Genomic DNA, 56,089 nt, shown 5'->3' with positions numbered 1-56,089 from the left:
CCGCCAACGGCTCGCTTTATTGCGGGATCAGTGACGATGCACAGCGCCGCTTTGCCGCTCACCAGAGTGGGCGAGGGGCGCGGTTCTTCCATTCCAGCCCGGCGGTGGCACTGGTCTATGTCGAGACGCTTGGCAGCAAGGGCGACGCGTTGCGGCGTGAGCGCGCCATCAAGCAAATGAAAAAGTCGGCCAAGGAGGCGCTGGTTTCGGTGCAGTCCGGCAGTGGCCCGGTGAATGTCCAGGCAATCAGCTGAACGGGTAGGCTGCCTCCGTTCGCGCGGGTAAGCTGCCGTTCTACCTAACGACTGGCGGAGCCTGCTATGCACGAAGTGATCCTGCACCACTATCCCACCTCGCCCTTTGCCGAAAAAGCGCGACTGATGCTGGGTTTCAAGCAGCTGTCCTGGCGTTCGGTGCAAATTCCTCCGGTCATGCCCAAGCCTGATCTCACGGCGCTGACAGGCGGCTATCGGCGTACGCCGGTGCTTCAGGTCGGCGCCGACATCTATTGCGATACCGCACTGATTGCGCGTCGCCTCGAAGCCGAGAAAGCTACGCCCGCGCTGTTTCCCGAAGGGCAGGAGTTCGTCGCGGCGACGCTGGCACAGTGGGCTGACTCGGTGCTGTTCCTGCATGCCGTGAGCCTGGTGTTTCAACCGGAATCTATGGCCATGCGTTTCGCCCAAGTGCCTAAAGCGTTCATCGAAGTGTTCAGTAAGGACCGCGCCGCCTTGTTCAGCAGCGGCTCGGTGGCCCGCATTCCGCTTGAACAGGCGAAGAATCACTGGCCGGTCCTGATGGCGCGCCTGCAACAGCAATTAGCGCGTGGTAGTGGAGAGTTTCTGCTTGGTGCTGCACCTTGCGTGGCGGACTTCGCTGTCGCCCATTGCCTTTGGTTCCTCAAAGGCACACCCGTGACGGCGCCGCTGGTCGAAGCCTATCCGGACGTGGCGGCCTGGCTTGGCAAGGTGCTGGCAGTGGGGCATGGCTCGCTGTCCGAGCTATCGGCGGAAGAGGCGGTGTCTATTGCTCGCGACGCGACGCCTGCGGAATTGCCCGATGAGCCGTTCTCCGAGCCCAATGGATTCGAGGCGGGGCAGGCCGTGACGATATCCGCAGTGGATTACGGCACCGATCCGGTTGAAGGTGAGCTGGTCTTCGCTGGCGTGGAAGAGCTGATTCTGCGACGTGAGGATGAGCGTGCTGGCGTCGTCCATGTGCACTTCCCTCGCATCGGCTATCGCATCGACGCCCGTTGATGCTTCTGGCCCGCGCAAACCCGTTGCGCGGGCTTCTTAAGCCGCTCGTCAGAGCGCGATGAATAGCAGCGTCACACCCAGCAGCAAGCGATAAATCACGAAGGGCAGCATACCCAAGGCGTCGAGCGCCTTGAGGAACAGCTTGATGCAGAGAAACGCCGCAACGAACGACAGTGCGGCGCCAATGAAAATGTCATTCCACGGCGCGGCTTCACCTGACTGGGCTAACTCGACCGCTTTCAACCCGCCTGCAGCGAGGATCAGCGGTATCGACAGTAGAAAGGAGAAGCGTGCTGCGGTCTGCCGGGTGAAACCGAGCAGCAGGGCCGCAGTCATGGTGATACCCGAGCGCGAGGTGCCGGGAATCAGCGCTAGCGCTTGGGCAAAGCCGATGATCAGTGCGCTTTTCCAGGTCAGCTGATCCATTTCGGCGACACGCCGTCCCTTGACGTCCGCGTACCACAGCAGCAGGCCGAAGATGATGGTCGTAGCCGCGATGAACAGCATCGATCGGGTGTACTGCTCGATGTAGTCCTCCAGCAGCAAGCCGATAATGCCCGCCGGCAAGGTACCGATGATGATCGCCCAGCCGAGACGGCTTTCAGCGCTGACCTGTCGGCGGAACACGTGTGCAAGCCAGCCACGGGTGGTCGCGATCACCTCGTGACGGAAACAGATCAATACGGCGAGCAAGGTGCCGACGTGTACCGCGACGTCGAATGCCTGGCCCTGGTCGGGCCATCCAAGCACTTGCGAAGGAAGGATCAGGTGCGCGGAAGATGAAATCGGGAGAAATTCAGTGATGCCCTGGACCAGGGACAGAATAATCAGGTGCAGCCAATCCATTGTGAATCCTTAGCCGTAGCGGGTCGTACAGGGTTGCAGCAGCGATGAGCAGCCATCTGACTGGCAGATGGCCGTTTCATTCCAGCGAGGAGACAGATTTTCCTAGCGGCGTGCTTGGCTCCGGCTTCCGACAACCCTCAGGAGCCTGCGACGTGTACAGGCGTCTCCGCTCAGGGCTTATCCTTTGCGCCGCTTGAGCTGATCGGTCAGCTGCGTTGGCAGGTTGCGAATGATCAACATGTCGCGGGCTTCGTCGTATTCGACTTTCGAGCCCAGCAGGTGTGATTCGAAGCTGATCGACAGTCCTTCGGCCCGGCCAGTGAATCGCTGAAACTGGTTCAGGGTGCGCTTGTCAGCGGGAATCTCCGGCGAAAGTCCGTAGTCCTTGTTGCGGATGTGATCGTAGAAGGCGCGTGGGCGCTCCTCGTCGATGACCCCGGACAGCTCCTCCAGCGACATGGGCTCGCCGATCTTGGCCTGACTGCTGGCATAGCCCACCAGCGCGCTGGTCTTCTCGCGTGCCTTTTCGTCAGGCAGGTCTTCGCTTTCGACATAGTCGCTGAAGGCTTTAAGCAGCGTGCGCGTTTCACCGGGGCCGTCGACACCTTCCTGGCAGCCGATGAAATCGCGGAAATACTCCGAGACCTTCTTGCCGTTCTTCCCCTTGATGAAGGAAATGTACTGCCGGGACTGCTTGTTGTTCTTCCACTCAGACAGATTGATCCGCGTCGCCAAATGCAGTTGACCCAGGTCCAGGTGCCGGGCTTCGGCGACATCCAGCGCGTCGGTAACGGTCACGCCATTGCTGTGGTGCAGCAATGCGATCGCCAGGTAATCGGTCATGCCTTGCTGGTAGTGGGCGAACAGCACATGGCCGCCGGTGGAAAGGTTGGATTCCTCCATCAGCTTTTGCAGGTGTTCCACGGCTTGCCGGCTGAATGCAGTGAAATTCTGGTTGCCGTCCATGTACTGCGTTAGCCAGCCGCTAAAGGGATAGGCGCCCGATTCGTCATGAAAGTAGCCCCAGGCTTTGCCCTGCTTGGCGTTATAGCTTTCGTTTAGATCGGCCAGCAGGTTCTCAATGGCTTGGGAATCGCCCAGCTCCGAGTCACGGGCATGGAGAACGGCAGGTGTGCCGTCCGGCTTTTTTTCGATCAGGTGAACGATGCAGTGGCGAATCGGCATGGAGATACTCGCGTCGAGAAGGCAGACAGGCGGCAGTTTACCCGAGCAACCCTCCGCTCGCCGTTCGCCTGAGTAAAAAGGGGGAGGTGGATGACGAGGTGGTTGCGAGTAAGATGGATCCCCTCGATTTTTGCAAAGCGTGTCAGTGATGAATGCGATTTGGCGCAACAGTACCTGGATCCTGCTGGGTGGCTCCTTGATCCTCGCTCTTTCCCTGGGAATCCGACACGGGTTCGGCCTTTTCCTGCCACCCATGAGCGCCGAATTCGGCTGGGGCCGTGAAACCTTTGCCTTTGCCATCGCCCTGCAGAATCTGATCTGGGGCCTGGCGCAGCCGGTCACCGGCGCGCTGGCGGACCGTTTCGGTGTGGCCCGTGCGGTGCTGCTCGGTGGCGTGCTTTATGCGGTCGGCCTGTTGCTGATGGCGGGTGCGGATTCCCCGGTGTCGTTGTCCCTCAGTGCAGGCCTGCTGATTGGGCTGGGGCTTTCCGGAACATCGTTTTCCGTAATCCTTGGCGCAGTCGGACGCGCGGTGCCGGTCGAGAAACGCAGCATGGCGATGGGTATTGCCAGCGCAGCGGGGTCGTTCGGTCAGTTTGCCATGCTGCCCGGCACGCTCGGTCTGATCGGCTGGCTTGGCTGGTCGTCGGCCTTGCTGGCGCTGGGGCTCTTGGTGGCGCTGATCATGCCGCTGGCGTTGATGCTGCGCAGCGGGCCAGCAGCGCCAGTGACCGGCCCGCAGCAAACGCTGATGGAGGCGCTGCGTGAAGCGGTCAGCCACTCGGGCTTCCGCCTGCTGGCGCTGGGTTTCTTCGTCTGCGGGTTTCAGGTCGTATTCATCGGCATACACCTGCCCGCATATCTAGTCGACAAGCAGTTACCCGCGATGGCCGGCACGACGGTGCTGGCCCTGGTCGGGTTGTTCAACATCGTCGGTACCTACACAGCGGGCTGGCTGGGCGGTTGTTATTCGAAGCCGAAATTGCTGACCGCGCTTTATCTAGCCCGAGCGGTTGTGATCAGCGCGTTCTTCTTTGCTCCGCTGACGCTCTGGACCGCCTATGCCTTCGGCATAGCCATGGGCTTGCTGTGGCTGTCCACCGTGCCTTTAACCAATGGCACGGTCGCTACGCTGTTCGGCGTGCGCAATCTGTCGATGTTGGGCGGCATCGTTTTTCTGTTCCACCAGATCGGCTCGTTCTTCGGTGGCTGGCTGGGCGGGTGGGTCTATGACACGACTGGCAGTTACGACCTGGTCTGGCAGATTTCCATCGCGCTGAGCCTGATGGCTGCTGCGCTCAACTGGCCAATTCGTGAGCAACCCGTCGAGCGCGTGCGCTTGGCTGCAGGTACGGCCTGATGCGCCGCGCCTGGTTATGGACAGGCGGCGCCGTGTTGGCGTCGCTGCTCTTGGTTGCGGCTTGGTGGGGCTGGCAGCAGGGCGGCCTGGCTCTGCTACAGCTGGGTGTTGGTAGCTGCTGATCAATCGTTCGGGTAGTTTTTGCCTCTGGTAGGGAATCAATTGCGCAACGGGTGGCTCCAACAGGCGAGACGAAAAAAGGTTGTCGTTGAATCGTAACCTAAGGCCTGTAAAAAGCTGCGGCATGCAGTTATCTGGAGCTACCGAACCATGTCCACTCTTACCGAACTCGCCCAACAGATCGCCCAGCTCTATCCGTTACAGGACAAGCGCGTCGGCAAGCGCTATCGCGTTGTCGGCGAACTCGCCGGGATGACCGAGCTGGAGGAAATCAACGGGGAGCCTCGGTATATCCAGACGCTGGCCCTGAAAGATCGCCAACGCTGGGATATTGCCGTCTGAGGTGAAATGTGTCAGCTGATCGTGGCGGAAACGATCAGTCTGCCTGGCGGTTCGACCAGCGATCAGCACGCCACTTCGCGCGCTGTTCGTTATCGAGGTAGCTCCAGGCCACGAAGCGACTGCGCTTTTGCCCCTGGGACATTTCGCATACGCGGACCTGCTGGGCGCCGAGCTTCTTGAGCCGAGCCTGTAGCGGCTGTAAGTTGCTTGCTTTCGACACCAGCGTGCTGAACCAGCAGACCTGCTGGCTCATGCCGCGACTTTCTTCCGCCAGCAGCGCAATGAATGCTGCCTCTCCGCCTTCACACCAGAGTTCTGCCGCCTGACCGCCGAAATTAAGGGTGGGCAGTTTGCGCTTGGGGTCGAGCTTGCCAAGGTTGCGCCACTTGCGCTGGCTGCCACTGCTGGCCTCTGCTTGGGAAGCATGGAAGGGCGGATTGCAAAGCGTGACGTCGAAGCGGTCGTCGGCCTGAACCAGGTTTTCAAATACGTGGCGGGGTTGCTGCTGCGGGCGCAGTGCAATGCTCTTGCCCAGCTTATTGGCGGTGATGATCGTGCGGGCAGACGCCAGCGCCGTTGCGTCGATATCCGACCCCGTGAAGCGCCAGCCGTATTCGCGCAGACCGATCAATGGATAGATGCAGTTAGCGCCAGTGCCAACGTCCAGCGCATGAATGCCTGTGCCGCGCGGAATCTCTCCAGCATTTTCGTCCGCCAGCAAGTCGGCTAGACCGTGCAGATAGTCGGCCCGGCCTGGTACCGGCGGGCACAGGTAACCCGGCGGTATATCCCAATGCGCGATTCCGTAGAACTGCTTGAGCAGTGCGCGATTGAATACGCGGACCGCATCCGGGTCGGCAAAATCGATGCTCTCCTTGCCATAGGGATTGATGACGACGAACTTCGCCAACTCGGGGTTGCCCGCTATCAGCGCTGGAAAGTTATAGCGCCCGGTATGGCGGTTCCGTGGGTGCAGCACGGCCTTCTCGACCGCGGGCTTGGCCTTGTGCGATGGCGGTGTGGCTGGTCTGGATGTCATGTTCGGCTGTCGCTAGCGGTAAAAGACCGTATTGTCCCACAGCTTTCAGGCTCGACGTGGCACCAGCAGCATCCAGATCAGCCCCCACATCAGCGCGCCGGCACCGAGCCAGAAGGCGCTGTGCAGTGAGCCACCCATGCCTAGCCAGACGCCAGTGAGCCAGGGGCCGGCCAGCTGGGTCAGGCTGTAGAGCGCAATCAGTGCTGCTGACAGTCGCGGTCCCTGGTGCGGATGAAGGGCGCGGGCCAGGCGTTGGGTCAGCAACACGGTGCCAAGAAAGGTCCCGCCGACCAGTACGGCACATAACAGAATCCCCCACGCGCCGGGCAGCAAGAGTGCAGCTAGGACACCGGCCAGTTGCGCGACATAGCTTAAGCGCAGTGCCAGTGTGTCGCCGAACAGAGCGCCGAGTCGATTCCAGAGCCAGGGTGAAGGCAGGGTGGCGACTGCGACCACCAACCAGCTGCTTTCCACCAGCAAGTCGCCCGGTTCGACCTGCAACCGGGCAACCATAGGCAGAAACGTCATCGGCAAGATATAGCCCATGCCGGCGCCGGCATACGAGAGAAACAGGGGAGTGCTGGCACGATCCAGCAGGCGTCCGCTTGGAGGCTGTGTCGTTTTTGTGGGCGGCTCGTCCGGCGGCATGTCGAGGTTCGCCAACTGACGCCAGCCCCACCATGCTAGGGGGATAGATAGCAGTGCTGCGGGCCACCAGCGGTCGGCGCCCTGCAGTACACCGTTGCTCAGGCTAACCATGAAGCTGGACAGGATCAGCCCCACGCAGACGCCGAGATAGACGAGGCCGCTGGACGACACGCGACGATGACGCGCTAACCATTCGAGAATCAACGAAGGTGCCTGGACAAAGACCAGGCCGTTGCTGATGCCATTGAGCAGGCGCAGCGTCGAAAGGGCCTCCACCGATTCGGCCTGGGTCTGCGCCAGCGTCGTCACGACGTGCAGTACCAGTGCCCACGGCAGGCTGCGACGTATCTGCGTGACCTGATGCCAGCGCAGGGCGAGCAGCGCGCCGACCAAATACCCCAAGTAGTTCCAGGTGGCGATGCTCGCGCCCTGTTGTACGGTCAGTAAGCCGTCCTCTACCAGCCACGGAAGAAGTGGTGTGTAGACAAAACGTCCCAGCCCATGGACAACCAGCAGCAAGGCGGCACCAGCGAGCAGAACCGGGAACAGGGCGGGGCGTTGAGGCATCGAGCACGAACCAACCAAGCGAAAAGGCTCACAGCTTAGCGTCACCTGCGGCAAACAACCACGCTACCGACGGATACAAGCATTTCGCTTCGCACTCCCGATTAACCAGCGGTGCAGCGAGAGCTGACCGATATCAATGGCAACCCATCATTGCTTGCCTAGACTCCGCGTCTCACCAAACCGCTGGGTGGCGACATGACATTTCTGGAATGGAGCAACGACCTTGATACCGGTATCGAAGTCATCGATGGGCAGCACCGGCGCATCGTTGACATGATCAATCAGCTGCACCTGGCGCAACAGGGAAACCAACCGCAAAAGGTCGGTCAGGTGATCGATGAGCTGGTCGATTACACGATTTCCCACTTCGCCTTCGAGGAATCGATGCTCGAAGAGGCCGGCTACGTATTTACCAAAGCCCACAAGCGGGTGCACGACGTCTTTATCAAGCGCGTTCACGATTATCGCGTGCGCTTTATTGAAGGCGAGGACATCACGGACGAACTAAAGGGGCTTCTGGGCCGTTGGCTATTTGGTCATATCCGGAATGAAGACCGGAACTATGTATCCGCTGTCACTGAAAACCTGCGAACGCTTTCAGGTGGCCAGGCTGAAGACAGTTGGTTGGCACGGGCCAAGCGGCGCTTTTTTTCGTGATAGCGGCAGACGTCAGCACCCGCGCCTCCGTTTCGCTTGGCTGCGATGAACGCCAGTGACCGGGCCTGCAGTTACGCACCGAAATGTCGTTCTGTCCGGTGGTGATCTGATGGCCTGTCGTTATCGGCGCATTGGCTTCACGGATAGCCGAGAACGGATTTGATAAGCGCCAGGTTGCGCTCGATCCACAGCCGGTCAATCGCGCCCCAGTCATGGATCTGGTAATGGCCGGCGTTATGCCGCTCGCCGTCGTCCTGAGTGAAGCGGCAATCAATGTCCAGATCGGCGAGGGCCGCCAAAGTATCCTGTGCCGTCCGGCGCGGCATTCCGGTCGCGTCTACCAGAGCAGGCACGCTGGTGGCTGCACCGCTGTCAATCATCCAGGCGACATATAAACGGCGATAGAAACTGCTCTTGGTTTTGCTGACTGTCATCACGATTCCCAACGTTAACGGCTAGGCTCGCTGAGCGGCTTCGTGCGCTCAGCGAGCTAGACGGTAGTGCATCAACGCAGTGCGAGCATGCCTATATAGGTCACGGCGCCGGCTGTGTAACCAAGGAAAGCCAGCAGGCTGACGCGCTTGACGTACCAGGTGAAGCTGATCTTTTCCATGCCCATGGCTGCTACGCCTGCGGCTGAACCAATGATGAGCGTGCTGCCACCCGTCCCGGCGCAATAGGCCAGCATCTCCCAGAAGTTGCCGTCGACCACGAACTGCGACAGCCACGCAGCTTCCGCGGCTGGCGCTGCATCAAGGGTCTCAGGGCTTACCAGGGGGTACATCTTCATCGAGCCGGCAACCAATGGCACGTTGTCCACCACCGCCGACAGCAGGCCGATGCTGTAGTTGATCGGATAAATATGTCCGAGTGTGTCACGCAGCGCCGTAGCGACCTGGGTCAGGTGACCGGCTGTAGCGAGCGCCGCAACCGCCAGAAGGATGCCAAGGAAGAACAGCACGCTCGGAGTATCGACCTTGCGCAGAACGCCCACGACCGAGAGCGGGTGCTTGTGATCGTGTTCTTTGTGACGATGTAGAAATTCGGTAGTGACCCAGAGCACGCCGAGTCCGAACAGGATGCCCATATACGGCGGCAAGTGGGTGACGGTCTTGAAGACCGGCACGAATACCAGCGCGCCGATACCTAGCGCCAATACCAGATTGCGCTCGAACGCCGTCGTGGCTGGCGGATTGCTTTCGGCCAGGTGCGCTCGGGCGCCCGGGCGGGGCACTTCGCCGCGCATGCTAAAACTGAGAATCAACAATGGGACCAGCAGGCAGACCAAGCTCGGGATAAACAGCCCGACGATCACGCCAGAGGCGGTGATCTGGTTACCGATCCAGAGCATGGTCGTCGTGACGTCGCCAATCGGCGACCAGGCGCCGCCAGCGTTGGCAGCTATTACCACGACGCCGACGAACAACCAGCGTTCTGGGCGGCCGCGGATCAGTTTGCGCAGCAGCGAGACCATGACGATGGTGGTGGTCAGGTTGTCCAGTGCGGCGGACAGGAAGAAGGTTAGGAAGCCGATGATCCACAGTAGATGCACGCGCTTTCGCGTCTGGATACGGTCAGTGATGACCTTGAAACCTTCGTGCGAATCGATGAGTTCGACGATGGTCATGGCGCCGAGCAGGAAGAACAGGATCTCCGAGATTTCGCCCAGATGATGCCGCAGTGATTCGACTACATAGGCTGACGGATCCGCCAGGTCATGGCCGGCTGACGGCAACAGCGGCACGATGGATTCCGCGCCGAGTATCAGTGCGGTCCAGCACAGCACTGCTGTGAGAATCGCTGCGGCGGCCTTGTCGATTTTTAGCGGATGCTCGAAGGCTATGCATAGATAGCCCAGAACAAATAGAACAGCCATGAGTACATACATCGGAGGGGCTCCATTTTTTAAAAACCGTACCGGGCCATTCGGATTATTGTTCTGGCTCGGGGCTGACAGGCTTAAAAAATGGGCGACTTGCGGTGCGAGAGAATTAAGTAACCGTGATACGGAAGGTAATACCTGCGTCGTGGACGGCTGCGCGTAAAGCAAACTGCTTGGGCTTGCTTCGCTGCTGACTTACTTCATGTCGTGGAGCTTTCCGCGTTGGTTCAGGCCTGTCAGTTGCAATTCGTTGTTGTCGTGTGCGGCATAGTGTATCAGCGGCACTGAAGGCGACTTGTCATCAATCAAGAGCAGATGCCTAAGCAAAAAGGCCAGCACATCAAGTGCTGGCCTCTCGCTTCGTTACAGGCTGGCGATGCGCTCGCGCTGCTCGACCAGCCGGGCTTTGGCCTGCTCGGCCTCGGCCAGTTTGGCGCGCTCCTTGTCGATGACTTCGGCCGGCGCCTTGTCGACGAAGCCGGCATTGCCGAGCTTGCCGCCCACCCGCTTCACTTCGCCGTCCAATCGGCCAATTTCCTTGTCGAGGCGGGCAAGTTCGGCGTCCTTGTCGATCAGGCCTGCCATGGGCACCAGCACCTGCATGTCGCCCACCAGCGCCGTCGCTGACAGCGGCGGTTCTTCGCCTTGAGTGAGGACGCGGACGCTTTCTAGCTTGGCCAGTTTCTTCAGTAGCGGCTCGTTATCGGCGAGGCGACGCTGGTCTTCGGCCGAGGCGTTGGCCAGCACTACGTCGATGCGTTTGGCCATTGAGATATTCATCTCGCCGCGGATCTGGCGGACACCCAGCATGAAGGCCTTGACCCACTCGATATCACCTTCGGCGGCTTCGTCGATGCGCTCCGGGTTGAATTCTGGCCACGGCTGCAGCATCAGGGTCGGGCCGGATTTGCCTGCGAGCGGCGCGACGCGCTGCCAGATTTCCTCGGTGATGAACGGCATGAATGGATGCGCCAGACGCAGTGCCGTTTCCAGTACGCGCACCAGGGTGCGGCGAGTGCCGCGCTGGCGTTCGACACTGGCGGTCTCGTCCCATAACAGTGGCTTGACCAGCTCCAGATACCAGGCGCAGTACTCGTCCCAGATGAACTCGTAGAGCGCCTGCGCTGCCAGGTCGAAGCGGAAGGCCTCAAGCTGACGAGTCACCTCGGCCTCGGTGCGCTGCAGCGCAGAAATGATCCAGCGATCCACCGACGACAGCTCGACGGACTCGTCGTTGGCGCCGGTGTCCTTGCCTTCGGTGTTCTCGAAAACGAAGTTGGCGGCGTTCCAGATCTTGTTGCAGAAGTTGCGGTAACCCTCGACGCGGCCCATGTCGAACTTGATGTCGCGACCGGTGGAGGCGAGTGAACAGAAGGTGAAGCGCAGGGCGTCGGTGCCATAGCTGGCGATGCCTTCGGGGAACTCGGCGCGGGTCTGCTTGGCGATCTTCTCCGCCAGCTTGGGCTGCATCATGCCGCTGGTGCGCTTGGTCAGCAGCTCGTCGAGGGTGATGCCGTCGACGATGTCCAGTGGGTCTAGCACGTTGCCCTTGGACTTGGACATCTTCTGACCTTGGCCATCACGCACCAGGCCGTGTACGTACACGGTTTTGAACGGGATTTGCCCGGTCAGGTGGGTGGACAACATGATCATCCGGGCGACCCAGAAGAAGATGATGTCGAAGCCGGTGACTAGCACGTCAGTGGGGTGGAAGGTCTTGAGGAATTCGGTCTGCTCTGGCCAGCCGAGGGTGGAGAAGGTCCACAGGCCGGAGCTGAACCAGGTGTCCAGCACGTCCTCGTCCTGACGCAGTTCGACGTTGTTGCAGAGGTTGTACTTGCTGCGCACCTCCACTTCGTCACGGCCGACATAAACGTTGCCCGCTTCGTCGTACCAGGCTGGAATGCGGTGGCCCCACCAGAGCTGACGGCTGATGCACCAGTCCTGAATGTCGCGCATCCAGCTGAAGTACATGTTCTCGTACTGCTTGGGCACGAACTGAATCTCGCCGCTTTCCACGGCCGCGATGGCTTTCTCGGCCAGCGGCTTGGTGGAGACGTACCACTGGTCGGTCAGCCACGGCTCGATGATGGTGCCCGAGCGATCGCCGCGCGGCACTTTTAATGCGTGGTCGTCGATCTTTTCCAGCAGGCTCATGGCGTCGAATTCGGCGACGATAGCCTTGCGTGCATCGAAACGGTCCATGTGCGCGTAGCCGTCCGGTAGGCTGGCGTCGACCTTGTCGTTCACTGAACCGTCAATGTTGAACACCTGGGCGCGAGCCAGGATGCACGCGTTCTGGTCGAAGATATTGATCAGCGGCAGGTGGTGGCGCTTGCCGACCTCGTAGTCATTGAAGTCATGGGCCGGGGTGATCTTCACGCAGCCAGTGCCGAACTCGAGGTCGACGTAATCGTCGGCAACGATTGGAATCAGACGATTGACCAGCGGCAGCATGACGTGGCGGCCGATCAGGCTCTTGTAGCGCTCGTCCTCTGGGTGCACGGCGATAGCGGCGTCGCCCAGCATGGTTTCCGGACGAGTCGTGGCGACCACCAGGTAATCCAGACCGTCGGCGGTCTTGCAGCCATCGGCCAACGGGTAGCGCAGGTGCCAGAGGTGACCTTTCTCGTCGTGGTTTTCCACTTCCAGATCGGAGATTGCGGTGTGCAGCTTGGTGTCCCAGTTAACCAGGCGCTTGCCACGGTAGATCAGGCCATCCTCATGCAGCCGCACGAAGGCTTCCTTTACGGCGTTAGACAGGCCCGCATCCATGGTGAAGCGTTCGCGCGACCAGTCCACCGAGGAACCCAGACGGCGGATCTGACGGGTGATGTTGCCGCCGGACTCTTCCTTCCACTCCCAGACCTTGTCGAGAAACTTCTCGCGGCCCAGGTCGTGGCGGTTGACGCCCTGCGCGCTCAGCTGACGCTCGACTACCATCTGAGTGGCGATGCCGGCGTGATCTGTACCCGGCTGCCACAAGGTGTTGCGACCCTGCATCCGCCGGAAGCGAATCAGTGCATCCATGATGGCGTTGTTGAACCCATGGCCCATATGCAGGCTGCCGGTGACGTTCGGCGGCGGGATCATGATGGTGTAGGGCTCGCCTGAACCTTGGGGTGCGAAATAGTTATTCGTTTCCCAAGTCTGGTACCAGGAGGTTTCGATGGCGTGCGGCTGGTAGGTCTTGTCCATGCGGCGGGACCCTTAGAACGGCTGATCGGAAAAGCGGGCAAGTATAAAGGCAAAGTGGATGATCGGCAGGATTGCGATGCCGCTTTTGTCCTGCCGGCACAGCTGAGCCGCGCGTAATTGTCTATTCCGGCGTGGCGTTTGCCTCGGTTGGCTGCAACTCAGGAGCGATGGGACTTGATCAGCTGCTCGGCGCGCGCTTCCAGACGGACGCGCAGCTCGGCTTCGATCTGCGGGACATAGTCGTCGATGACCTCCTGCAGAATGAGTTGCGCAGCATTGCGCAATTCATGGTCGAGATGACGCTCGGCGAGCGTCCTAAAAGCTGTACGCACGGCAGGTTCGCGCGGCTCGACCTCAGGTTCGGCGGCCGGTGCGGGTGGGTGTTCGACGATTTCCGAAAGCAAGGGAAAGCTGTCCGGGTCCAGCGTATCGCTCAGCAGTGGCGGGTCTTGGTCACCCAGCAGCGCACGAATGGATTCCAGATCATCAAGAAGATGGGCTTTTGGGGGGCGCGATTGCGTCATGTACGGGGCATCCGGAATTGAGCGTCCAGGCTTGTTAGGGGTGGTCCTGATCGGGCATTGGCCCAGCAACTATCGTTGCTGATCGGCGCTGACTTGGCGGCTCCATCGCGTTCGGCCAGTACGCCTTACAGCTCGACTCTCTTTGGATCATAGCCACGCTGCCGATAGAGACGAAAATTGTCCCGGCAGACGGTCAGTAGCTCAGCCTGCTGATTGACGATTTCGATCACCCGGCTGAACTGGTCAGTGTACGGCGATAGCGTAGGGGAGAGGTTGATCAGCAGGCCTTGTTCCGCAGCGGGTGGCTGTTCCGTGCCAATCACCACGGGTGCGTGTGGATCGTCATCATGAAACTCATGCGGAATGAAGCGCTCTGCACGAAACGTCCAGAGCAGCTCGTCCAGTTCGCTGCACTGCTGGATATCCTGACAGCGAATAAAGACTGACAGGCCGTGCTGCCAGCCTTTGCTTGCCAACTGGCAGGCCGCTTTCACACGGCCCACCGGCTGGCTGTCCGGCAGCACGTAGAACTCGATTCGAGTCATGCCCGGTATTCGCTCGCTTTGCTCATGCCTGCTCGGCTCGGTCCAGCAGGTACTGGGTCAGCAAGGGGACCGGGCGTCCCGTCGCGCCTTTTTCCTTACCGCCACTGATCCATGCGGTACCAGCGACGTCCAGATGCGCCCAGGGGTAGGCCTTGGTAAAGCGTGATAGGAAGCAGGCCGCGGTGATGGTGCCGGCCTTGGGGCCACCGATATTGGCAATGTCGGCGAAGGGGCTGTCGAGCTGTTCCTGATACTCATCGAACAATGGCAGTTGCCAGGCGCGGTCGTCGGCTTTCTGGCCGGCGCCCAGTACTTGCTGCAGCAGTTCGTCGTTGTTGCCCAGCAGGCCGGACGTGTTGCTGCCCAGCGCTACGATGCAGGCACCGGTCAGGGTGGCGACATCAATTACCGCGCGCGGCTTGAAACGCTCGGCATAGGTCAGGGTATCGCAGAGCACCAATCGACCTTCGGCGTCAGTGTTGAGGATCTCAACGGTCTGCCCGCTCATGGTGGTGACGATGTCGCCGGGGCGGGTAGCGTTGCCGCTCGGCATGTTTTCTGCGCAGGCGAGCAAGCCAACCAGATTGATCGGCAACTGAAGTTCCAACGCGGCGCGGAAGGTGCCGAGCACGCTGGCAGCACCGCACATGTCGTACTTCATTTCGTCCATGCCCTGGCCGGGCTTGAGGCTGATGCCGCCTGTGTCGAACGTGATGCCTTTGCCGACCAGGGCGTAGGGCTGTTCGCCTTTTTTGCCGCCGTTGTATTGCATGACCACGATGCAACCGGGTTGATCACTGCCTTGGGATACAGCGAGAAACGAGCCAGCGCCAAGTTCACGCAGCTTCTTTTCGTCCAGAATTTCGACTTTCAGGCCTTTGAAGGTTTTGCCGAGCTGCTTGGCCTGCTCGGCCACATAGCTGGGATGGCAAATATTCGGCGGCAGGTTGCCAAGATCGCGGGCGAAGCTCATGCCGGCGGCAATCGCTGCGGCATGGCGAGCAGCCTGCTCGACGCGTGCCTGATCCGCTTTGTCAGTTAATAGCGTGATCTTGCCGAGCTTGGGTTCGTCGTTCTTCTTGCTCTTGAACTGGTCAAAAACGTACTGACCATCGGCCAATACTTCGACCAGCATGCGAGCGCGTGCATAGGTGTCACGATCCTTGACCTGGACATCTTGCAGGGCGAACGTCGCATCGCTGCCAGCAAGACCTTTGAGTACGCCGAGTGCTGCGCCGGCGATCTTGCGCCACTGGCGCCCGTCGCGCTCGTCATCCTTGCCGGTGCCAACCAACAGGACGCGATCCGCCTTGAGGTTTGGCAAGTTATGCAGCAGCAGGGTCTGTCCCGGTTTCCCTTTCAGGTCGCCGCGCTTGAGCACCGCGCTTATGGCGCCTCCACTGGCCTGGTCCACAGTCTGGGCTGTCGCGCCGAGCAGACCCTCTTCGCCAACAGGCAGAACAAGGGTGGCTGTTTTGGCTGCAGCGGCTTTGGTGTTCTTTACAACGAATTCCATGGCGTCGAGTCCCCAAGACAAAGAGTCGGGTTTGCATGATAATGCCGGGCTTGTTTTCCGGTGGTTCGTCTACCGGGGCGTTGGAAAATGCTGAGTGAATCCAACGTCCTGTTACGGGCGGGCCGGCTGCTTGGTGGCTAGTTTGAGCGTAGCCGCCGGAGCCTGACAACCCTGGAGTGTCCGGTTTGATCGTCTTTCGTTACCTGTCCCGTGAGCTGCTGGTTACCCTGAGCGCTGTAAGCGCCGTGCTGCTGGTGATCATCATGAGCGGCCGTTTCATCAAATATCTGGCGCAGGCCGCACAGGGGCTGCTCGATCCGGGTGTGCTGCTAATGATCATGGGGTTCCGTCTGCCGGGGTTCCTGCAGCTGATTCTGCCGCTGGGCCTGTTTCTCGGCATTCTGCTGGCCTACGGCAGGCTCTACCTGGACAGTGAGATGACTGTTCTCTCGGCTACCGGCATGAGTCAGCGCCGCCTGCTGAGCTATAGCCTGGCACCGGCTGCACTGGTTGCCGGCCTCGTCGGTTGGTTGAGCCTCGGACTGGCGCCGCAGGGTGTGGCTGAGGTGGATCGCATCCTCAATGAGCAGGACTCGCTGACCGAGTTCGACACGCTGGTGCCGGGACGCTTCCAGACCCTGCGCGACGGTACCCGCGTGACCTATACCCGCGAGCTGACTGCTGATCGCACCGAGTTGGCTGGTGTATTCATCTCCGAAACCAACCTTTCCAGCTCCACTGGCGATAAGCGCGGGCTCTCCGTGCTGGTAGCCGAACGTGGACGCCAGGAAATTCAACCTGACGGAAGCCGCTATCTCATTCTTGAAAACGGCTATCGCTACGACGGCAATCCGGGTCAGGCAAACTACCGGGCGATCCAGTACGACACCTATGGCGTGCTGTTGCCCAGGCCGGAGGTCAGTGTCGAGCTGAGCGAGCGTGAGTCAATGCCGACGCTCGATCTGCTTGGGAGCGACGATATTCGTTTGCAGTCCGAACTGCAGTGGCGCCTTTCTTTGCCGCTACTGGTGTTCATTGTCACACTGCTCGCGGTCCCGCTGTCGAAGGTCAATCCACGCCAGGGGCGCTTTCTGAAGCTGCTACCTGCAATCCTTCTGTATATGGCTTACCTCGCGTTGCTCATCGCTGCACGTGGCGCTTTGGACAAGGGTCGAATACCCCCGGCCTTGGGGCTCTGGTGGGTCCATGGAATCTTCTTTGCCATAGGGATGTTGATGTTGTACTGGGAACCGCTGAGGCTTGCCATTAGCAAGCGCCGCAGCCTGTCGAGGGCCGCCCATGCGTAAGCTTGATCGCTACATTGGCATCCATGTTCTGCTGGCGATTCTGACGGTGCTCGGCATCATTGTCGGTCTGGCCTTGTTGTTCGCCTTCATTGACGAGTTGGGTGATGTGAAGGGTGGTTACGGCACCTTGAACGCCGCCGTTTACGTATTACTGACCACGCCGTCGCGGATCTACGAGATGCTGCCTATGGCGGCGTTGATTGGCTGCCTTATTGGCCTTGGTACGCTTGCGAGCAGTAGCGAGCTGACCATCATGCGCGCCGCAGGCGTGTCTTTGGGGCGAATCGTGTTGGCCGTAATGAAGCCAATGCTGCTGCTGCTGCTGATAGGGGTGCTGATCGGTGAATATGTATCGCCGTGGAGCGAGAATATTGCACAAGCCAGCCGTTCCTCGGCACAGGGCGCTGGTGAGGCGCAAAGCAGCAAGCGCGGGCTCTGGCATCGTCAGGGTGACGAATTTGTGCATATCAATGCAGTGCAGCCGAGTGGTTTGCTGCTCGGAGTTACCCGCTACCGTTTCGATGAGCAACGGCAGCTGCTGTCGGCAAGCTTCGCCCGCCGAGCCCGTTACGACGGTGATCAGTGGCTACTCAGTGATGTCGCGACGACGCACTTTCGAGATGATCATACCGAGGTCACAAAGACCGCTCAGGAGAGCTGGGATGTGCAGTTGACACCCCAGCTGGTCAGCACTGTTGTGATGGAGCCAGATGCATTGTCCATCACGGGTTTGTGGCGCTATATCCACTACTTGGGTGAGCAAGGGTTGAACAATGGCCGCTATTGGTTGGCGTTCTGGAGCAAGGTGCTGCAGCCGGCGGTAACGGTGGCGCTGGTGTTGCTGGCGATCTCGTTTATCTTTGGGCCGTTGCGCTCGGTAACGCTCGGCCAGCGCATCTTTACCGGTGTCATTGTTGGTTTCGTATTCCGCATTTTGCAGGACCTGCTGGGTCCGGCGAGCCAGGTGTTCGGCTTCTCGCCGCTGCTGGCGGTGGCGGTGCCGGCGGGCATCTGCGCGCTGGGAGGTGTCTGGTTGTTGCGGCGGGCGGGATGATTAGAATCCGCAGCAAGCTCCACGCCTCTAGCTGTCTCAGTCGCGCAGGGGAGCGCGATTGATTCCAGGCTTAAGGCTATTTCTTATGGATGTTTTTCGGTAGCTGCACGACTTGGCTCTCCGAGTAAATGTCGTGCCAAGTCCGGTGTTGCCTGTCCCAGAGCATCCACCAATAGCCCAATCCCAGGGCAAGCCAGGACATGATCGCAATCAGGAAGCGCAACAGGGCCTGCCACAGGTCGATGGCGCTGCCATCGGAGTTCTGGATGCGCACCCCCCAGACCTGCATGCCGAGCGTCTGACCGTTATGCGTCCAGAATTTGGCAAAGAATGCGAATAGCGTGAAAAACACTAGTGTCGCGAGGATCGGGTCTCTATCCAGACCGCCTGATTCCGCCACGGCCTTGAGTGCTTCGCTACCGTAAAAGAAGCGCAAGATCACCTGCTGATAGAGCAGCGTGACCACCATCATCAGGGCAATCGACAGGAAAGCATCGTAGAACAGAGCCGCGAGTCTACGAATCAGGCCGGCGGCAGGAAACGGGCCCTGCGGGCTGAGCGGATGGTTGCGCATGAATGTTGTCTCTCGAGGAAAGGCAGTCGCGCATTCTACGGAAACGCGCGCATAAAAAAGCCCCTGATGTCGCCATCAGGGGCTTTTCGGGGCGGGGCTTATTCCTGGAGTTGAACCTGGTCAGCCTGCATGCCCTTTTGACCTTGTACAGCTACGAAGCTGACCTTCTGGCCTTCTTTCAGGCTCTTGAAGCCGTTGCCTTCGATCGCGCGGAAGTGCACGAACAGATCCGGACCGCTTTCGGGAGTGATGAAACCAAAACCTTTCTCGTCGTTAAACCACTTGACGGTACCGTTCTGACGATTCGACATAGCTTTGTATCCTTGAAACTCAATAGTGGAAGCGCCTCTGCATGTGCAGAAAGCGGAAACTGGTTGCAAGGAGTAAAGAGTCGAACGGATGTAGCGGATCTGAAGATCTACTGCATCAGGCCACGATTCAACAGCGACCCATGCAAACACAGTGGGCACACTCTACGATAACTCGCTGGGCGATGCCAAGCCCTTTGGAGCCATAGAATTAGCCCACTGCAAGCGGTGCTTTCAGTGCTGTTGGTGTTGCCGAAATTCGTGTTATCGCAGTTTGATTCAGCCGATGCAGCCAGCGGTTTCTTTCGCCAGTGCGAATCTGCATTTCAATGATGCGTAAGGCTTGCTTCGGCAGGCTGCTGTTGGCCTGTTCTAGGGATGAAGCCGCTGTTCAGCTGCGGTTCCCCTTCACCAGAAGTACTAGCTGCCTCTGGTCACTGATAATGGTGCCTCGAGAGAGACTCGAACTCTCACGTTGTTACCAACGGCGGATTTTGAATCCGCTGCGTCTACCGATTCCGCCATCGAGGCACAGTGGTGGCGCAGTATAGGGATGCATTGCGAAGCGGTCAATCGTCTGTCGTGGTCAGAATGAGGTGTTTCCGCTAAGCTTTGCGCCCCTGATGCCCCGTGCTGAACTTTTCAATGCAAGTCTCTGCTTTTTCCTTCGATCTCCCCGATTCGCTAATTGCCCGACATCCTTTGGCCGAGCGTCGTGCCAGTCGGTTGCTAACGCTCGATGGTCCGACCGGTTCTTTGGGTCACCATGGTTTCGTCCAGTTGCTCGATTACTTGCGTCCCGGCGACCTGATGGTGTTCAACAACACGCGGGTCATTCCGGCGCGCCTGTTCGGCCAGAAAGACACTGGCGGCAAAGTCGAGGTGCTTATCGAGCGCGTACTCGACGGTCGTCGGGTGCTGGCGCATATCCGCTCCAGTAAGTCGCCCAAGGCAGGCGCCAGAATTCATATTGATGGGGGCGGCGAGGCGCTGATGCTGGCGCGGCAAGATACGTTGTTTGAGCTGGAATTCGAGGAAGACGTGCTGCCGTTGCTCGAGCGCGTCGGCCATATGCCATTGCCCCCCTACATCGATAGGCCGGACGACGTGGCAGACCGGGAACGCTACCAAACGGTGTATGCGCAACGGGCAGGCGCAGTTGCTGCGCCAACGGCGGGATTGCATTTCGATACGGAGTTGCTGGCGGCTCTACGTGACAAAGGTGTTGAGAGTGCGTTTGTCACGCTGCACGTAGGTGCCGGCACCTTTCAGCCGGTGCGTGTTGATCGTATCGAAGAGCACCATATGCATCGCGAATGGCTCGAGGTCGACCAGGGTGTTGTCGATGCCGTGGCGGCTTGCCATGCTCGCGGTGGGCGGGTAGTGGCCGTCGGTACCACCAGTGTCCGATCGCTTGAGAGTGCTGCGCGCGACGGTGTGCTCAAGCCATTCAGTGGCGATACCGACATCTTTCTCTACCCTGGCAAGCCGTTTCATGTTGTCGATGCGCTCGTCACTAACTTCCATCTGCCTGAGTCAACCCTCTTGATGCTGGTGTCCGCGTTCGCTGGCTATCCAGAAACGATGGCCGCCTATGCCGAGGCTATTGCCAAGGGTTATCGCTTTTTCAGCTACGGTGATGCCATGTTCGTCACTCGCAATCCGGCCCCGCGCGGCCCCGAGGATTCCCAATGAGTCGTACCTGCCACATGTCTTTCGAACTGCTCGCGACCGAGGGGCGGGCGCGCCGCGGGCGTCTGACCTTCCCGCGTGGCAGCGTGGAAACCCCGGCGTTCATGCCAGTGGGTACCTATGGCACGGTGAAAGGCATGCTGCCGCGTGACATTGAAGGGATCGGGGCGCAGATGATCCTCGGCAATACCTTCCACCTGTGGCTGCGACCTGGTACCGAAGTGATCAAGGCGCACGGAGATCTGCATGATTTCATGCAGTGGCAGGGCCCGATCCTTACTGACTCCGGTGGCTTCCAGGTGTTCAGCCTGGGTGCGATGCGCAAGATCAAGGAAGAGGGGGTTTATTTCGCTTCGCCGGTGGATGGGGCCAAGGTTTTCATGGGGCCAGAAGAGTCGATGCAGGTGCAGCGTGATCTTGGCTCGGACATCGTGATGATCTTTGATGAGTGCACTCCCTATCCGGCCGACGAAGACGTCGCGCGGCGTTCGATGGAGTTGTCGCTGCGCTGGGCCAAGCGCTCCAAGGACGCTCACGGCGACAGTCCAGCTGCCCTCTTCGGTATCGTGCAAGGCGGTATGCACGAGTCGCTGCGCAAGCGCTCACTAGAAGGGCTGTGCGAGATCGGCTTTGACGGACTGGCGATCGGCGGGCTCTCTGTCGGGGAGCCGAAAGAGGAGATGATCCGCGTGCTCGACTTTCTGCCGCCACTGATGCCGGCGGACAAGCCGCGTTATCTGATGGGCGTCGGCAAGCCAGAAGACCTCGTTGAGGGTGTGCGCCGCGGTGTGGACATGTTCGATTGCGTGATGCCGACCCGCAATGCGCGAAACGGACACTTGTTTACCGATGTCGGGGTGGTCAAGATCCGCAACGCCTCGCACCGCTACGACGATTCTCCACTGGATGCCGGTTGTGATTGTTACACCTGCAAACACTTCTCTCGGGCCTATCTGCACCATCTGGATAAATGCGGCGAAATGTTGGGCAGTATGCTCAATACCATCCACAACTTGCGGCACTACCAGCGCCTGATGGCTGGTTTACGCGACGCTATCCAACAGGGTACATTGGCGGCCTTTGTCGACGCCTTCTATGCCAAGCGTGGCCTGCCAACGCCGCCGCTTGCGTGACGAATCCATAACTAAACTGATCTCTGCAACAGGAGTGCTACATGAGCTTTCTGATTCCCGCCGCCTATGCTCAAGAGGCTGCCGCTGGTCCCGCTGGTAGCGGTTTCGAGTGGCTGTTCCTGGTCGGCTTTCTGGTCATTTTCTATCTGATGATCTGGCGCCCGCAGGCCAAGCGCGCCAAAGAGCATAAGAACCTGATCGGCGGCCTGCAGAAGGGCGACGAAGTGGTAACTTCCGGTGGTATCGCTGGCAAGGTCACCAAAGTTTCCGATGACTTTGTCGTGATCGAGGTCTCCGACTCGGTGGAGCTGAAGTTCCAGAAGGTGGCGATCGCCGCAACGCTGCCCAAGGGCACTCTGAAGGCCATCTGAGCTGACTTCTACTCAACACCAACGACGGGGCGCGCAAGGCGCCCCGCGTCATTAGACGGGCTGCGTCATGCTCAATAGATTCCCCCTCTGGAAATACCTGCTGATAGTGGTAGTGCTTGGCATTGCCTTCATTTATTCGGCACCCAACCTTTATCCAGATGATCCTGCGGTGCAGATCACTGGCGCTGCGACTTCGCTCAATGTCACTGAAGCCGATCTAGATCGTGCCAGCAAGGCACTTGCCGAAGCCGGTATCGAGGTCAAGTCGGCGAACCTGGACGAGCAGGGGCGGGGCGGCCTGTTGCGATTGACCGATCAGGACGATCAGCTGCCTGCCAAGGACGTAGTGCGTCGGGCGCTGGGCGATGCTTACGTGGTTGCGCTCAATCTCGCGCCCACGACCCCTGAGTGGCTACGCGATTTGGGTGCAAGCCCGATGAAGCTAGGCCTGGATTTGTCTGGCGGTGTGCATTTCCTGCTCGAAGTCGACATGGAAAAAGCCATCGAGACCCGCCTCAACGTGTACGAAGGCGAGGTCAAGAGTCTGTTGCGCAAGGAGCGCGTGCGCTATCGCAGCCTCCCTCAGCTGGAAAATGCTGTGCAGCTCGGTTTCGCTGACGAGGCCACGCTTTCTGCTGCCCAGTCTCTGATTCGCAAGAACTTCAACGATTTCGAGCTGACCTCCACTGAGCGTAATGGCCAGCAGGTACTGCGCTTAGCGATTACCGAGGCCAAGCTAGCCGAAATTCGTGAATATTCGATCAAGCAGAACCTGACCACGGTCCGTAACCGGGTCAATGAACTGGGCGTTTCCGAGCCGCTGGTTCAGCGTCAGGGTGCCAACCGCATCGTCGTTGAGCTTCCAGGTGTACAGGATACCGCCGAAGCCAAGCGTATTCTGGGCAAGACCGCCAACCTCGAGTTTCGGCTGGCCGCCGAAGCCGATGCTGCCCGTGCAACAACAGAGAGCTTTGAGTTTCGTGAGGAGGGGCGTCCGCCTGTCCAGCTTGAGCGCAACCTGATTATTACCGGCGACCAGGTTACCGACGCTCAGGCCAGCTATGACGAGAATGGCCGGCCCCAGGTCAACATCCGCCTGGATGGCCATGGTGGCGATCTGATGAATCGTGCCACTCGCAATAATGTCGGGCGCAGCATGGCAGTGGTGTTCATCGAGCAGCGGCCTACTACTCGCTACGTCAAGCAGATGGTTGACGGTGTTGAGCAGGAAGTTCGCGTCGAGACTTTCCAAGAGGAGAAGAAGGTCATCAGCTTGGCGACCATCCAGTCGCCGCTGGGTAGTCAGTTCCGTATCACGGGTCTGGACGGCCAAGGCGAGTCGTCCGAGCTGGCATTGCTGCTTCGTGCCGGTGGCCTGGCCGCGCCAATGTACTTTGCCGAAGAGCGCACCATCGGTCCGAGCCTCGGCGCCGAAAACATCCAGCTCGGTGTTGAGGCGGCGATGTGGGGCTTCCTTTTCGTCGCGGTGTTCATGGTGCTGATCTACAAGTTTTTCGGGGTGCTGGCTACGGTCGCGCTGCTGTTCAATATGATCGTGCTGACGGCTTTGATGTCGATGCTGGGTGCCACGCTGACGCTTCCGGGTATCGCCGGTATCGTGTTGACGATGGGCATGGCGGTTGACGCCAACGTGCTGATTTTCTCGCGTATCCGGGAGGAAATTGCCAACGGCATGTCGGTGCAGCGTGCCATTCATGAGGGCTTCGATCGGGCATTTTCGGCGATCGTTGACGGGAACCTGACGACCCTCCTGGTCGGGGGCATCCTGTTCGCAATGGGTACCGGCCCGATCAAGGGGTTCGCCGTTACGCTCTCGCTAGGGATCATGACTTCCATGTTCACCGCCGTCATCGTGACTCGCGCCATGGTCAACCTGATCTACGGTGGCCGTGATCTCAAGAAGTTGTGGATTTAAGGGGCTAGCACGATGAAACGCGTAATTAATTTCATGGGCGTACGTCACGTGGCGTTTGCCCTGACCGTAGTGCTCACGCTTGTGTCCCTAGCTAGTCTGGCGGTGAAAGGACTCAATTTTGGTCTGGATTTCACTGGCGGCACGCTGATTGAGCTGTCGTACGAGCAGCCGATCGCTCTTGATCAGGTGCGCTCTCAGCTAGCTGGTTCCGGTTTCAATGAGGCGGTAGTTCAGAGCTTTGGTGCCACCACTGACGTCCTGGTGCGCATGCCTGGCGATGATCCGCTGCTGGGCGAGCGCATTGCCGAAGCGTTGAGAGGTGGCGAGGCGGGCAGTGCTGTAACGGTTAAGCGAGTCGAGTTCGTTGGGCCAGCGGTGGGTGAAGAGCTGCGGGATCAGGGTGGTCTGGGCATGTTGCTTGCCCTCGGCGGCATTCTGGTTTATGTCGCATTCCGCTTTCAGTGGAAGTTTGGCCTTGGCGCCGTGCTGTCGTTGTTCCATGACGTGATTCTGGTGCTGGGAGTGTTTTCCCTGTTCCAGATCTCTTTTGATTTGACGGTGCTGGCGGCGGTGTTGGCAGTGATCGGTTATTCGTTGAACGACACCATCGTCATCTTCGACCGAATCCGGGAAAACTTCCGCATGCTGCGTAAGGCGGAGTTGCTCGAGAACATCAATATATCCACCACCCAAACATTGCTGCGCACCCTTGCTACCTCCGTGTCCACACTGCTTGCAGTAGGATCGTTGATGTTTTTCGGTGGCGAGAATCTGTGGGGGTTCTCGCTGGCTCTGCTGATTGGGGTCGGTGCTGGTACCTACTCATCCGTCTACGTGGCTGGCATGTTGCTGGTGTGGCTGAATCTGACGCGTGAAGATCTCATCCCCCCTGTTGTCGAAGAGGTGGACGAGCTCCCCTGATTCCGAACTTCTCGCGGCGCAGCAGGTCCAACGCGCCGCCGCGGGCCTCGCCCGTAGAAGAAGGAAGACGCAGTGAACAAGTCGATGCTGGTGGGTGCTGTTCTTGGGGGCGGTTGTGGTGAGCGCAGGTGGTGCCTTTGCAACCTACACCTTGGTCGATCGAGGGCCTGAGTTTGCCAGCGTGCTGGCCGTGCGGCCAGTCAAGGAGACCATCCAGACGCCTCGTGAGGTGTGCAAGGACGTGACGGTCACGCGCCAGAGGCCCGTGCAGGACAGCAATCGTATTGCTGGCACGGCCGTCGGTGCGGTCGTTGGTGGGCTGCTCGGTAACCAGGTTGGCGGCGGCAATGGCAAGAAGATTGCCACGGTAGCTGGAGCCGTAGGCGGTGGCTACGCTGGCAATCAGGTGCAAGGCCGCATGCAGGCGAATGACACCTATAGCACAACGGAAACTCGCTGCAGTACGGTCACCGATAGCCATGAGAAAATCGTCGGATACGACGTGAAGTACGATCTCGAGGGCAAGTCTGGGCAGGTTCGGATGGATCGCGACCCTGGTCAGAGAATTCCGGTCCATGATGGCCAGCTGGTGCTGACGCGGCAGTGAGAGGACATAAAAAACGCCCAGTAGGGCGTTTTCTTTGGGGGGGGATTGTGGTTACCGCTTCAATGCTGGAGTCAGATGAGGCTGAATGGCGGTTAGTACCGCCTTGAAGCACTTGGTATTGCCCGCGACGATCTGGCCTTTCTCCAGATATTCATGGCTGCCGCTGAAATCACTGACCAAGCCGCCAGCTTCTTGAATCAATAGCGCGCCGGCGGCCATGTCCCATTCGGACAGGCCGAACTCCCAGAACGCGTCATAGCGACCGGCTGCGACGTAGGCCAGATCAAGACTGGCCGCCCCGGCGCGGCGAAGCCCTGCAGTTTGGCCTACCAGGCTTCGGAACATATTGAGATAGCTATCGAGGTTATCCAGCTGGCTGTCGCGGAACGGGAATCCCGTGCCAAGGAGTGCGCCCTCCAGACTTTTCCGCGCGCTGACGCGCAGGCGACGCCCGTTGAGTGCAGCACCACGGCCCCGGCTGGCAGTGAATTCTTCCTGGCGAACCGGGTCGATCACCACGGCGTGTTCGAGGCGACCACGGTATTTGCAAGCGATGCTGACTGCGTAGTGAGGTACGCCGCGTAGGAAGTTGGTAGTGCCGTCCAGCGGGTCGATCACCCAGAGGTAATCTTTGCCGTCCCCGCTGCCTTCCAGCTGTCCGCCTTCCTCGCCAAGGATTCCGTGGTTTGGATAGGCTTTGCGCAGCGCAGCAACGATCAGTTGTTCGGCTGTGCGGTCGATTTCCGAGACGTAATCGCGCGCGTCCTTTTCGCTAACCGAGATCACGTCCAGGCGCTCGGTGGAACGAACAATCATTTCGCCAGCGCTACGGGCGGCGCGCAGCGCGATATTCAGCATGGGCTGCATCGATCAAATACCTGGTCGTTTAAAGAAAGCCGGCAATTCTATCAGAAACCTATGCGGCATGTTGCTCGGCAAGGACTCGTTCAGACGGTTAATGGCGAAGCTGCGGATCCTTCCTGTAAGCTTTCGGTCTGCTTCCTGATAGAGAAAAAACCGTGTCGCTACAGAGCATTCGCGTGGTGTTGGTCAATACCAGTCACGCCGGGAATATCGGGGGTGCGGCCCGTGCCATGAAGAATATGGGCTTGTCCCGCTTGGTGCTGGTGGATCCGGAGGATTTTCCGAGTCCGAACGCCGTCGCTCGGGCCTCGGGTGCAACCGATATTCTTGACTCCGCGGAGATCGTTACGACTCTAGAGGAGGCGTTGGTGGGATGCAGTCTCGTGCTGGGCACCAGTGCGCGTGATCGGCGCATACCTTGGCCGCTGCTGGATCCGCGCGAAACAGGCACTGTCTGTCTTGAGCAGGTCGAGCGGGGCGGTGAGGTTGCGTTGGTGTTTGGGCGGGAATACGCCGGGCTTACAAACGAAGAGCTTCAGCGTTGCCAGTACCATGTGCATATCCCATCAGATCCTGACTTCAGTTCGTTAAACCTGGCTGCTGCGGTGCAGGTGATCGCTTATGAAGTGCGCATGGCCTGGCTGGCGGCGAACAATCAGCCGACCAAGCAGGAGAAGCTCGAAACAACCTCGATGCTTGACACTGAGCCGGTTACGGCCGATGAGCTCGAGCTCTATTACGGTCATCTAGAGCAGACCTTGGTCGAAATCGGCTTCCTCGATCCCCAGAAACCCCGGCATCTCATGCCTCGCCTGCGCAGGCTTTACGGCCGTAGCGGTATAAGCAAGCTGGAGATGAATATTCTGCGCGGAATCCTTACCGAAACCCAGAAGGCCGTCCGCGGCGAACCCCACAAGCGGAGAAGTGATTGATGTTCGAAGGCATGCGCGAAGATATCCAGAGCGTTTTCCATCGCGATCCGGCAGCGCGTAACGCATTCGAGGTCATCACTTGTTATCCGGGTCTGCATGCTGTCTGGTTTCACCGGGTGTCTCACTGGCTTTGGGTGAACGACTGCAAGTGGCTGGCGCGGATGAATTCAAATCTGGCGCGTTGGCTGACGGGCATCGAGATCCATCCGGGCGCGCAGATAGGACGGCGTTTCTTTATCGATCACGGGATGGGCATCGTCATCGGTGAGACGGCGCAGATCGGCGATGATGTGACGCTCTACCATGGGGTGACTTTGGGCGGTACAAGTTGGAGCAAGGGCAAACGTCATCCAACACTTGAGGATGGGGTAATCGTTGGGGCAGGGGCGAAAATTCTTGGCCCGTTCACGGTGGGTGCAGGCGCCAAGATCGGGTCCAATGCAGTAGTGACTCGTGCGGTTCCGGCCGGCGCTACCGCGGTCGGTATTCCGGGCCGGGTTATTGCCAAGTCCAATGACGAGCAAGAGGCCAAGCGCAAGGCCATCGCAGAGAAGATCGGTTTCGATGCATACGGTGTGACCGAGGACATGCCGGATCCGGTAGCGCGTGCTATCGGCCAGTTGCTCGATCATGTTCAGGCAGTCGAGGAGCGCATGGATGGTATGTGTAAGGCGTTGACCGCACTTGGTAGCGATTATTGCGCAAAGCAGATGCCCGAGCTGCGCGAGGAGGATTTTGCTGAGGTCAAGCGGGCTGGCGAAGAGCCCCGCTCCTGACAGTGCGGTAGGGCGGGCGTGCTGTTATGATGAATCCCTGTCTGCGGGCAAGTCAGTGGAGTCTCGCCCCGTAGAGATCAGCATCATGCGGCTAAAGTCCGAGTGATTTAATGGGGCTTATAGTTGATCTAAATAGTCGGGTATTGCATACTTGCCTCAAACCATGATGCTTGGTGCGAACCGATGCGATTGACTACCAAAGGCCGTTACGCCGTCACTGCGATGCTCGACCTTGCGCTGCATGCGCAACACGGGCCGGTGTCCCTTGCGGATATTTCCGAGCGGCAAGGCATTTCGCTTTCCTATCTTGAACAGCTGTTTGCCAAGCTGCGTCGTGGCAGCCTGGTGACCAGTGTTCGTGGGCCAGGTGGTGGCTATCAGCTCTCGCGCGAGATGGCGGGCATCCAGGTCGCGCAAGTTATCGACGCGGTCAACGAGTCGGTAGATGCAACACGTTGCCAGGGGCTGGGTGATTGTCATTCGGGAGATACCTGTCTGACCCATCATCTCTGGTGCGACTTGAGTCAGCAGATCCATGAATTTTTGAGTGGCATCAGTCTGGCGGATCTGGTGATGCGCCGGGAGGTTCAGGAAGTGGCTCTGCGCCAGGATATGCGCCGCGCCAATGGCCAGACTCCGCAACTGGATAAGATTGAAGCGTCCGCCATCGAATGAGCAGGACGACAGCCTGATAGGAGATACCTGATGAAGTTGCCGATTTACCTGGATTACTCCGCTACTACACCGGTCGATCCTCGCGTCGCCGAGAAGATGGTCGAATGTCTGACTGCCGAAGGCAACTTTGGTAATCCGGCGTCGCGCTCTCACGCCTTTGGCTGGAAAGCCGAGGAAGCCGTCGAGAATGCGCGCCGTCAGGTCGCCGAGTTGGTCAATGCTGATCCTCGCGAAATCGTCTGGACCTCTGGCGCGACTGAGTCGGATAACCTGGCAATCAAAGGCGCAGCGCACTTCTATGCGTCCAAGGGCAAGCACATCGTAACCAGCAAGATCGAGCACAAGGCCGTTCTGGATACGGCTCGCCAGCTCGAGCGTGAAGGGTTCGAGGTAACCTACATTGAGCCAGGCGAAGACGGCGTGATCACGCCAGCAATGGTCGAAGCAGCGTTACGCGATGACACCGTGCTGGTGTCCATCATGCACGTGAACAACGAGATCGGGACGATCAATGATATTGCCGCCATCGGCGAGCTCACCCGCTCGCGTGGTGTTCTGTTCCACGTGGATGCCGCTCAGTCGACTGGGAAGGTGGAGATCGATCTGGAGAAGATGAAGGTCGATCTAATGTCCTTCTCTGCTCACAAGTCCTACGGTCCCAAAGGCGTCGGTGCTCTGTATGTGCGGCGCAAGCCGCGTGTACGTCTGGAAGCGCAGATGCATGGCGGTGGGCATGAGCGCGGTATGCGCTCGGGCACGTTGGCGGCGCATCAGTCGGTCGGCATGGGTGAGGCGTTCCGCATTGCCAAAGAAGAAATGACCGCAGAAAACGAGCGTATCACTCGGCTGCGCGACCGCTTTTTCAAGCAGCTCGAGCACCTGGAAGAACTGTATGTAAATGGCAGTATGACCGCTCGGGTGCCGCACAATCTGAACTTGAGTTTTAACTACGTCGAAGGCGAGTCGCTGATCATGGCGCTCAAAGATCTGGCGGTTTCCTCTGGTTCGGCCTGTACCTCTGCTTCGCTGGAGCCGTCTTATGTACTCCGCGCGCTGGGTCGCAATGACGAACTGGCACACAGCTCGATCCGTTTCACTTTCGGCCGCTTCACCACCGAAGAGGAAGTCGATTACGCCGCGCAGAAAGTCAGCGAGGCGGTAACGAAACTGCGTGAGCTTTCACCCTTGTGGGACATGTTCAAGGATGGCGTCGATATTTCGCAGGTCGAGTGGGCAGCCCACTGATTCGAACCGTCGAGTTCCGCATAGCCTGATTCAATGAGGATTGCACCATGGCATACAGTGACAAGGTCATTGACCATTACGAAAATCCCCGCAACGTCGGCAAGTTCGACGCTGAGGATCCTTCAATCGGCACCGGCATGGTCGGTGCTCCGGCGTGTGGCGATGTGATGCGCCTGCAGATCAAGGTTAACGAGCAGGGCGTGATCGAAGATGCCAAGTTCAAGACCTATGGTTGTGGTTCGGCCATCGCTTCCAGCTCTCTCGCCACTGAGTGGATGAAGGGCAAGACACTGGAGGAGGCCGAAACAATCAAGAACACCCAGCTTGCTGAAGAGCTGGCGCTGCCGCCGGTTAAAATACATTGCTCGGTACTGGCAGAAGACGCCATCAAGGCGGCCGTTCGCGATTATCGTGAGAAAAAAGGGTTGCCGCAGGCCTAAGGAGGTATCGATGGCTATCAGCATGACAACCGCTGCTGCCGATCACGTGCGCCGTTCTCTGGAGGGGCGCGGCAAGGGGCTTGGGGTCCGGTTGGGCGTACGTACCACCGGCTGTTCCGGCTTGGCTTACGTGCTTGAGTTCGTCGACGAAGCAGCTGCAGAGGACTCGGTCTTCGACAGCCATGGCGTGAAGGTGATCATCGATCCGAAGAGCCTCGTGTACCTCAACGGGACGGAGCTCGACTTTGTCCGCGAGGGGCTGAACGAGGGCTTTAAGTTCAACAACCCTAACGTGCGTGGCGAATGCGGCTGCGGCGAAAGCTTCAACATCTGAGGACGCTGTGGGAACTCCCTGTCACTACGCGCTGTTCGAGCTGCAGCCGACATTCGATATCGATCCGGGGATGCTGTCGTCTCGTTATCGCGAGCTGGCGCGTAAGGTTCATCCCGACCGGTTTGCTGACGGCGGTGAGGCCGAGCAGCGTTACGCAATCGAGCGCTCGACGAATCTGAACGAGGCCTATCAGACCCTGAAGAGCCCGTCGCGTCGGGCTCGCTACCTGCTGACGCTCGAGGGTCGCGAGATGCCGTTGGAGGCAACCGTTCAGGATCCCGCTTTCCTTATGCAGCAGATGCAGTGGCGCGAAGAGCTCGAGGAGTTGCAAGACGATGCGGATATCGCAGGCATAGCTTCCTTCAAGGCTCGCCTCAAAGCGGCTCAGCAAAATCTCAATGATTCTTTCGCCGGCATCTGGCGGGATGAGTCGCAGCGCGAGGAGGCGGAACGGCTGGTGCGCCGGATGCAGTTCCTCGACAAGCTGTCCCAGGAAGTGCGCCAGTTAGAAGAGCGCCTCGACGATTAACCCCGCGTAGCGCCTGGCGCTGCGCCCGATATCAGACAGACATGGCCTTACTTCAGATAGCTGAACCCGGACAAAGCCCGCAACCTCACCAGCGTCGCCTGGCGGTTGGCATAGACCTGGGCACTACCAATTCACTCGTTGCAGCTCTGCGTAGTGGCGTTACGGCACCGTTGGCTGATGCTGATGGAGAGGTGATTTTGCCGTCCGCGGTACGTTATCACAGCGCTCAGGTTGAGGTGGGGCGGACGGCGAAAGCTGCTGCGGCCAGCGATCCGTTGAATACCATCCTGTCCGTCAAGCGTTTGATGGGGCGCGGTATTGGTGATGTGAAGCAACTGGGTGGGCAACTGCCGTATCGATTCAGTGAGGGGCAATCACAGATGCCTTTCATCGAGACGGTGCAGGGCGCCAAAAGCCCGGTAGAGGTTTCTGCGGAGATTCTTCGCGCGTTGCGTGAACGTGCGGAGGCAGTATTGGGGGGCGAGCTGGTCGGTGCGGTGATCACGGTGCCGGCATATTTCGATGATGCGCAACGTCAAGCGACCAAGGATGCTGCGCGTCTCGCTAATCTCAACGTGCTGCGCCTGCTTAACGAGCCTACCGCCGCCGCCGTTGCCTATGGTTTAGACCGCGAAGCTGAAGGGGTCGTGGCGATCTACGACCTGGGCGGCGGCACCTTCGATATTTCCATCCTACGTCTGACCAAGGGTGTGTTCGAGGTGCTGGCTACTGGTGGCGATACCGCGCTAGGTGGGGATGACTTCGATCATGCGGTTGCCGGCTGGATTCTGGCTAAGGCTGGTGCCTCACAGGATCTCGATCCGGGCACCCAGCGTGAAGTGCTGAAAATTGCCTGTGATGCCAAGGAGCAGCTCAGCGAAACCGAAGCTGTCGAAGTGCGCTACGCCGGTTGGCAGGGCGTTCTGACACGTGCCATGTTCAACGAACTCATCGATCCGATGATCGCTCGCAGTCTCAAGTCGTGCAGGCGCGCGCTGCGTGATTCGTCTGTAGAGCTGGAAGAGGTCCATGCGGTGGTCATGGTTGGCGGCTCCACTCGTGTGCCGCGGGTTCGTGAGCGGGTTGGAGAGATGTTTGGCCAGGATCCGCTGACCGATATCGATCCCGATCAGGTGGTCGCGATCGGTGCAGCAATCCAGGCTGAGACGCTGGCCGGCAACAATCGCGATGGAGAGGAGCTGTTGTTGCTGGATGTGATCCCTCTGTCGCTCGGGTTGGAGACAATGGGCGGTCTGATGGAAAAGATCATTCCGCGCAATACCACCATTCCGGTCGCCCGAGCCCAGGAGTTCACCACGTACAAAGACGGCCAAACGGCCATGATGATTCATGTGCTGCAGGGCGAGCGTGAGCTTATTGCCGATTGCAGGTCTTTGGCTCGCTTCGAGCTGCGGGGCATCCCACCAATGGTGGCCGGGGCGGCGAAGATCCGTGTCACCTTCCAGGTCGATGCGGACGGCCTGCTCAGCGTTTCGGCGCGTGAGCTGGCGTCCGGCGTCGAGTCGAGTATCCAGGTGAGGCCGTCTTATGGGCTGACCGATGGCGAGATTGCTCGCATGTTGGAAGATTCGTTTCATAAGGCCAGTGAAGACAAAACGGCCAGAGCGCTTCGTGAGCAGTTGGTTGATGCGCAGCGTTTGCTCGAGGCGGTTGAGGCGGCATTGGCGGTTGATGGCGAGCGTTTGCTGGATGATGACGAGCGCGCGGCGATCAAGTCGCAGGTGCACGAATTGCGTGGGCTTCTTGATAGTCAGGATGGTCTCGCCATCGAACGCCAGGTCAAGCGTCTTAGCCAGATTACCGATGCTTTTGCAGCACGCCGACTAGATTCCACCGTCAAGGCCGCGTTGGCCGGGCGGCGGCTTAACGATATCGAGGATTGAACCAGATGCCGCAGATTGTTTTCCTGCCTCATGCCGACCATTGTCCGGAAGGGGCGGTAGTAGATGCTCAGCCCGGTGAAACGGTGCTCGACGCTGCGCTGCGAAATGGCATCGATATCGAGCATGCTTGTGAAAAGTCCTGTGCCTGCACGACCTGCCACGTAGTGATCCGTGAGGGCTTTGCTTCTCTGGAGGCCTCCGACGAGCTAGAAGATGACATGTTGGACAAAGCGTGGGGGCTCGAGCCTACCTCCAGGCTGTCCTGTCAGGCTGCGGTCGCGGATATCGACCTGGTGGTCGAGATTCCGAAATACACCATCAATCAAGTGTCCGAAGGTCATTAAGTCATGGCGCTTAAATGGTCTGACGTATTGGATATCGCGATTGAACTGGCTGAGCGCAAGCCTGACGTGGATCCCCGCTACGTGAATTTCGTCGAACTGCATCGTTGGGTTGTCGAGCTACCAGGTTTTTCTGACGATCCGACGCGCGGCGGCGAAAAGGTTCTGGAAGCCATACAAGCGGCCTGGATCGAAGAAGCCTAGATCACACGCCGCCCGCTGGACACTGTTACAGAATCAACCGGTGCTGACTGCTTATGGTGGTCAACTTCAGGCTTGAGGCTACCCTTATATTTTTCGTCCTGACCCGCGTATAATTCGCGGGTTTACTTGTTCGCTTTAACCTATCGTCTTATGGAGTTTCAAATGGCCCTGCAACGCACTTTCTCCATCATCAAGCCTGACGCCGTCGCCAAGAATGTTATCGGTGAAATCACCTCTCGTTTCGAGAAGGCTGGTCTGCGCGTCGTCGCTTCGAAGATGGTCCAATTGTCCGAGCGTGAAGCGGGCGGTTTCTATGCCGAGCACAGCGAGCGCGGTTTCTTTAAAGATCTGGTCGCTTTCATGGTTTCTGGTCCGGTCATCGTTCAGGTTCTAGAGGGTGAAGACGCGATCGCCAAAAACCGTGAGCTGATGGGCGCTACCAACCCGAAGGAAGCCGCTCCTGGCACTATCCGCGCCGATTTCGCGGTCTCCATCGATGAGAACGCTGTTCATGGTTCCGACTCCGAGGCGTCCGCCGCTCGCGAAATCGCCTACTTCTTCTCTGCCACCGAAGTGTGTGCCCGCATTCGCTGATCAGGCGAAGGTGAATCCAGATGACTCCGATTACCGGTAAAGTAAATCTGCTGGGGCTGACCCAGCCTCAGTTAGAAAGCTTCTTCGATTCAATAGGGGAGAAGCGCTTTCGTGCCGGTCAGGTCATGAAATGGATTCACCACTTTGGCGTCGATGACTTCGATGCCATGAGCAATATTGGCAAGGCCTTGCGCGAAAAGCTCAAGGCCTCTGCCGAGATCCGCGGCCCCGAAATTGTAAGCGAAGACATTTCCACCGACGGCACCCGAAAATGGGTGGTGCGGGTGGCTTCGGGTAGCTGTGTGGAGACCGTCTATATTCCCCAGGGTGGGCGTGGCACGCTCTGCGTTTCCTCCCAGGCTGGCTGCGCGTTGGATTGCAGTTTCTGCTCGACGGGCAAGCAAGGTTTCAACAGCAACCTCACCGCTGCCGAGGTGATCGGTCAGGTGTGGATTGCCAACAGGTCGTTCGGCACGATACCGGCGAAGGTTGATCGCGCCATTACCAATGTCGTCATGATGGGCATGGGCGAGCCCTTGCTGAACTTCGATAATGTCGTCGCCGCCATGCAAATCATGATGGACGACCTCGGATACGGTATATCCAAGCGCAAGGTGACACTTTCGACATCAGGCGTGGTGCCGATGATCGAGGAGCTGTCCAAGGTCATCGATGTGTCGCTGGCGCTGTCACTGCACGCACCGAACGATGAATTGCGTGATCAGTTGGTGCCGATCAACAAGAAATACCCACTGGAGATGCTGCTCGCGGCTTGTCAGCGCTATATTTCCAATCTGGGCGAAAAGCGTGTTCTAACGATCGAATACACATTGCTGCAGGGCGTCAACGATCAGCCTGAACATGCGGAGCAGATGATCGCCTTATTGGCGAAAATCCCCTGCAAGATCAACCTGATTCCCTTCAACCCCTTCCCGCATTCGGGATATGAGCGGCCGAGCAACAATGCGATCCGTCGTTTTCAGGACATCCTGCACAAAGCCGGGCACAATGTAACGGTGCGTACCACTCGCGGTGAGGATATCGATGCCGCCTGCGGCCAGCTAGTCGGGCAGGTATTGGATAGAACACGCCGAAGCGAGCGCTACATCGCAGTGCGCCAGCTGCAATCCGAGCCAGTGACGGCGCCCATTGCTACGAACCGTTCCTGAGGGGGATTTTGATGACCTTGCGCGTCGCGCTGCTGTTTGTGCTCGCCAGCCTAATGGTTGGCTGCGTATCTTCCGGGTCGGTAAATCCGATGCGTACCTCTGAAGGTCGCGACGAAGCGCGAGATGCCTATATTCAGCTTGGCATCGGTTATTTGCAGCAAGGCGAGGCTTCTCGTGCCAAATCTCCGCTACGCAAAGCGCTCGAGCTGGATCCAAACAGTGCAGATGCCCACGCGGCATTGGCCTTGGTATTCCAAAACGAGATGGAAACTCAGTTGGCAGATGAGCACTACCGCAAGGCCCTGTCTGGCAATAGCGACGCCCGTATCCTCAATAACTACGGCAGCTTTCTTTTCGAGCAGAAGCGCTACCCCGAAGCGATGGAACGTTTCGCAAAGGCCGCCGAAGATAATCTCTATTCTGGGCGCTCCCATGTCTTTCAGAACATGGGCATGACCGCATTGATGCTCGGTCAGCGAGAGCAGGCCGAAACCTATTTCACTCGCGCCCTGCGCCTCGACAGCCGGCAACCACGCGCACTGCTCGAACTGGCCATGATGGCGTATGAAGACAAGCAGTACGTTCCTGCAAAACGCTACTACGACGGTTTCAGCAGTCTTTCTGAGCAGAATGCCCGCAGTCTGTTGCTGGGCATCCGTTTGGCGAAAATCCATCAGGACCGCGATCAGGCGGCAAGCCTGGGTTTGCAGCTCAAGCGCCTGTATCCGGGGACGCCTGAATATCAACAGTTTCTTTCGGAGCAACGATGATAGCGCCCCATTCTGAAGCCGCTGCCCCGACGGCCCTGGCCAACCCTGGCGAAACGTTACGCGCCGCGCGCGAAGGCAAAAACTGGTCTCTCTCTTCGGTAGCCAAGCAGCTTAATCTGTCGGAACGATCGCTCACCCAGATCGAGGCGGGTGACTTCAGTCAGCTGCCTGGTCACACATTTGCCCGCGGTTACGTTCGTGCTTACGCCAAGCTTCTAGACCTGGACCAGAATCGTCTGGTACAGCAGTTCGACCAACATACCGGTACGGATGCAACCGGCAGCAGCGTCAATAGCCTCGGCCACATCGATCAGCCCGTGCGCCTATCGCGCAGCATGGTGCGCTTCTTTACCTTCATCCTGACGCTGGTAATCGGCGTAGGTGCATTCTTGTGGTGGCAGGATCGCTCGGCTCGTACCGAGTCGGGCCCGTCGGTCTCCGCGCTTGAGCGAATTGAGGTCGAGGCTGCAGACGGTACCACCGAGATTCATCTGCTCGACCGAGCTGAGGAGGCTGTTGAGCCCCTGATCGAGGAACCGGTTAACCCGATTCCATCGGAAACCAGCGACGAGGCCAAGGTAGCCAGCACCGAAACGTTGCAATCAGATGCGCAGCCGGCAGTCGAAACGGCAGCTGGAATGCCAATGCAGCAGGACGAGACTGCACCGTCCAGTGAGGCGCCGACCATTGCTGAGGCCGACGCGACGCCAGCCCAGGTCGCCGAGGTGGAGGCGGTCGCACCGGGGGAGGGCCGGTTGACCTTGGACTACACGGCGGATTGTTGGACACGGGTTACCGATGCGAACGGCGAAGTTCTCTACAGCGGCCTGGCCAAGGCTGGGAGTAGTCGCACCCTGGTCGGTGAAACCCCGCTAGATCTGCATCTGGGCTTTGCGTCTGGTGTGCAGGTCAGCTTCAACGGTGAAGCCGTCAGTCTTTCTGGCAAAACGCGCGGCGAGACTGCGCGTCTCAAGCTCGGACAGTAATCATGCATAGTGAGTCCCCTATCAAGCGTCGGCCTACTCGAAAAATCTGGGTAGGCAACGTACCGGTCGGCGGCGATGCGCCTATCGCCGTGCAGAGCATGACCAATACCGAAACCTGCGACGTCGATGCCACGGTTGCGCAGATCGAGCGGTTGAAGAATGCCGGAGCTGACATCGTGCGTGTGTCGGTGCCTTCGATGGAAGCGGCTGAGGCGTTTGGCAAGATCAAGCAGCGTGTCAGTTTGCCGTTGGTGGCAGACATTCATTTCGACTATCAGATCGCTCTACGCGTCGCCGAGCTTGGCGTCGATTGCCTGCGCATCAACCCGGGAAATATCGGTCGCGAAGACCGTGTCCGTGCCGTCGTCGAAGCTGCGCGGGACCGCGGCATCCCGATCCGCATTGGCGTCAATGCCGGTTCGTTGGAAAAGGATCTGCAGAAGAAGTACGGCGAGCCAACACCGGAAGCGCTCGTGGAATCTGCGTTGCGTCATGTCGAACATCTCGACCGGCTGAACTTCCCCGATTTCAAAGTCAGCGTTAAGGCCTCTGACGTGTTCATGGCTGTGGCTGCCTACCGTCTCTTGGCTGACAAAATCGAGCAGCCTTTGCACTTGGGCATTACCGAAGCCGGTGGCTTGCGTTCTGGTACGGTGAAGTCGTCGGTAGGTTTGGGCATGTTGCTCGCGGAAGGCATCGGCGACACCATCCGGATTTCGCTGGCAGCCGACCCGGTAGAAGAAATCAAGGTTGGTTTCGACATTCTCAAGTCGCTGCGTCTACGTTCACGCGGGATCAATTTCATCGCCTGCCCGAGTTGCTCGCGCCAGAACTTCGACGTGGTCAAGACCATGAACGAGCTTGAGGGCCGGCTTGATGATTTGCTTGTGCCTATGGACGTCGCGGTGATCGGCTGCGTTGTGAATGGACCCGGAGAAGCCAAGGAAGCACACATAGGTCTTACGGGTGGCACGCCGAACAACCTTATATATATCGACGGGAAACCAGCGCAGAAGCTGAACAATGAAAATCTGGTCGATGAACTGGAACAGTTGATTCGCCGCAAGGCCACCGAGAAGGCTGAGACTGACGCTGCGCTGATTCTGCGCAGCTGAACTAAGGAAACGAATTGAGCAAGTCCCTGCAAGCCATTCGTGGCATGAACGATATTCTGCCGGCCCAGACGCCGGTCTGGCGCTACCTCGAGACGACCTTCGCACAGCTGCTCGATAGCTACGGTTACAGCGAGATTCGTCTGCCGATTCTTGAGTTCACCGATCTGTTCGCCCGTGGAATCGGTGAGGGCACCGACGTGGTCGACAAGGAAATGTACACCTTCCTGGACCGTAACGAGGAATCACTGACGCTGCGTCCAGAGGGCACTGCCGGTTGCGTGCGCGCGGTGCTTGAGCATGGCATGACTGGGGGCGGGCAGGTACAGAAACTCTGGTACGCAGGGCCCATGTTCCGCTATGAAAAGCCGCAGAAAGGCCGCTATCGTCAGTTTCACCAGATCGGCGTTGAGGTGTTCAATCAGCCCGGACCGGATATCGATGCCGAGCTGATCGTGCTTACGGCTCGACTTTGGAAGAAGCTTGGCCTATCCGGTGCAGTCAGCTTGCAGCTGAACAGCTTAGGTTCCAGCGAGGCGAGGGCGACCTATCGGGACGCATTGGTGGCGTACCTGCAGCAGCATTTCGAGCAACTCGACGAAGACAGCCAGCGCCGTCTGACGAGCAACCCGCTGCGTATTCTCGACAGCAAGAATGCTCAGACCCAAGCACTGCTCGCCGATGCGCCGACCTTGCATGATTATCTCGACGAAGAGTCTCGTACACACTTCGAAGGCCTCAAGGCCCGTCTCGAAGTGGCAGGAATCGACTACCAGATCAATCCCAAGCTGGTGCGGGGCCTGGATTACTACGGCCGGACCGTGTTCGAGTGGGTGACCGATAAACTGGGCTCGCAAGGTACCGTTTGTGCGGGTGGTCGCTATGACGGGCTTGTCACTCAATTTGGCGGCAAGCCGACGCCGGGCGTAGGTTTCGCCATGGGCATCGAGCGTCTGGTGTTGCTACTCGAGACGCTCGAATTGGTGCCTGAGGAGCTTGATCAGCCGGCCCATGCTTACATCTGTGCCTTCGGTGAGGCGTCCGAACTGGCTGCACTCGGCCTGGCTGAGCGATTGCGCGATGCGTTGCCCGGCCTGCGCTTGCTGGTCAACGCGGGCGGCGGGAGTTTCAAGAGTCAGTTCAAGAAAGCTGACAAGAGCGGCGCCCGGTTCGCACTGATTCTGGGTGACGACGAACTGGCCGGTCGCGTGGTAGGTTGCAAGCCGCTGCGCGACGATAGCGAGCAACAAAGCATTGCCTGGGATGCTCTGCCCGAGTGTCTGGCTGCCTGTTTGGCGTGAGCAAACAGGTCCGATTTCAGCGAATGTAAGGAGTGACAGTGTGACCTCGGGTACCGAAGAAGAACAACTGGCGCAAATCAAGGAATGGTGGCAGCGGAACGGCAAACCATTGCTGATGGGGGGCGCGCTTGCTCTGGTGCTGGTATTTGGCTGGCAGTTCTGGCAGAAGCACCAGCTCAATCAGGCCCAGAGCGCCTCGACGATCTACCAGCAGTTGCTGAATGCCGCGTTGGAAGAAGGTAAAGCAGATACCGCCGAGGTCTCGCGATTGGGCAATCTGCTGCAGAAAGAATTTGCAGGCTCTCACTACGCTCAGTACGGCAGCCTCTTCGTCGCCAAGGTGGCGGTGGAGTCCGGACGTCTCGACGAGGCCGCAACAGAGTTGCAGGCGGTGCTGGACAAGCCTTCCGACAAAACTCTGGAAGAGCTGGCTCGCCAACGTTTGGCCCGTATTCTGGCGGCTCAGGACAAGGCTGAAGAAGGGCTCGCACTCTTGGAAGGCGACGCGGTTGAAGCATTTGCCGCCAGCCGCGAAGAGTTGCGGGGTGATCTGCTGGTCAAGCTTGAGCGTCCTGACGAGGCCCACGCTGCCTATTCCAAGGCGAAAGAATTGCTGTCGCAGGATGCTGCAATTGGTGGCCTGCAGCTGAAACTTGACGATCTGGCTCGTGGAGAGGCGTGAATTGATGCGTTGGAAAACTGCAGCATTGCTGACCCTGGCCGTCCTGGCGGCGGGTTGCAGCAGCAATGACAAGAAAGAACCCGAGCCCGCCGAACTGGTCAAGTTTGACGCTGAAATCCAGCTGAAAGAACAGTGGAGCCGCTCCATCGGCGATGGCCAGGGCGAGACCTATAATCTGCTGACTCCCGTTGTCTACGGTAACGAGATATTTGCTGCCGACGTTGAAGGGTTGGTCGTGGCAATGGACCGTACGACCGGCAAGGTCAACTGGAAGAACGACCTGGAGGTCCCGATCTCGGGTGCAGTGGGCGCTGGCTATGGTCTGGTTCTGGTCGGTACGCTACGGGGTGAAGTGTTGGCGCTGGATGTTTCGACCGGCGAAGAACGTTGGCGCAGCCAGGTCAGCAGCGAGGTACTTGCTGCGCCTGCCGTGAACGGCGATGTCGTGGTGGTTCAGACTCAGGATGATCGCGTCATTGCGCTCGAAATCGACACCGGAGCGCAACGTTGGAGTTACGAAAGCTCGCCGGCGGTGCTGACGCTACGGGGTACTGGAGCGCCACTGCTGACCAATGAACTGGCGATCGCCGGCCTTTCCAGTGGAAAGGTGGTGGCGCTGGACACCCGTCGCGGATTACCGATCTGGGAGCAGCGGGTCGCCATTCCACAAGGTCGTTCCGAACTTGAACGCGTAGTCGATATCGACGGCGGGTTGCTTCTTTCAGGCGGAACCTTGTATGTCGCTTCCTTCCAGGGCCGCGCCGCAGCGTTGGATCTCGAAAGCGGTCGGATTCTCTGGCAACGCGATGCGTCCACCGCGACCGGCCTTGCGATGGGGTATGGCAGTGTCTACGTGAGCCAAGCCGACGGCACGGTGCTAGGCATCGATGAGCGATCGACGACCGTGCTATGGAGCAACGATTCGCTGCTACGTCGGCAGCTTTCCGCCCCGGCGGTTTTTTCTAGCTACGTCGTGGTGGGAGACAAGGAGGGCTATCTGCACTTCCTCAGCCAGGTTGATGGGCGTTTCGTCGCGCGAACTCGCGTCGATAGCGCCGGGGTGCGAGCTCGACCCGTGGTCGAAGGTGACTGGCTGTATGCCTACGGCAACGATGGCAAGCTTGTCGCGATGACTATTCGCCAGGCGGATTGACAGCCTCGCGCCATGTACCTTGTTCCGTCCAGACGGAACAACAAATATTCGGCCGCTGCCTTGCAGCGGCCTTCGTGTTTTCTGAAATATCGCAGTGGAGAGCCGTATGGTTCCCGTAATCGCCCTGGTGGGTCGCCCGAACGTTGGCAAGTCCACCCTGTTTAATCGTCTGACCAAAAGCCGTGACGCCATTGTCGCGGAATATGCCGGTCTGACCCGTGATCGCCAGTATGGCGAGGCCAAATGGCAGGGCCGCACCTACATCGTCATCGACACTGGTGGTCTGACCGGCGATGAGGAGGGCATCGACGCCAAGATGGCCGAGCAGTCCCTGCAAGCCATGCAAGAGGCCGATGCGGTGATGTTCATGGTTGACGCGCGTGCCGGCATGACGCCTGGCGATCAGATGATTGCCGAGCACCTGCGCAAGATGAACAAGCGCCACTTCCTGGTGGCGAACAAGGTCGACAGCATCGATCCGGATATCGCCCGAGCGGAATTCAGCCCGTTGGGCCTGGGCGACGCCCTGCCGATCGCCGCCGCCCATGGCCGTGGTATCACCCATATGCTCGAGCAGGCGCTCGGCATGTTCCCCAAGGACAACGCCGAAGTTGCCGAAGCCGAGGGTGAAGAGGGCGAGACGGTTGCCGAAGGAGAAGAGCTCAAGCGCATCCCTGGACCGAGCGAAAAGGATGGCATCAAGATCGCGATCATCGGCCGACCCAATGTGGGCAAGTCGACGCTGGTCAATCGCATGCTCGGCGAGGAACGGGTCATCGTTTATGACCAGGCCGGTACAACCCGCGACAGCATCTACATTCCCTTCGAACGTGACGACGCGAAGTACACACTGATCGACACGGCCGGTGTGCGCCGCCGGGGCAAGATCTTCGAGGCCGTGGAAAAGTTCTCGGTGGTCAAGACGCTGCAGGCGATCCAGGACTCCAACGTCGTGATTTTCGTCATGGATGCCCGCGAGGGCGTGGTCGAACACGACTTGAACCTGCTTGGTTTCGTGCTGGAAAGCGGCCGCGCGCTGGTTATTGCGCTGAACAAGTGGGACGGCATGGAGCCGAGTGAGCGCGACTATGTGAAGACCGAGCTGGAGCGCCGGCTGTTCTTCGTCGAGTTCGCCGACATCCACTTCATCTCCGCCAAGCATGGCACCGGCGTCGGTAATCTGTACAAGTCCGTGCAGGCCTCCTTCGCTTCAGCCGTGACTCGATGGCCCACCAGCCGTCTGACGCAGATCCTTGAAGATGCGGTTCGCGAGCATGCGCCGCCGATGGTTGCCAGCCGCCGGATCAAGCTTCGTTACGCGCACTTGGGCGGCGCCAACCCGCCGCTGATCGTGATCCATGGCAACCAGGTCGACTCGATCCCCAAGTCCTACACCCGTTATCTGGAAAACACCTACCGACGCGTTTTGAAGCTGGTCGGTACGCCCATCCGTATCGAGTACAAGGGCGGGGAAAACCCTTACGAGGGCAAGAAAAACACGCTTACCGACCGCCAGGTCAACAAGAAGCGCCGTCTCATGTCGCACCACAAGAAGGCGGAGAAGAAGCGCCGCGACAAGCGCTAGTTTCTCAGGTCTCGTCGAACGACTGGTCCAAGGCCTGTCGTGCATGCCTCGGCTTGACGCCCTGGCGGGCCGGGTTGCCGACCACGGTCGTGTGTGGTGAAACGGCTTGCAGCACCACCCTGCTGGCGTCGACCTTGGCGCCCTCGCCGATTTTCGATATTGCCGAGAATCTTCGCTCCTGCGCCGATCATCACACCGCTGCGTACCTTTGGGTGCCGGTGGCCGCACACCTTGCCGGTCCTGCCCAACTCTAGAAGCCAATGCCGCAGGCCCGGACACCCTCGTATCCGCCCGCCATGATCGGCTATTCTGTTTTCCCCTGCCGAAGCCCCGTACGGCAGGTCTGTCGGAAGGCTGTCATGCTCATCAGTAAGTTGCCCACTGTCGGCACCACCATTTTCACCACCATGTCGCAGCTGGCGGCTGAAACCGGCGCGTTAAACCTGTCGCAGGGATTCCCCGACTTCGATGGGCCTGATGCGCTGCGCGAAGCGGTTGCCCGTCATGTGATGGAAGGGCACAACCAATACGCGCCAATGACCGGCTTACCGGCACTGCGTGAGCAAGTGGCACTGAAGGTCAGCTCGCTATATGGCCTCCAGGTCAGCGCCGAGGCCGAGGTCACGATCACGCCCGGGGCGACGCAAGCGATTTTCTGTGCGATTCACGCGGTCATCCGCTCGGGCGATGAGGTGATCGTGTTCGATCCCTGCTATGACAGCTACGAGCCCGCGGTGGAGCTCGCTGGTGGCGTATGTATTCATCAAGCGCTGAGCTTGCCGTCGTTCGGCATCGACTGGCAAAGGCTGGCCGATGCGATTACGCCGCGCACTCGGATGATCGTGCTCAACACGCCGCACAATCCGAGTGGAGCGCTGATCGACATGGCGGATCTGGATCGCCTGGCTGATCTGATCCGCGACCGGGATATCTACCTGCTCAGCGACGAAGTCTATGAACACCTGGTGTTCGACGGACGCGAGCACGTCAGTGTGCTGCGTCACGACGAGCTGTATCAGCGGGCATTCGTTGTGAGTTCGTTCGGCAAGACCTACCACGTCACCGGCTGGAAGACCGGCTATGTCGTCGCTCCAGCGGCGCTCAGCAGCGAGCTGCGCAAAGTCCATCAGTACGTCAGTTTCACGGGGGTCACGCCTTTGCAATGGGCGCTGGCCGACTTCATGGCAGCGCACCCGGAGCATCTGAGCGAGCTGCCAGACTTCTACCAGGCCAAGCGGGATCTGTTCTGCGACCTGCTTGCCGGATCGCGCTTCAGCTTTACCCGCGCCGCCGGCACCTATTTCCAGCTGGCCGATTACTCGGCGATCCGCCCCGATCTCGACGACGTTGCCATGTCCGAATGGCTGACCCGCGAGCACGGCGTGGCGACTATCCCGATCTCCGTTTTCTATCAAACACCTCCTGCAGAGTCGCGGCTGGTCCGCTTCTGCTTTGCCAAACGAGAGGAGACGCTGCGCCAGGCAGCGGAACGACTATGCGCGATTTGAACAACCTGCCCGACCTCGAACTGGCTCTGATCCAGACCACCCTTGTCTGGCAGGACGCGGAGGCCAATCGAGAGCGTTTCGTTGGCTTGCTGGATGAGGCCCGCGGCGCTGACCTCATCGTGCTGCCAGAAATGTTCACCACGGCGTTCTCCATGAACTCCGCCGAGCTCGCCGAGCCTGAAGAAGGTCCGACCTACAGCTGGTTGCGTGAGCAGGCTGCACGAGTCGATGCGGTGATAACCGGTAGCGTGATCGTCGAAGCTGCGGATGGCAGTCACCGCAATCGCCTGCTCTGGGCGCGGCCTGATGGTGAGATTTCGCACTATGACAAGCGCCACCTGTTCCGCATGGCGGGCGAGCACAAGTACTACACGGCTGGCGAACAGCAAGCACTGTTCGAACTCAGCGGCTGGCACGTGCGGCCGCTGATCTGCTACGACTTGCGCTTCCCGGTCTGGAGCCGGGACCCTCATGACACCGACCTGTTGCTGTATACGGCTAACTGGCCGGCGGCACGTCGCAATGCGTGGAATCGTCTGTTACCGGCACGCGCGGTCGAGAACCTCTGCTATGTCGCGGCCGTTAACAGAATCGGCGAAGACGGCAAGGGCTACCCTTATAGCGGAGACTCGCAGGTACTCGATTATCTGGGGGATCCGCTACTCGAAGCGGGGGATGCGGATGGCGTGTTCCGCTCTACGCTGCGGGCGAGGGATCTGGCAGCGTTTCGCAGCAAATTCCCCGCGTATCACGATGGTGATGCATTCGAATTGAAGCTTTAGGGATGGTTATTACGTGGGGCGGCTGCATCCCGTCGCCAACGCCACAGCACCCAGCCATAGATCGCTAGATTGACTATCACCACCACTGCTGCAAGAAGGTATTGCACAGGCACGCTCAACCAGGATGGATAAATGAGTGGCAGCAGGTACTGCTCGACGAAGCTGCTTTCATAGCCGGCACCGCCGGCTAGCTTTCGCAGATGATTCTCCCAATGGGTGAGGGGGGAAAAGGCGTCCGGTCAGCTCCACGAATACCCCCCAGGCTACGGCCGGCAGGTGGAGTACCAGCAGCTGGCGTTTCCAGGCAACCAGCAGACCGCCTAGCAGCACGAACACGATAAAGCTCAAACGCAGAATGAGTACCGCATCGGCCCCGATCCTGTAGCTCATGAAGACGCCACTTCAGTCGTGCGAGTGAGGCGGGCGATCTGGCTGTCTTGAACTCTCGATAGCCAACTGACGGATATCAGTGCGCCGAGCAGTGCCATGAACATGTCTGACTGGGTATCCCAGGGGTCGCCCTGAGTCCCGAGGAAGGCTTCTGCACCTTGCCCGGCGAGCAGCGCCACCCACCATTCAATGAGTTCGTAGAACGCGCTGAAAGCAAGCGCAACGCAGAGCGAAAGAAGGCCCAGCATCTTGCCGGGCGCCACGATGCGCAAGCGCAGCAGAATCTCCCGAGCGAGCAGAGCCGGGGTTACCCCCTGGATGAAATGACCCAGTTTGTCGTACGGGTTGCGACTGAGTTCGAACCAATCCTGCACCCAGAAACCCGCCGGCACCCGGGCGTAGGTATAGGTGCCGCCCAGAATCAGAATCAGCGAATGAATGGCGATGACCCAATAGAGCAGCCGTGTCAGCGGGAAGCGTGGATAACTCCATAGCAGCAGCGGGGCGGCAATCAGTACCGGGGCCACCTCCAGCAGCCAGGTAGCTCGATCGTAGGGCGCGACACCGGACCAGATCAGTGCCAGCAACACCAGCATTGCCAAGGATGCGTAGAGCGTTTTGTCCTGCATTGGAGCTGCCAAAGTTGCCGTTCGTGCCGGCAGCATGCGCGGGCACACGGCGCGGCGCAATCAGATTGAGAGGCGGCCAGGTCTGATGGACGGCGGGGCTGATCAGCCCTGACGACCCGCCAGCGAACCGGAGCGGGATATCGACCGGGCGCAGCGCCGGAGGTCCACTGTGCCTACAAAACGGTTGGCATTACCCTGAGCGCACGCGACGCTGCGATTGCGCCACTGCTCCCATTCGCTGACCGGGTACTGGCGATTCCAGATGTCATAGAGGCGACGGTCCTGCTTGGACAGGCGCAACTTATAGCGCTCGCTCATATACAGGTAGGTGCGCGCAATCGCCCCGCGGCTGTAAACCGGCGGCATGGCGGTGCGCTGTTTGAAGTTGACCACGAAAGGGCAGGCGCCGTACTGGCTGGGCTTTTCGCTGAGCATACCGAAGCCGTAATTGCTGCGGTCGCCGTTCACTTCACCGACCACCGGTACCAGATTGTGCAGATCGGCTTCCGCCTGGCTGAACACCGGGTCGGTCGACGTGCAGTGTTTGCGTCCACCGTCCTGCCAGCATTGGCGCTGATGGCCGATCACCCATGCGGGAACGATGTGCTCCCACTCCACCCTCGCGGCACGCTTGGGCTGCTTGCGCGGAATGTAGCCACAACTGGCCAGATCGATCTGTTTGCCTTTGAAGGCGCAGCGGCAATAGAAATCCACGGGTCGCTCGGCGTACAACTGCCAGGCGATTTTCTTGGCTTCGCGAAAGGTGCGTGGAGCGTCGGCGTGTAGCTGAACCGGAAAAAGCAGGGCAAGCAGAAGCAGGCTGTAACAGCGCATGGGAATCTCGACGACTGACTGAGAAATGCATCCATGCGGGGCGCGCTATCTTATCTGTTGATCTGATAAATCCATATATAACAATAACTTACATAATGTCATTGAGCCTGCTGTTGGCCCAGCCGGTTGATCTGCAGCGAGGCCAGGATGACCAGCCCACCAACAGTCAGCAGTAGAAGATTAGTCTGCGTACCCCAGAACAGCAGATTGAGCACCAGCCCCACAGGCACCGCCATGTTGTTCATCACCGCCAGGGTGCCGGCATCCACCAGGGTGGCGCCCTTGTTCCAGCAGAACTGTCCGAGCGCGGTGGCCAGCACACCCATCCATACCAACACTGCCCATTGGTCGGTTGTGGTGGGGAGCTTTTCCGGGTTTCCGAACAGTAGCCAGGCCGGCAGTACGATCAGCAGCGCACCCATGAAAAAGTAGCCGAAGCGACGATGGAGTGGAATATCGGATGGATAACGCTGTGCCAGATGCTTGTAGCCGACCTGGCCGGCGGCAAAGGTGAAGTTGGCCAACTGTATCAAAAGGAAACCACCGAGAAAGTCGCGAGAAACACCGTCATAGCGAATCAGCCCGGCACCGAATACCGCAACGGCGGCCGCAACCAGTGCCCAGGGGTTGAAACGGCGGTTCAACGCGTCGTCTATCAACGTCACGTGCAACGGCGTCAGTACTGTGAATAACAGGACTTCGGCGACCGTCAGCACGTTGAAGCTCAGGTACAGGCAGAGGTAGGTGACGCCGAACTGCAACGCGCCGACCAGCGTGACGCCCGCTATGAAGCCCGGTGCAACGCCGCGCCAGCTAGTCAGAGGCAGGAATACCAGGCCGGCCAGCACTACGCGGGTCAGCACAGCGAAATAGCTGTCCACCTGGCCGGCGAGGTAGGCACCAATCAGGTTGAAGGAAAACGCCCACAGCAGGGTGACGAAAATCAGGTAGCGCATGCCGACTCCTCAGAAGGTCGGCGACCTTAGCGGCTCGGCGGCAAAGAAGGAAGGGCCGGTTCGAGCGCGCTGTTTTGGATCACGGGCGCGCTTCGGCCAAGCGCGCCCGTGCTGGGTGGATTACGCGGACTTCAGCGAGGCCATGTCGATGACGAAGCGGTACTTCACGTCACTCTTGAGCATGCGCTCGTAGGCCTCGTTGATGGTCTGGATATCGATCATCTCGATGTCCGAGACGATGTTGTGCTCGGCGCAAAAGTCGAGCATCTCCTGGGTTTCGGCAATGCCGCCAATCAGCGAGCCGGCCAAACGACGGCGCTTGAAAATCAAGCCGAACACGCTCGGTGAGGGATGCGGCGAAGCGGGTGCCCCCACCAGGGTCATGGTCGCGTCGCGCTTGAGCAGCGACAAGAAAGCATCAAGATTGTGGGGCGCTGCAACGGTATTGAGGATGAAGTCGAAGCTGTTCAGGTGCGCGCTCATCTCGTCCTGGTTCTTCGATACTACGACTTCGCTGGCCCCCAGACGCAGGGCGTCTTCCTTCTTGTCGGGCGAGGTGGTGAACAGCACGACATGCGCGCCCATGGCATTGGCAATCTTCACCGCCATGTGCCCAAGGCCACCGAGACCGACCACGCCGACCTTTTGACCGGGGCCTACCTTCCACTGGCGCAGCGGCGAATAGGTGGTGATGCCTGCACATAGCAAGGGCGCGACAGCGGCAAGCTTGTCTTCGGTATGCGAGATGCGCAGGACGAATTTCTCGTTCACCACGATGTTGTCGGAATAGCCGCCAAAGGTGTTCTCGCCACCGCCAAACGCGGGACCATTGTAGGTGCCGACAAAACCATTCTCGCAATACTGCTCGAGACCCTCGCCGCAAGAAGGGCAGCTCTGACAGCTGTCGACCAGGCAGCCAACGCCAGCGATGTCGCCGACCTTGAAGCGGTTGACCGACTCGCCAACGGCACTGACCCGGCCAACGATCTCGTGGCCCGGAACGGAGGGGTAGAGGGTGTTGTGCCATTCGTTGCGGGCGGTGTGCAGATCCGAATGGCAGACGCCGCAGAAGAGAATGTCGATCTGTACATCGTTCGGCCCTACGGCACGGCGCGAGAAGGTGTGAGGTGCGAGTGGTGTGCTTGGGTCAAATGCGGCGTAACCAATGGTTGTACTCATGGGCGCTCCTGTGGCGTTTTATCGGGCGGACGGAAGTGCTCAAGCCTATGCCAATAGCGAGCAGGTCCGATTGCACAATCCTGCCGATGACTCACGCATTTCTGCTGGAATGAGATAGACCTGGCCTGGGCGGAGGTGTTCGGTACGTGATGCGCCGGGTTTTGGCAAGCGATTGCTTGTCTGTCACGCAGCGACGAAACGGTGGGTCGGGAGCAGATGCTGCCGTCAGAGTAGCGGCAAGCGGTGGGCCATCGTGCCGCCTCCCAGGCGGCTCTAGTTGCAGCGTGGCGGGCCCTGCGCAGAACCCGCCATCTCCGTTTAGGCTGCTTTCAGCTCGGCCTCACGCAGAGCCCGGTTGAGGGCGCTGAACAAGGCGCGAATGCTGGCGGTGGTGATGTTTTCGTCAATGCCGATGCCATGCAGCGGGCGCTCGCCATCCAGACGCACTTCGATATAGGCTGCGGCCCGCGCATTGCTGCCGGCACCGATCGAGTGCTCGTGGTAATCCATGATCTCCAGCTTCACGGGCAAGCCGGCGACCAGCGCTTCCAACGGCCCTTTGCCGATCCCACGCCAGTGCATGGTTTCACCCTCGCTGGTGACTTCCACCTCCACGGCGCTGGTGCCGTTTTCTTCCTGCAAACGATGGCTCTTCAGGGCGTACGGCGCCGTGGCTTGCAGGTATTCACCCTCCAGCAGGGAATAGATCTGCTTGGCGTTCATCTCCAGTCCCAGACGATCGGTTTCCTTCTGCACCACCTGGCTGAATTCGATCTGCATGCGGCGCGGCAGGCTGATGCCGTACTCCTGTTCCAGCAAGTAGGTGATGCCGCCTTTGCCCGACTGGCTGTTGACGCGAATCACCGCCTCGTAGCTGCGACCGATGTCGGCCGGGTCGATCGGCAGGTAGGGCACCTCCCAGACGCCATTCGGATCCTGCTGGCTGAAGCCCTTGCGGATGGCGTCCTGGTGGGAGCCGGAGAAGGCGGTATGGACCAGATCGCCCACATAAGGATGGCGTGGGTGCACCGGCAACTGATTGCATTCCTCAACCACCTTGCGCAGGGCATCGATGTCAGAGAAATCCAGCTGCGGATCGACGCCCTGGCTGTACATGTTCAGCGCTACGGTCACCAGATCGACATTGCCGGTGCGCTCGCCGTTGCCGAACAGGCAGCCCTCGACGCGATCCGCCCCGGCCATCAGGCCCAGCTCAGTGGCAGCCACGCCCGTGCCGCGGTCGTTGTGGGTGTGCAGGCTGATCAGCACGCAGTTGCGCTTGTTAATCTGGCGGCCGAAATATTCGATCTGGTCGGCATAGATGTTCGGCGTGGCGGCCTCAACGGTGGCCGGCAGGTTGAGGATCAGCTTCTTCCCAGGCGTCGGTTGGAATACGCCGATCACAGCGTTGCAGACCTCGACGGCGAAGTCGGTCTCAGTGGAGCTAAACACCTCGGGTGAATATTCGAAGCGCCAATCGGTTTCCGGCGCCGCATCGGCGAGACGCTTGACCACCTGCGCAGCGGCGACAGCGATGTTCACCACACCAGCCTTGTCCTGGTTGAACACGATGCGACGGAAGCTCGGCGCGGTCGCGTTGTAGTAATGAACGATGGCCCGCTTGGCACCCTTGAGCGATTCGAAGGTGCGGGTGATCAGGTCCTCGCGAGCCTGAGTCAGCACCTGAATGGTGACGTCATCCGGAATATGCCCACCTTGGATCAACTCCCGAACGAAATCGAAATCGGTCTGTGATGCCGAGGGAAAGCCCACTTCGATCTCCTTCAGGCCGATCTGCACCAGCGTCTTGAAGAAACGCATCTTCTTCGCCGCGTCCATCGGCTCGATCAGCGACTGGTTGCCGTCGCGCAAATCGGAGCTCAGCCAGATCGGAGCCTGGGTGATGGTCCGCGATGGCCAGGTACGGTCAGGCAGATTGATCACCGGAAACGCGCGATATTTGTTTGAAGGATCTTTGAGCATGGTCATGGCGATTTCCTTGAGCAGCTCCCCGAAGCGCGGCGCGAAGCAGGGAGGGCAGAGCAGGTCGATGCGTATTTATGGTCCGAATGTAGGGCGCACCTATCGGGTATTGCAACTGTCTCGAAAAAAATGGTGAAAAACACTAATAAAAATCCATAAAGGAAAATAAACAGTCGATTGGTCGCCGTAATCGAAGATTGATTGCTCGGCTCGATTGCGGCCCCGTGTCGCACTCACCCTGCACCTCGGGGCGTGCGATCATCCGGCCACGATGAGCAGTAGCCGATCCACGGCAGGATTTACGTGAGACGCAAAGGACAGTTCACAGCGGGTCTCTGGCTTGGCCTGTTTGCCATGCTGATGATCCATGTGGGTCCGCTCTATTCAGCATCGCAGCTTAAGGCTGCCCAGCACGACGCTGCAGCTCCGGTCGCGCACCAGCATCATTATCACGATGCAAAGGGTCATTCGTCAGCGCTGCATTCTCCCTCGCGCTCGGATAGCCAGCCGGCGTGGCTCGCTTCGCTCGACCTCTGTGGTTACTGTGAGCTGTTGACGCTGAGTCCGCCGTTGGTCCTGGCGTTCGCGCCTGCGTTGCCTTATTTCCCGCCTGTTTACGCACGGCTGGTTCCTCGACAGCCCCTGCCGGCCATGCCACGCCTCACCGGCGGCCATGCGCGGGCGCCACCCGTATTTCACTGCTGATTTCCGAGCCGCTAACGCGCGGTTCCTCCTAAATCTCAGAAGTGGAAGAACTTTATGTCCAGAATCACCCCTGTGCGGGCGGTAGCCTCGCGTCTGCCCGTCAACCTTTCCCTGCAGCCTTTGCGCTTGCGTTGGCAGTTGGCTCACCTCGCGCTGTTAAGCGCCTTGGCGGGCCAAGGCATGGCCGCTGAAGCCAACCCCGAATCGACCATCCAGCTCACGCCCATGATCATTACCGGCGTGGCGCAGCAGTCCCCGCTTAAAGTGGTCACCGATCCGAAGATTCCGCGCCAGCCAATGCCGGCCAGTGACGGCGCGGATTATCTGAAGACCATTCCGGGCTTCTCCGCGGTGCGCAACGGTGGAGTAAACGGCGATCCGGTGTTCCGCGGTATGTTCGGCTCTCGGTTGAAACTGCTCAGCAATGGCGGCGAAATGCTTGGTGCATGTCCGAATCGCATGGATTCGCCGAGCTCCTATATCAGCCCGGACACCTTCGACAAGCTAACCGTCATCAAAGGGCCGCAAACCGTGCTCTGGGGGCCCGGCGCTTCGGCGGCCACGGTGCTTTTCGAGCGCGAGCCGGAGCAGTTCAGCGAACCCGACTACCGCCTCAACGCCAGTCTGCTGACCGGCTCCAACGGTCGTTTCGACCGCAACCTGGATGCCGCCGTGGGTAGCACACAGGGTTACGCGCGGCTGATGGCCAACAGCTCGCAGGCTGACGACTACGCGGACGGCAATGGCGATACCGTGCCGTCGCGCTATGACAAGTGGAACACCGATGTCGCGCTCGGCTGGATGCCGGATGCGGACACCTTGGTCGAGCTGACCGCAGGCCGTGGCGACGGCTTCGCCCGCTACGCCGGACGCGGCATGGATGGCAGCCAGTTCCAGCGTGAAAGTCTCGGGCTGCGCTTCGAGAAGACCGATATCGGTGAGACCTTCTACGGGCTGGAGGCGCAGGTCTATTACAGCTACGCCGACCACGTCATGGACAACTACAGCCTGCGCGATTTCGTTCCGACAATGATGATGACCCAGCCGACCCTGTCGCGGGTCGACCGCCGCACGCTGGGTGGCCGGCTGGTCGGCACCTGGCAATGGTCCGATGTCGACTTGAAGGCCGGCATTGATGCGCAGCGCAGCGAGCATCGCAAGGTCATGAACCCGGCCGGTGCGGTCAATCAGATGGTGGCGGCGGCGGGTAGCGACGCGCTGCCCTGGGTGCCGGATGCCGTCCTGCACAGTTACGGCCTGTTCGGCGAGCTGACCTGGCAGCTCAGCGAACGTGAGAAAGTCATCAGCGGTCTGCGGCTGGATCTGCACGAGGCGACCGACGAGCGAGCATTCTTCAACAGCCATCACCCGACGCTGAAGAACATGATGGGCATGCCGGTCAGTCAGGATTGGACCAATCCGACGGCAGGGGACACCCGGCGTGACACGCTCTACAGCGGCTTCATGCGCTACGAAAAAGAGCTCGCCAGCATGCCGGTCACCGGGTACGCCGGCCTCGGTCATGCCGAACGGTTCCCTGATTACTGGGAGCTGTTCGTCTCCAACCCAGGTCCAGTCGGCAGCGTGCAGCCGCTCGATTCGGTGCGGCCGGAGAAGACCACGCAGCTGGATATCGGCCTGCAGTATGCCGATGGCCCGCTGCAAGCCTGGGTCTCCGCGTACGCCGGTTTGGTCGAAGACTACATCCTGTTCAGCTATGTGCCCGGCGTGATGCCCAGCATGCTCCGCGCGGAGGTAAGCAACATTGACGCCGCCATTGCCGGTGGCGAGATGGGCGCAAGCTACCGGTTCACCCGCAACTGGAAAGGCGATGCGAGCCTTGCCTACGCATGGGGAAAGAACCGCAGCGATGACCGTGCCATGCCGCAGATCCCACCGCTGGAGGGGCGGTTTGGCCTGACCTACGAGCGTGACGACTGGAGCACCAGTGGCCTCTGGCGAGTGGTCGCGTCGCAGAGCCGGGTTGCAAAAAACCAGGGTACCGTCGTCGGCAAGGACTTCGACGAGAGTGCCGGCTTTGGCGTGCTGGCGGTCAACGGTGCCTATCGTTTGGATCAGCACTTCAAGGTAAGCGCGGGTGTGGACAATCTGTTGGACAAAGCCTACAGCGAGCACCTCAACCTAGCCGGCAGCGCGGGCTTCGCCGACTACGGGCTCGACGCAACCCGTCGTGTCAACGAGCCGGGCCGCACCTATTGGGCGCGGATCGACATGAGCTTCTGACACGCATTGTCAGCAGACATGAGCAGCCAGCGGTGATCTTCCACTGCTGGCTGCAATCAGCCGTTTTGGGTCTTGTCGTCGTCGAGCCGGTCGCTCGGTTGGGGCAACTGCGGCATCGGTCGGCTGAGCAGCTGGCTGACCGAGCCATAGCCCTCGCGCATGTCCGCACCGCTCGGGTGCTGGAACACGCGCAGACCGAACTCGGGCAGGATTGCCAGCAGGTGATCGAAAATGTCTGACTGGATCGCCTCGTACTGGGTCCAGGCGACGGTGTTGGTGAAGCAGTAAATCTCGAGCGGCAAGCCGTCAGCGGTAGGGCTGAGCTGGCGCACCATCAGGGTCATGCCTTGGTGAATGCCTCCATGGCTGCGCAGGTAGCGCTCCACGTAGGCGCGGAAGCTGCCAATGTTGGTGATGCGTCGAGTATTCACCGGCTCCTTGCCGCGCTCTTCAAGCTTGGCATTCCACTCGTCAATCTCTCGGCGTTTTTCGGTGAGGTATTCATCGAGCAGGTTGAAACGATGCAGGCGCTCGCATTCGTCGTTGCTGAGAAAATGCACGCTTTGCTGATCCAGAAATAGGCTGCGCTTGATCCTGCGGCCTCCGCTTTCCTGCATGCCTCGCCAGTTCTTGAACGAGTCGCTGATAAAGCGCTTGGTCGGGATGTTGCTGATGGTCTTGTCCCAGTTCTGCACTTTTACCGTATGCAGAGCAATGTCGATGACATCGCCGTCGGCGTTTAGCTGCGGCATTTCCACCCAGTCGCCAACACGGATCAGGTCGTTGGAGGTGATCTGCACGCTGGCCACCAATGAAAGAATGGTGTCCTGAAATATCAGCATCAATACCGCCGCCATGGCGCCAAGGCCGGACAGCAGGATCAGCGGCGAACGGTCGATCAGGGTGGCGATGATGAGGATGGTGGCGACCGCGTACAGCACGATCTTGACCACCTGCAGATAGCCCTTGATGGGGTGCACATGCGCATCGGCGCGGCGCTGGTACATCATGTTGATGATGTCCAGCAGCGCACCCAGGGCGAGGGCGATGGTCAGCACGATGAAGCCGCCGCAGACATTGCGCACGACTGTGACGGCCGCTTCCGGTAAGCCCGGTACGGCATTCACGCCAATCGACAGCACCAACGCCGGCACGATGTTGGACAACCGGCGAATGATGCCGAAGTCCTGCAGCTGAGTTTCGCGAGTGCTGCGCAGCATTTTGTACAGACCGCGCACCAAGATGCGCTTGACCACCCAGTTGGCCAGCCAGGCCGCGAACACCAGCGCCGCGCTGGCGACCAGCGTTTCCAGTTCGGCATGCTCGCTCAGCCATTCCAGCCAGACCTTCAATTCTTCCTGCATCGTACCGCTCCGTCAGTTGGCGTCAGACCGCAACCACATGCCAGGGGCTGTCCTATTAGCGGATGAACTCGCGGCTGATCGAGCGGAAGAGGTCGGTCCCTGCCTGTTCCATCCATTCGAACGCAACCATTTCGCGCGAAACGATGCTGGCGCCGGCTTGTTGCATGCGTGCCAGACCAAGCGCTTTATCGCTGGCGCGGCGCGATCCGACAGCCTCTTCGACCACGAACACCTGATTGCCGCGAGCCAGCAGATCGAGCACGGTCTGCAGTACGCAGATATGGGTTTCGATGCCGCTAATGATGAATTGCTTGCGCTCGCCGCCGGG

At 59.5% G+C, this 56,089-nt stretch carries 55 protein-coding genes, 1 tRNA gene and 3 pseudogenes (2 of these 59 only partly in view); 36 read left to right on the top strand and 23 right to left on the bottom strand.

Features of this window, described 5'->3' with window-relative positions; genetic code table 11:
* A protein-coding gene (locus ACQKEK_RS13870; RefSeq protein ID WP_046162479.1) for a GIY-YIG nuclease family protein crosses the window boundary here: on the top strand, positions 1–254 show its 3' portion. Its footprint begins 46 nt before the window's first position; 254 of the gene's 300 nt are visible here — the last part of the coding sequence; its start codon lies off the left edge, out of view; its stop codon occupies positions 252–254.
* Positions 255–320: 66 nt separating this feature from the next.
* Positions 321–1,259: a glutathione S-transferase family protein gene (locus ACQKEK_RS13865; RefSeq protein ID WP_499143186.1), complete on the top strand. Its 939-nt coding sequence runs from the start codon at positions 321–323 to the stop codon at positions 1,257–1,259.
* 48 nt (positions 1,260–1,307) lie between these two features.
* Here ACQKEK_RS13865 and ACQKEK_RS13860 read toward each other — a convergent pair whose 3' ends face one another.
* Positions 1,308–2,105, bottom strand: a complete 798-nt coding sequence (locus ACQKEK_RS13860; protein ID WP_073302376.1) for an undecaprenyl-diphosphate phosphatase — start codon at positions 2,103–2,105, stop codon at positions 1,308–1,310.
* 177 nt (positions 2,106–2,282) lie between these two features.
* A complete protein-coding gene (gene yejK, locus ACQKEK_RS13855) occupies positions 2,283–3,290 on the bottom strand; it encodes a nucleoid-associated protein YejK (RefSeq protein ID WP_241528933.1) in 1,008 nt (335 codons plus the stop codon).
* Positions 3,291–3,438: 148 nt separating this feature from the next.
* Here yejK and ACQKEK_RS13850 point away from each other — a divergent pair, with 148 nt between their 5' ends.
* The gene (locus ACQKEK_RS13850; protein WP_045425195.1) at positions 3,439–4,650 is read left to right on the top strand and encodes an MFS transporter; all 1,212 of its coding nucleotides are present in this window, start codon (positions 3,439–3,441) and stop codon (positions 4,648–4,650) included.
* Between the two features lie 270 nt (positions 4,651–4,920).
* A complete protein-coding gene (locus tag ACQKEK_RS13845; protein WP_045425197.1) occupies positions 4,921–5,112 on the top strand; it encodes a hypothetical protein in 192 nt (63 codons plus the stop codon).
* A 34-nt stretch (positions 5,113–5,146) separates the two neighbouring features.
* On the opposite strand, the gene rlmF is transcribed toward ACQKEK_RS13845, so the two are convergent.
* Both rlmF and ACQKEK_RS13835 read right to left on the bottom strand, forming a co-directional pair.
* Positions 5,147–6,151: a 23S rRNA (adenine(1618)-N(6))-methyltransferase RlmF gene (gene rlmF / locus ACQKEK_RS13840; RefSeq protein ID WP_499143184.1), complete on the bottom strand. Its 1,005-nt coding sequence runs from the start codon at positions 6,149–6,151 to the stop codon at positions 5,147–5,149.
* 45 nt (positions 6,152–6,196) lie between these two features.
* On the bottom strand, positions 6,197–7,366 hold the full coding sequence (locus tag ACQKEK_RS13835; RefSeq protein WP_499143183.1) for a YbfB/YjiJ family MFS transporter: 1,170 nt from the start codon (positions 7,364–7,366) through the stop codon (positions 6,197–6,199).
* A 195-nt stretch (positions 7,367–7,561) separates the two neighbouring features.
* Here ACQKEK_RS13835 and ACQKEK_RS13830 point away from each other — a divergent pair, with 195 nt between their 5' ends.
* Positions 7,562–8,023, top strand: coding sequence for a bacteriohemerythrin (locus tag ACQKEK_RS13830; protein WP_499143182.1), 462 nt, complete (start codon positions 7,562–7,564; stop codon positions 8,021–8,023).
* A 137-nt stretch (positions 8,024–8,160) separates the two neighbouring features.
* On the opposite strand, the gene ACQKEK_RS13825 is transcribed toward ACQKEK_RS13830, so the two are convergent.
* From ACQKEK_RS13825 to ACQKEK_RS13800, 6 genes are all read right to left on the bottom strand, one after another.
* Positions 8,161–8,457 (bottom strand): winged helix-turn-helix domain-containing protein, encoded by a 297-nt coding sequence (locus ACQKEK_RS13825; RefSeq protein WP_499143181.1) that lies wholly within the window; start codon positions 8,455–8,457, stop codon positions 8,161–8,163.
* A gap of 71 nt (positions 8,458–8,528) precedes the next feature.
* Positions 8,529–9,911, bottom strand: coding sequence for a sodium:proton antiporter NhaD (gene nhaD, locus ACQKEK_RS13820; RefSeq protein ID WP_499143179.1), 1,383 nt, complete (start codon positions 9,909–9,911; stop codon positions 8,529–8,531).
* 357 nt (positions 9,912–10,268) lie between these two features.
* Positions 10,269–13,103 carry a valine--tRNA ligase gene (locus ACQKEK_RS13815; protein WP_499143178.1) on the bottom strand — a complete coding sequence of 945 codons (2,835 nt, stop codon included), beginning with the start codon at positions 13,101–13,103 and terminating at the stop codon, positions 10,269–10,271.
* Positions 13,104–13,261: 158 nt separating this feature from the next.
* Entirely contained in the window at positions 13,262–13,627 is a 366-nt protein-coding gene (locus ACQKEK_RS13810) for a hypothetical protein (protein ID WP_045425204.1), read from the bottom strand.
* Between the two features lie 125 nt (positions 13,628–13,752).
* The gene (locus ACQKEK_RS13805; RefSeq protein ID WP_499143177.1) at positions 13,753–14,172 is read right to left on the bottom strand and encodes a DNA polymerase III subunit chi; all 420 of its coding nucleotides are present in this window, start codon (positions 14,170–14,172) and stop codon (positions 13,753–13,755) included.
* A gap of 22 nt (positions 14,173–14,194) precedes the next feature.
* Complete coding sequence (locus ACQKEK_RS13800; protein WP_499143175.1) at positions 14,195–15,688, bottom strand: leucyl aminopeptidase; 1,494 nt, start codon at positions 15,686–15,688, stop codon at positions 14,195–14,197.
* A gap of 185 nt (positions 15,689–15,873) precedes the next feature.
* Between ACQKEK_RS13800 and lptF the strand changes: the two genes are divergently transcribed.
* Positions 15,874–16,995, top strand: coding sequence for an LPS export ABC transporter permease LptF (gene lptF / locus ACQKEK_RS13795; RefSeq protein ID WP_128118837.1), 1,122 nt, complete (start codon positions 15,874–15,876; stop codon positions 16,993–16,995).
* On the top strand, positions 16,988–18,049 hold the full coding sequence (gene lptG / locus ACQKEK_RS13790) for an LPS export ABC transporter permease LptG (protein WP_128118838.1): 1,062 nt from the start codon (positions 16,988–16,990) through the stop codon (positions 18,047–18,049). The genes lptF and lptG overlap by 8 nt, the downstream gene beginning before the upstream one ends.
* Positions 18,050–18,125: 76 nt before the next feature.
* Here the strand turns inward: lptG and ACQKEK_RS13785 are convergent, their stop codons facing one another.
* From ACQKEK_RS13785 to ACQKEK_RS13775, 3 genes are all read right to left on the bottom strand, one after another.
* Positions 18,126–18,623, bottom strand: a complete 498-nt coding sequence (locus tag ACQKEK_RS13785; protein WP_128118839.1) for an RDD family protein — start codon at positions 18,621–18,623, stop codon at positions 18,126–18,128.
* A gap of 98 nt (positions 18,624–18,721) precedes the next feature.
* Positions 18,722–18,934, bottom strand: coding sequence for a cold-shock protein (locus ACQKEK_RS13780; protein ID WP_499143173.1), 213 nt, complete (start codon positions 18,932–18,934; stop codon positions 18,722–18,724).
* 441 nt (positions 18,935–19,375) lie between these two features.
* A tRNA-Leu gene (locus ACQKEK_RS13775) sits at positions 19,376–19,462 on the bottom strand.
* 114 nt (positions 19,463–19,576) lie between these two features.
* Here ACQKEK_RS13775 and queA point away from each other — a divergent pair.
* The 6 genes and pseudogenes from queA to ACQKEK_RS13745 all read left to right on the top strand — a co-directional run bounded on the left by queA (position 19,577) and on the right by ACQKEK_RS13745 (position 25,591).
* A complete protein-coding gene (gene queA / locus ACQKEK_RS13770) occupies positions 19,577–20,626 on the top strand; it encodes a tRNA preQ1(34) S-adenosylmethionine ribosyltransferase-isomerase QueA (RefSeq protein WP_499143171.1) in 1,050 nt (349 codons plus the stop codon).
* 14 nt (positions 20,627–20,640) lie between these two features.
* Positions 20,641–21,756 carry a tRNA guanosine(34) transglycosylase Tgt gene (tgt, locus tag ACQKEK_RS13765; protein WP_499143237.1) on the top strand — a complete coding sequence of 372 codons (1,116 nt, stop codon included), beginning with the start codon at positions 20,641–20,643 and terminating at the stop codon, positions 21,754–21,756.
* 41 nt (positions 21,757–21,797) lie between these two features.
* Positions 21,798–22,127, top strand: a complete 330-nt coding sequence (yajC, locus tag ACQKEK_RS13760; protein WP_021209500.1) for a preprotein translocase subunit YajC — start codon at positions 21,798–21,800, stop codon at positions 22,125–22,127.
* A gap of 67 nt (positions 22,128–22,194) precedes the next feature.
* Entirely contained in the window at positions 22,195–24,063 is a 1,869-nt protein-coding gene (gene secD / locus ACQKEK_RS13755; RefSeq protein ID WP_499143169.1) for a protein translocase subunit SecD, read from the top strand.
* Positions 24,064–24,075: 12 nt separating this feature from the next.
* Positions 24,076–24,984 carry a protein translocase subunit SecF gene (gene secF, locus ACQKEK_RS13750; RefSeq protein ID WP_128118842.1) on the top strand — a complete coding sequence of 303 codons (909 nt, stop codon included), beginning with the start codon at positions 24,076–24,078 and terminating at the stop codon, positions 24,982–24,984.
* 72 nt (positions 24,985–25,056) lie between these two features.
* A pseudogene (locus ACQKEK_RS13745) lies at positions 25,057–25,591 on the top strand (glycine zipper 2TM domain-containing protein).
* 51 nt (positions 25,592–25,642) lie between these two features.
* Here ACQKEK_RS13745 and suhB read toward each other — a convergent pair.
* A complete protein-coding gene (suhB, locus tag ACQKEK_RS13740) occupies positions 25,643–26,458 on the bottom strand; it encodes a type III secretion system regulator SuhB (protein WP_045425233.1) in 816 nt (271 codons plus the stop codon).
* A 152-nt stretch (positions 26,459–26,610) separates the two neighbouring features.
* Here suhB and trmJ point away from each other — a divergent pair, with 152 nt between their 5' ends.
* The 19 genes from trmJ to der all read left to right on the top strand — a co-directional run bounded on the left by trmJ (position 26,611) and on the right by der (position 43,187).
* Complete coding sequence (gene trmJ / locus ACQKEK_RS13735) at positions 26,611–27,387, top strand: tRNA (cytosine(32)/uridine(32)-2'-O)-methyltransferase TrmJ (RefSeq protein ID WP_499143167.1); 777 nt, start codon at positions 26,611–26,613, stop codon at positions 27,385–27,387.
* Positions 27,387–28,163: a serine O-acetyltransferase gene (cysE, locus tag ACQKEK_RS13730; protein WP_128118845.1), complete on the top strand. Its 777-nt coding sequence runs from the start codon at positions 27,387–27,389 to the stop codon at positions 28,161–28,163. The genes trmJ and cysE overlap by 1 nt, the downstream gene beginning before the upstream one ends.
* A 183-nt stretch (positions 28,164–28,346) precedes the next feature.
* Positions 28,347–28,838: a Fe-S cluster assembly transcriptional regulator IscR gene (gene iscR / locus ACQKEK_RS13725; protein ID WP_019341070.1), complete on the top strand. Its 492-nt coding sequence runs from the start codon at positions 28,347–28,349 to the stop codon at positions 28,836–28,838.
* Between the two features lie 30 nt (positions 28,839–28,868).
* Positions 28,869–30,083, top strand: coding sequence for an IscS subfamily cysteine desulfurase (locus ACQKEK_RS13720; RefSeq protein WP_499143165.1), 1,215 nt, complete (start codon positions 28,869–28,871; stop codon positions 30,081–30,083).
* A 47-nt stretch (positions 30,084–30,130) separates the two neighbouring features.
* On the top strand, positions 30,131–30,523 hold the full coding sequence (iscU, locus tag ACQKEK_RS13715; RefSeq protein ID WP_045425243.1) for a Fe-S cluster assembly scaffold IscU: 393 nt from the start codon (positions 30,131–30,133) through the stop codon (positions 30,521–30,523).
* Between the two features lie 10 nt (positions 30,524–30,533).
* Positions 30,534–30,857 carry an iron-sulfur cluster assembly protein IscA gene (iscA, locus tag ACQKEK_RS13710; protein WP_045425245.1) on the top strand — a complete coding sequence of 108 codons (324 nt, stop codon included), beginning with the start codon at positions 30,534–30,536 and terminating at the stop codon, positions 30,855–30,857.
* Between the two features lie 7 nt (positions 30,858–30,864).
* The gene (hscB, locus tag ACQKEK_RS13705) at positions 30,865–31,386 is read left to right on the top strand and encodes a co-chaperone HscB (protein WP_128118847.1); all 522 of its coding nucleotides are present in this window, start codon (positions 30,865–30,867) and stop codon (positions 31,384–31,386) included.
* 41 nt (positions 31,387–31,427) lie between these two features.
* A complete protein-coding gene (gene hscA / locus ACQKEK_RS13700; protein WP_128118848.1) occupies positions 31,428–33,290 on the top strand; it encodes a Fe-S protein assembly chaperone HscA in 1,863 nt (620 codons plus the stop codon).
* Positions 33,291–33,295: 5 nt separating this feature from the next.
* Entirely contained in the window at positions 33,296–33,634 is a 339-nt protein-coding gene (gene fdx, locus ACQKEK_RS13695) for an ISC system 2Fe-2S type ferredoxin (RefSeq protein WP_045425250.1), read from the top strand.
* A 3-nt stretch (positions 33,635–33,637) separates the two neighbouring features.
* A complete protein-coding gene (gene iscX, locus ACQKEK_RS13690; protein WP_045425251.1) occupies positions 33,638–33,835 on the top strand; it encodes a Fe-S cluster assembly protein IscX in 198 nt (65 codons plus the stop codon).
* A 162-nt stretch (positions 33,836–33,997) separates the two neighbouring features.
* A complete protein-coding gene (gene ndk, locus ACQKEK_RS13685) occupies positions 33,998–34,429 on the top strand; it encodes a nucleoside-diphosphate kinase (protein WP_021209485.1) in 432 nt (143 codons plus the stop codon).
* Positions 34,430–34,449: 20 nt separating this feature from the next.
* A complete protein-coding gene (gene rlmN / locus ACQKEK_RS13680) occupies positions 34,450–35,598 on the top strand; it encodes a dual-specificity RNA methyltransferase RlmN (protein WP_499143162.1) in 1,149 nt (382 codons plus the stop codon).
* Positions 35,599–35,609: 11 nt separating this feature from the next.
* A complete protein-coding gene (gene pilW / locus ACQKEK_RS13675; RefSeq protein ID WP_128118851.1) occupies positions 35,610–36,368 on the top strand; it encodes a type IV pilus biogenesis/stability protein PilW in 759 nt (252 codons plus the stop codon).
* A complete protein-coding gene (locus ACQKEK_RS13670; RefSeq protein ID WP_499143160.1) occupies positions 36,365–37,354 on the top strand; it encodes a RodZ domain-containing protein in 990 nt (329 codons plus the stop codon). Before pilW ends, ACQKEK_RS13670 begins: the two co-directional genes overlap by 4 nt.
* A gap of 2 nt (positions 37,355–37,356) precedes the next feature.
* Entirely contained in the window at positions 37,357–38,469 is a 1,113-nt protein-coding gene (ispG, locus tag ACQKEK_RS13665) for a flavodoxin-dependent (E)-4-hydroxy-3-methylbut-2-enyl-diphosphate synthase (protein WP_499143158.1), read from the top strand.
* A 14-nt stretch (positions 38,470–38,483) separates the two neighbouring features.
* The gene (gene hisS, locus ACQKEK_RS13660) at positions 38,484–39,767 is read left to right on the top strand and encodes a histidine--tRNA ligase (protein WP_499143156.1); all 1,284 of its coding nucleotides are present in this window, start codon (positions 38,484–38,486) and stop codon (positions 39,765–39,767) included.
* A 40-nt stretch (positions 39,768–39,807) separates the two neighbouring features.
* The gene (locus ACQKEK_RS13655) at positions 39,808–40,449 is read left to right on the top strand and encodes a YfgM family protein (protein WP_499143154.1); all 642 of its coding nucleotides are present in this window, start codon (positions 39,808–39,810) and stop codon (positions 40,447–40,449) included.
* 4 nt (positions 40,450–40,453) lie between these two features.
* Positions 40,454–41,602: an outer membrane protein assembly factor BamB gene (gene bamB, locus ACQKEK_RS13650; protein WP_499143152.1), complete on the top strand. Its 1,149-nt coding sequence runs from the start codon at positions 40,454–40,456 to the stop codon at positions 41,600–41,602.
* 106 nt (positions 41,603–41,708) lie between these two features.
* Positions 41,709–43,187, top strand: a complete 1,479-nt coding sequence (der, locus tag ACQKEK_RS13645) for a ribosome biogenesis GTPase Der (RefSeq protein WP_499143150.1) — start codon at positions 41,709–41,711, stop codon at positions 43,185–43,187.
* Positions 43,188–43,191: 4 nt separating this feature from the next.
* Here der and ACQKEK_RS13640 read toward each other — a convergent pair.
* Positions 43,192–43,435: pseudogene (locus tag ACQKEK_RS13640) on the bottom strand (serine O-acetyltransferase); the annotation flags it as partial.
* 111 nt (positions 43,436–43,546) lie between these two features.
* Here ACQKEK_RS13640 and ACQKEK_RS13635 point away from each other — a divergent pair.
* Together ACQKEK_RS13635 and ACQKEK_RS13630 are read left to right on the top strand one after the other, a co-directional pair.
* A complete protein-coding gene (locus tag ACQKEK_RS13635; protein ID WP_499143148.1) occupies positions 43,547–44,695 on the top strand; it encodes a pyridoxal phosphate-dependent aminotransferase in 1,149 nt (382 codons plus the stop codon).
* Positions 44,683–45,477 (top strand): amidohydrolase, encoded by a 795-nt coding sequence (locus tag ACQKEK_RS13630; RefSeq protein WP_499143146.1) that lies wholly within the window; start codon positions 44,683–44,685, stop codon positions 45,475–45,477. The genes ACQKEK_RS13635 and ACQKEK_RS13630 overlap by 13 nt, the downstream gene beginning before the upstream one ends.
* Here ACQKEK_RS13630 and ACQKEK_RS13625 read toward each other — a convergent pair.
* The 6 genes and pseudogenes from ACQKEK_RS13625 to leuA form a co-directional block, all read right to left on the bottom strand.
* Positions 45,474–45,867: pseudogene (locus ACQKEK_RS13625) on the bottom strand (DUF2784 domain-containing protein). The gene ACQKEK_RS13630 and the pseudogene ACQKEK_RS13625 overlap by 4 nt on opposite strands.
* Positions 45,864–46,496 (bottom strand): DUF2238 domain-containing protein, encoded by a 633-nt coding sequence (locus tag ACQKEK_RS13620; protein WP_499143145.1) that lies wholly within the window; start codon positions 46,494–46,496, stop codon positions 45,864–45,866. The pseudogene ACQKEK_RS13625 and the gene ACQKEK_RS13620 overlap by 4 nt, the downstream one beginning before the upstream one ends.
* Positions 46,497–46,598: 102 nt before the next feature.
* On the bottom strand, positions 46,599–47,330 hold the full coding sequence (locus ACQKEK_RS13615) for an endonuclease (protein WP_499143143.1): 732 nt from the start codon (positions 47,328–47,330) through the stop codon (positions 46,599–46,601).
* Positions 47,331–47,428: 98 nt separating this feature from the next.
* Positions 47,429–48,286, bottom strand: a complete 858-nt coding sequence (locus ACQKEK_RS13610) for a carboxylate/amino acid/amine transporter (protein WP_499143142.1) — start codon at positions 48,284–48,286, stop codon at positions 47,429–47,431.
* Positions 48,287–48,406: 120 nt separating this feature from the next.
* Positions 48,407–49,465 (bottom strand): NAD(P)-dependent alcohol dehydrogenase, encoded by a 1,059-nt coding sequence (locus tag ACQKEK_RS13605; RefSeq protein ID WP_045425283.1) that lies wholly within the window; start codon positions 49,463–49,465, stop codon positions 48,407–48,409.
* 318 nt (positions 49,466–49,783) lie between these two features.
* On the bottom strand, positions 49,784–51,454 hold the full coding sequence (leuA, locus tag ACQKEK_RS13600) for a 2-isopropylmalate synthase (protein ID WP_499143141.1): 1,671 nt from the start codon (positions 51,452–51,454) through the stop codon (positions 49,784–49,786).
* A gap of 297 nt (positions 51,455–51,751) precedes the next feature.
* On the opposite strand from leuA, the gene ACQKEK_RS13595 reads away from it, so the two are divergent.
* Together ACQKEK_RS13595 and ACQKEK_RS13590 are read left to right on the top strand one after the other, a co-directional pair.
* Positions 51,752–52,153 (top strand): DUF2946 domain-containing protein, encoded by a 402-nt coding sequence (locus ACQKEK_RS13595; RefSeq protein WP_128118865.1) that lies wholly within the window; start codon positions 51,752–51,754, stop codon positions 52,151–52,153.
* A gap of 54 nt (positions 52,154–52,207) precedes the next feature.
* Positions 52,208–54,397 (top strand): TonB-dependent copper receptor, encoded by a 2,190-nt coding sequence (locus ACQKEK_RS13590; protein WP_499143140.1) that lies wholly within the window; start codon positions 52,208–52,210, stop codon positions 54,395–54,397.
* Positions 54,398–54,453: 56 nt separating this feature from the next.
* Here the strand turns inward: ACQKEK_RS13590 and ACQKEK_RS13585 are convergent, their stop codons facing one another.
* Together ACQKEK_RS13585 and ACQKEK_RS13580 are read right to left on the bottom strand one after the other, a co-directional pair.
* The gene (locus tag ACQKEK_RS13585) at positions 54,454–55,761 is read right to left on the bottom strand and encodes a mechanosensitive ion channel family protein (RefSeq protein ID WP_499143138.1); all 1,308 of its coding nucleotides are present in this window, start codon (positions 55,759–55,761) and stop codon (positions 54,454–54,456) included.
* 55 nt (positions 55,762–55,816) lie between these two features.
* A protein-coding gene (locus ACQKEK_RS13580; RefSeq protein WP_128118867.1) for a hydrolase crosses the window boundary here: on the bottom strand, positions 55,817–56,089 show its 3' portion. Its footprint extends 270 nt past the window's final position; 273 of the gene's 543 nt are visible here — the last part of the coding sequence; its start codon lies beyond the right edge, outside the window — the gene reads right to left on this strand; it ends in the stop codon at positions 55,817–55,819.

The sequence above is a fragment of the Pseudomonas sp. NPDC077408 genome, from assembly GCF_050269105.1.
In the GTDB taxonomy this organism is placed as follows: domain Bacteria; phylum Pseudomonadota; class Gammaproteobacteria; order Pseudomonadales; family Pseudomonadaceae; genus Stutzerimonas.
The sequence above is the reverse complement of the archived record's forward strand: the minus strand, read 5'-3'. Positions and strand labels throughout refer to the sequence as shown.

Coding starts and splice junctions, on each gene's coding strand:
- ACQKEK_RS13825 (WP_499143181.1), bottom strand. CDS start 8,457: ATGACAGTCAGCAAAACCAAGAGCAGTTTCTATCGCCGTTTATATGTC.
- iscA (WP_045425245.1), top strand. CDS start 30,534: ATGGCTATCAGCATGACAACCGCTGCTGCCGATCACGTGCGCCGTTCT.
- der (WP_499143150.1), top strand. CDS start 41,709: ATGGTTCCCGTAATCGCCCTGGTGGGTCGCCCGAACGTTGGCAAGTCC.
- iscX (WP_045425251.1), top strand. CDS start 33,638: ATGGCGCTTAAATGGTCTGACGTATTGGATATCGCGATTGAACTGGCT.
- nhaD (WP_499143179.1), bottom strand. CDS start 9,911: ATGTATGTACTCATGGCTGTTCTATTTGTTCTGGGCTATCTATGCATA.
- ACQKEK_RS13835 (WP_499143183.1), bottom strand. CDS start 7,366: ATGCCTCAACGCCCCGCCCTGTTCCCGGTTCTGCTCGCTGGTGCCGCC.
- iscR (WP_019341070.1), top strand. CDS start 28,347: ATGCGATTGACTACCAAAGGCCGTTACGCCGTCACTGCGATGCTCGAC.
- ACQKEK_RS13830 (WP_499143182.1), top strand. CDS start 7,562: ATGACATTTCTGGAATGGAGCAACGACCTTGATACCGGTATCGAAGTC.
- ACQKEK_RS13620 (WP_499143145.1), bottom strand. CDS start 46,496: ATGCAGGACAAAACGCTCTACGCATCCTTGGCAATGCTGGTGTTGCTG.
- ACQKEK_RS13585 (WP_499143138.1), bottom strand. CDS start 55,761: ATGCAGGAAGAATTGAAGGTCTGGCTGGAATGGCTGAGCGAGCATGCC.
- leuA (WP_499143141.1), bottom strand. CDS start 51,454: ATGACCATGCTCAAAGATCCTTCAAACAAATATCGCGCGTTTCCGGTG.
- ACQKEK_RS13635 (WP_499143148.1), top strand. CDS start 43,547: ATGCTCATCAGTAAGTTGCCCACTGTCGGCACCACCATTTTCACCACC.
- tgt (WP_499143237.1), top strand. CDS start 20,641: ATGTCTTTCGAACTGCTCGCGACCGAGGGGCGGGCGCGCCGCGGGCGT.
- cysE (WP_128118845.1), top strand. CDS start 27,387: ATGTTCGAAGGCATGCGCGAAGATATCCAGAGCGTTTTCCATCGCGAT.
- ACQKEK_RS13630 (WP_499143146.1), top strand. CDS start 44,683: ATGCGCGATTTGAACAACCTGCCCGACCTCGAACTGGCTCTGATCCAG.
- ACQKEK_RS13785 (WP_128118839.1), bottom strand. CDS start 18,623: ATGCGCAACCATCCGCTCAGCCCGCAGGGCCCGTTTCCTGCCGCCGGC.
- ACQKEK_RS13590 (WP_499143140.1), top strand. CDS start 52,208: ATGTCCAGAATCACCCCTGTGCGGGCGGTAGCCTCGCGTCTGCCCGTC.
- secD (WP_499143169.1), top strand. CDS start 22,195: ATGCTCAATAGATTCCCCCTCTGGAAATACCTGCTGATAGTGGTAGTG.
- suhB (WP_045425233.1), bottom strand. CDS start 26,458: ATGCAGCCCATGCTGAATATCGCGCTGCGCGCCGCCCGTAGCGCTGGC.
- rlmF (WP_499143184.1), bottom strand. CDS start 6,151: ATGACATCCAGACCAGCCACACCGCCATCGCACAAGGCCAAGCCCGCG.
- secF (WP_128118842.1), top strand. CDS start 24,076: ATGAAACGCGTAATTAATTTCATGGGCGTACGTCACGTGGCGTTTGCC.
- ACQKEK_RS13865 (WP_499143186.1), top strand. CDS start 321: ATGCACGAAGTGATCCTGCACCACTATCCCACCTCGCCCTTTGCCGAA.
- ndk (WP_021209485.1), top strand. CDS start 33,998: ATGGCCCTGCAACGCACTTTCTCCATCATCAAGCCTGACGCCGTCGCC.
- ACQKEK_RS13810 (WP_045425204.1), bottom strand. CDS start 13,627: ATGACGCAATCGCGCCCCCCAAAAGCCCATCTTCTTGATGATCTGGAA.
- ACQKEK_RS13720 (WP_499143165.1), top strand. CDS start 28,869: ATGAAGTTGCCGATTTACCTGGATTACTCCGCTACTACACCGGTCGAT.
- ACQKEK_RS13800 (WP_499143175.1), bottom strand. CDS start 15,688: ATGGAATTCGTTGTAAAGAACACCAAAGCCGCTGCAGCCAAAACAGCC.
- pilW (WP_128118851.1), top strand. CDS start 35,610: ATGACCTTGCGCGTCGCGCTGCTGTTTGTGCTCGCCAGCCTAATGGTT.
- fdx (WP_045425250.1), top strand. CDS start 33,296: ATGCCGCAGATTGTTTTCCTGCCTCATGCCGACCATTGTCCGGAAGGG.
- ACQKEK_RS13850 (WP_045425195.1), top strand. CDS start 3,439: ATGAATGCGATTTGGCGCAACAGTACCTGGATCCTGCTGGGTGGCTCC.
- ACQKEK_RS13860 (WP_073302376.1), bottom strand. CDS start 2,105: ATGGATTGGCTGCACCTGATTATTCTGTCCCTGGTCCAGGGCATCACT.
- ACQKEK_RS13815 (WP_499143178.1), bottom strand. CDS start 13,103: ATGGACAAGACCTACCAGCCGCACGCCATCGAAACCTCCTGGTACCAG.
- queA (WP_499143171.1), top strand. CDS start 19,577: ATGCAAGTCTCTGCTTTTTCCTTCGATCTCCCCGATTCGCTAATTGCC.
- ACQKEK_RS13805 (WP_499143177.1), bottom strand. CDS start 14,172: ATGACTCGAATCGAGTTCTACGTGCTGCCGGACAGCCAGCCGGTGGGC.
- ACQKEK_RS13780 (WP_499143173.1), bottom strand. CDS start 18,934: ATGTCGAATCGTCAGAACGGTACCGTCAAGTGGTTTAACGACGAGAAA.
- bamB (WP_499143152.1), top strand. CDS start 40,454: ATGCGTTGGAAAACTGCAGCATTGCTGACCCTGGCCGTCCTGGCGGCG.
- rlmN (WP_499143162.1), top strand. CDS start 34,450: ATGACTCCGATTACCGGTAAAGTAAATCTGCTGGGGCTGACCCAGCCT.
- hscA (WP_128118848.1), top strand. CDS start 31,428: ATGGCCTTACTTCAGATAGCTGAACCCGGACAAAGCCCGCAACCTCAC.
- yajC (WP_021209500.1), top strand. CDS start 21,798: ATGAGCTTTCTGATTCCCGCCGCCTATGCTCAAGAGGCTGCCGCTGGT.
- lptG (WP_128118838.1), top strand. CDS start 16,988: ATGCGTAAGCTTGATCGCTACATTGGCATCCATGTTCTGCTGGCGATT.
- iscU (WP_045425243.1), top strand. CDS start 30,131: ATGGCATACAGTGACAAGGTCATTGACCATTACGAAAATCCCCGCAAC.
- ACQKEK_RS13670 (WP_499143160.1), top strand. CDS start 36,365: ATGATAGCGCCCCATTCTGAAGCCGCTGCCCCGACGGCCCTGGCCAAC.
- ACQKEK_RS13845 (WP_045425197.1), top strand. CDS start 4,921: ATGTCCACTCTTACCGAACTCGCCCAACAGATCGCCCAGCTCTATCCG.
- ACQKEK_RS13615 (WP_499143143.1), bottom strand. CDS start 47,330: ATGCGCTGTTACAGCCTGCTTCTGCTTGCCCTGCTTTTTCCGGTTCAG.
- yejK (WP_241528933.1), bottom strand. CDS start 3,290: ATGCCGATTCGCCACTGCATCGTTCACCTGATCGAAAAAAAGCCGGAC.
- ACQKEK_RS13610 (WP_499143142.1), bottom strand. CDS start 48,286: ATGCGCTACCTGATTTTCGTCACCCTGCTGTGGGCGTTTTCCTTCAAC.
- ispG (WP_499143158.1), top strand. CDS start 37,357: ATGCATAGTGAGTCCCCTATCAAGCGTCGGCCTACTCGAAAAATCTGG.
- ACQKEK_RS13605 (WP_045425283.1), bottom strand. CDS start 49,465: ATGAGTACAACCATTGGTTACGCCGCATTTGACCCAAGCACACCACTC.